The organism is Pseudomonas sp. UME65 (genome assembly GCF_014170225.1).
GTDB lineage: Bacteria > Pseudomonadota > Gammaproteobacteria > Pseudomonadales > Pseudomonadaceae > Aquipseudomonas > Aquipseudomonas protegens.
The window spans coordinates 954,964-1,009,526 of sequence record NZ_LZZQ01000014.1 but is presented as its reverse complement, the minus strand read 5'-3'; the positions used below and the strand labels follow the sequence as shown (position 1 = coordinate 1,009,526).

Here is a 54,563-nt window from a genome sequence, read left to right as displayed (position 1 = left end):
TCGGGCCCTGGCCGTCGAGGCATTCCAGGTGCTGGGCTGCTCCGGGCTGGCTCGGGTCGATGTGTTTCTAACCGATGAGGGGGAAGTGCTGATCAACGAAATCAACTCGCTGCCGGGCTTCACCCGGATCAGCATGTACCCCAAACTTTGGCAGGCCACCGGCATGAGCTACAGCGAGCTGGTGAGCCGCCTGATCGAGCTGGCGCTGGAGCGTCACGCTGAACGGCAAGGGCTGAAAATCAACCGCTGAAGCGGATCATCGTGGTTAAGGACGTGACGAATGAGTTCGGCAACAGATGCATCGGTTTATCTTTTTTCCTACGGCACCCTGCAAGACAAGGCGGTGCAGATCGCCAACTTTGGCCGTGAGTTGAGTGGCAGCGCGGATGCCATGCTTGGCTACGAACAGAGCTGGGTGGAAATCACCGACCCCGAGGTGCTGGCGGCCAGCGGCAAGACCCACCACCCGATCCTGCGCCCGGGGGCGGCGGACAGCGCGCCGATTCCCGGCACCGTGTTCTGCATCACCCCCGGGGAGCTGGCAGCGGCCGACAGCTATGAAGTCTCGGACTACAAGCGGGTCAGCGTGACCCTGGCCTCGGGCATCCAGGCCTGGGTCTACGTCAGCGCCTGAGTCTTCGGCTCACTCCGGCGGCAGCATCACTCCGATGCACGCCAGGGCCAGCAGCACCGCCCCGAGCACGATGAACACATAGTTCAGCGGCGTGAAACGGGCGTTGCTGCGGCCTTCGGGATCTTTCGCGGCGGCATTCAGGCCGCGCTGGCCGAGCCAGGTGATCCACGCCAGTACCGGCAGCAGCGCCAGGCTGGCAATGTCGGTCACCGGGTAGCCGATATTCTTGCGCGACAGCGCGTCCACCACGTTGTTGATGATCACCCCCACCACAAACAGGGTTGCCAGTTCACCGGGCCGCCAGTCATGGCTGCGGCCGTCGCGCTTGAGCGTCGCATCGGCTTCGCGGTACAGCGCATGGGTGAAGAAGATCGCGAAGAAGGCCCGGGCCACCGGCCACAGCTCCTGGCCGCTGGCGTGCCTGAACTGATGCCAGTTCTTGTAGGCCCAATACACCTGGTAGATACCGAAGGTGAGGATGTACAGGGTCAGGAACTTGGCCTTGGACACTACGTAGAACGGCTGTTGCGCCGCTTCGGGCGAGGGGGCGACCAGATCCGCCTGGGGCGGGGCATAGAGGTTGTCAGACACGGGCACTCCTTGGGTTGGGCCTGAGGGGGGAGGCAACGTTAGCTCAGGTTGCTGGCCAAGAACCAGCAGGGGCTCGGTGGCCAACCGGAACCGGGTTCAGGCCTGGGGTGGATCCGCCGGCCGAACGTAGTGAATATCCCATTCACTTTCACCCACCTGAACAAAACCCAGGCGTCGATAAAAACGATTCGAGTCACTGCCGCGCAACGCATCCAGGTGGATGGGTAGCTGCTCGTTGGCGGAGCGTTCCAAAAGCTGCTCCAGGGCCTTGGCGCCGAGGCCCCGCCCTTGGAATTGCGGTAGGACGTACAGGTGCTGCAGGCGCAGATGATCGCCGTGTGATTGGCTCTGGATAAAGCCTGCGGGCTGTCCGTCACTGAGGATGAAGTGGCAGCGTTCGGCCGCGAAGCTTGCGGCAAAACGCTCCCGGGCCCGCTGCGGATCGAAGCGCCCCAGGCGCTCAAGGCTTTCGCGCATCGCCGCGATGCGCATCTGGACCAGGGTTTCCAGGTCGCTCAGGGAGGTTGGGAGTAGTGCACTCTCGAGGTTCATGTCCGGCCGATCCACGAGTACTGGAAGGCCTTGGCTTCACCCCGGTGCCCGCGTCGACGATAACTGGCCAGGGCCGGGGTCGAGCAGTAGGTGCACAGCTCGCTGATTTCGATCTGTTCATCACTGATTCCAGCGGCGTGCAGCAAGTGCACGGCATAGCGGCTCAGGTCGAACCACAGGGAATCGGCCTGGGTCGGTTGCGGTGGCGGAATCTGCGGCGGCAGCAGCGGGGCCGGTTGCTCACGGCTCCAGGGGGCCTGTGCGGCCGGCCACAGCGGGTCCTGAGTGGCGGACAGGGTGTCGATGAAATCGGCGCTGACTTCATAGCAGCAGGGTTTGATCGATGGGCCGATGGCCACCCGCAATTGCTGTGGGGTGATGCCCTTGCTGGCGAAGTGTTGCAGCACATTGGCGATGATCCCGCCATGCAGGCCTTTCCAGCCGCCGTGCACTGCCGCGACCCAGGAACCGTCCTCGCTGCTGATCAGCAACGGCAGGCAGTCGGCGGTGACCACTGCGATGGGCCGGCTGGAATGGGTGAGTACCGCGTCGCCGCGGATGATTCCGCTGGGCAGCGTGGTACTGGCTTGCACCACCTCGCCGCTGTGGATCTGCGAGCAGAAGAACAGGTTGGCCGGCAGGGCGGCGCCGAGGGTCGAAAACGCATGACGGATGCCGGATATCTGGTTCAACACACCTGCCTGGAAACTCATCGGGCCTTCGCTCGGTAACCTGGGAATGGCTGCAGAGCATAGCGGTATCCGAGGTACTTTTGCTGACAGACAACGCTGGATAGGCCGGGGCAGACCAGCGGTAGCCTGCTGGTCGGCTCCTTCACCGGGCGTTTCAGGCGCTCAGCGGGATATACAGTTCCACCACGCTGTCCGGGTGCATGGGCCCCAGAAAGCGCTCGCCGGTGTACTCGAACTCCACCGCGTCGATGGGCATCAGCCCGGCGGCGGGCAACCACTCGCTGTAGGCGGCGCGAAAGGTTTCCGGCAGGGTGGCCACGCTGCCGTGATGCTCGACTCGCGCGTAATGGCGGGCAGGGATTTCCAGCTCCACCATGCCGGGCACCAGGGGCGCGTCGGCGGCGACCGGCAGGCCGGCCACATAACGCCACTGGCCGTCTTCCAGGGGCTGGCAGATGCCATAGGTGCCCACCGGCTCGGCCAGGCGCTGGATCTCCTGTTCCCGAGGTTCGAAACGTTGCCAGAGCTCGGCGATGGTGCCCGGGTCGTCCTGCTGCCAGGCCATGCCGATGATCCGCTGCGGCGCCAGGAATACCTTCTGTGGTGTCTGCGCGGCTGGGAGTTGGCGCTGCGGCTGGGCCAGGTAGCGCTGCAGATGGCCCAGTACTTTCTGGCTGCGGGCGATCTCGCTTTGCAACTGCCGGGCATGCGCCTGCAGTGACTGCTGCATGTGCAGCACGCTGTCCAGGCCGCCCTGGTCCGCCAGAGTGCGGATGTCTTCCAGGGACATGCCCAACTGCCGCAGCCAGGCGATGCGCCCCAGGGTCACGATCTGTTCCGGGCTGTAGTAGCGGTAGCCGTTGTCCCGGCCGGTGAGAGCCGGGGTGAACAGGCCGATGCTGTCGTAATGGCGCAGGGTCTTGGTGGTAAGGCCGTGGCAGCGGGCCATTTGTCCGATGGTGAGCATGGAGCGTCCTTGGTGTGGTTGGGCTGCCAGGCAGGTTGAGCCTTTACCCAGGGGCAAGCTCAAGCCCGGCAGCACGGCTCAGGACGATTTGATCGGCTTGATCAGGCTCTCGGCGGGAATGCCGAACAGCTGGTGCAGTTTCCAGATCATGGGCAGGGTCAGCGCGCGCTTGCCGTTGAGCACCTCGTAGACGCGATTGGTGCGGCCGATGGCGGGCGCCAGGTCGGCGGCGGACAAGCCGGATTGCTCCATGCGGAACTTGATCGCCTCGATCGGGTTGGGCAGGTCCAGGGGAAACTGCCTGGCCTCGTACGCCTCGATCAGGGTGATCATCACATCGAAGTAATCGCCTTCAGGCGTCCCGGGCTGCGGTTCGTTGTCGAACAGGGGCGAGACGCTTTTCAGCGCGGCGCGGTAGTCCTGGTCGGTGTGGATAGGGCGGATGTTCATCTGGGTTACTCCATTTCTACGCTGTCGGCATCAATGGCGTCGTACTGTTGGTGGGTGCCTACGAACTTGATGTACAGCGCGCCGAAACGATAGGCCACGGCAACGACCAGTCGATACTCGTTGCCCTTGATGTTGAAGACCACCCTGCGGCTTTTGAGAATGCTCGCGTTGCGATATTGGTCCTTGATTTGCGCAGGGTTGGACCACTCGGCATTCCTTGCTTCATCGACCCAAGCCAGTAAAGGCTGCTCTGCATCCGGGTACTTCTCCCAGAAGGCCTTCAACTGACTGACTGCAATAATTCTCATGGCGCGATCCTAGTCCCGTACTGGGACTTAAACAAGTCGCTGAGTGCGTCAGGCGACGTACGGGCAGATCGCTGGATCTGCCCGCGCAGGCGACGTCGGCTCAGGGACGATCAGGTCATGCAGAGAGCGTGGCGTGTACGTCGTCCATCAGTGCCTTGCCCATCTCTGCCAGGTAGTGTGCCGCCCAAGCATAGCGGTCACACCGGGGCTCCATGGCCGCCTCCAGGGTGAATTGCTTTGCCAGATGCAACAGGGTCGAGGCGTGTTCCAGGGCGTCGTTGATCGGCACGTCGGCATTCACCCGAAACAGCGGATACGAGTGTTCGCCGCAGTGGGAAAAGCGGATTTCACCGAGGGTAGTCAGGGGCGATTGAGTGGTCATCGGGCACCTCCGGCTTTGTGTGACGGGAGGTGTGGGGAGGACGGATTTCGAGTGTGGTGCATGGTGACGACTCCTTTCGTATTGGGAACCACCACCGTCTGCCGCCAAGCAGATTTGGGTGGCGGATTGCACAAGGTTGGCGGACCGGCACGAAAGGAACCGGCACCCCCGAAGGGGTCCCTGCGCAATCCGCCATGACACAGAAATGCAGGCACAAAAAAAGCGCCTGCATTCGTGTTTTGGCGCTATTGCGCCTTTCGTGGTTCGGGCCGCCAAGCCCGTTCGCTGATGTTGCAGCGACGGGCGAAGGATAGCGGGGTGTGGAGGGCGTCGCAACGGCATTGCCGCGACATTTTATGACTATGAGATTGACCAACCCTGTAGCCGCTGCCGCAGGCTGCGAACGACCGGAACGGTCGCAGCGATCTCCCGGGCGCCGAAGGCCCTTCGGGCCTTGTCGCAGCCTGCGGCAGCGGCTACTGAGGTTGTGCCAGCACCTCTCGAAATACATCGGGCCTGAGCATTGCGATATGCAGCAATGAACGGGCAGCTCCAGAAGGCGAGCGCCGACCTTGCTCCCACTCTTGAAGGGTCCTTACCGACACGCCAAGCAGTTGGGCAAATTTGGGTTGCGACAACCCAGTTTTACCGCGCGCTTCGGCGGCCTTGGTGATCGGAATGCTATGGGTATGGCCATGCCGGCCGGCTTTGACATCGATGATCGCGTCCAGAAGCTCCTGGCCAATATTGCGCTTGGCATCGCGCTCCAATAGTTCTTTTTCAGTAAGGGGCATGATTCATCTCCTTCGCAATTCTGCGTAGAACAGGTGCTGGAATGTTTTCGGTAGCGCCTTTGCCATAGATCACCAGCGCAACCAGGGCTCCGCATGCGAGCTGGGTGGTATAGATGACCCGCACCGAGCCACTTTTTCCACGTCCATCAAGGCTCCATCTGATTTTCCTGCAACCGCCAGAGCCCGGGATGACAACGCCGGACTCCGGGTCGTTGGCAAGAAACGTCATGAACTCTCCACGCTCCTCTTCGGTCCAGTAATCGGGCCAGAGTTTGGAAAACAGCGGAGATTCTATGATCGTCAGCATGCGGGAGGATTCTACGTCCTTGACGTACCTTGCGGCAATGGTGGGTGTTAGGAGATGACTCCTGAAAGATTAAGAACGTGGGGTTGCAACTCCAATGAGCGGAGTCCTGATTTCCAGTCAGCCCATTCGTTTTCTTGTGTGTGATCCATGTCCCCGATGTCACCTTTTGCATGACCTGAAACCCGGGCAACTCTGCTCGGTGCTGCTCTATGATCCAGAGCAGCTAACTCAAGCTTCCAACACCTTCGCCATCTCACTGGTCGCCGCCCAACCCAGCCCTTGATACAGCGGCTTGCCGGCCTCGGTCGCATGCAGCACGGCAAAGCCCATCTCGCGCTGGCTGAACTCGGCCTCTGCCAGTTTCATCAGCGCCGAAGCCAGGCCGCGGCGCCGGTAGGCCGGTTCGACGTAGACGTTGAGCACGTAGCCGCGTTGATCCTGGGTCGGATGGGAAGGGTGGGGCGGCCAGTCGATGCTCATCAGGCCGATGCTGGCCACGCTCTGCTCGGCGTCCATCAGGGCGAAGCCGTAGTAGCGGCCGTCCTCCAGGCGTTCACGCAACCAGGGGCGAAAGTGCTCGGTCATCACCTGCAAGGTGGAGAGATCCTTACCCGCATCGAGAAACATCGCCTGGCGATGGCGGCAGATCAGCTCAAGGTCCTGGGGCGTCAGGCGGCGTGGGCTCAGGCCCGGGATATCAAGGTCGGCTGCAATCGTGTTCATCGTCGGTTCCTCGGTGGACAGGGACGATGCTAGGGCAGATCCAAAGGCCGGATCAGACACAGACCGCCGCAAAATCTTGCATACAGAGCCCTCGTTCACCGCCCACAAAAAAGGGCCAGCCTCACGGCCAGCCCTCGGGTTCATCCGATTACTCTCAATCCCCCAGTGCCTCCCCTTCGCGCCGCGGGTCGGCGCCGCCGGCCCAGGACGCCTTGCCCTGTGCATCACGCACGCGAACGATGGCCTGGGTGCCGCTGGTCATGTCGATCTCGTTTACCTCATGTCCCTGAGCTTGCAGTGCCTGCTTCAGGGCCGGGCTGAACTGGCCTTTCTCCAGTTCGGTCGGCCCGTTGCGGCTGCCGAAGTTGGGCAGGCCGACGGCGGCTTGCGGGTCGAGGTTCCAGTCGAGCATGCCGACCACCGACTTGGCCACGTACTCGATGATCTGCGAGCCGCCGGGGGAGCCGACGCTGGCCAGCAGTTCGCCGCTGGCACGGTCGAAGACCAGGGTTGGCGCCATGGACGAGCGCGGGCGCTTGCCCGGTTGGACGCGGTTGGCCACCGGCTGGCCGTTTTCCTCGGGAATGAACGAGAAGTCGGTCATCTGGTTGTTGAGCATGAAGCCCTGGACCATCAGGTGCGAGCCGAAGGCCGCTTCCACCGTGGTGGTCATCGATACGGCGCCGCCCAGGTCATCCACCGCCACCACTTGCGAGGTGGAGATGCGCATTGGCGAACGGTCTGGTGCATAGGCCACCTGGATGCCCTGGGGCTTGCCCGGTTCGGCCTTGCCCATGCTGCGCTCGCCAATCAGTGCGGCACGCTTGGCCAGGTAGTCCGGGGCGATCAGGCCGGCCACCGGCACAGGCACAAAGTCGCTGTCGGCCACGTACAGGCCACGGTCGGCATAGGTCAGGCGCTCGGCTTCGGCAATCAGGTGCACCGCTTGTGGTGCGGGCTCCAGGCCGGCGGGCAGGCTGGTTTTCTGCGGCTTGAGGTTGGCCAGGGTGTAGCGCGGGTCGCGCTGTTCCAGGGCCTGCAGGGTGCCGAGTATCTGCGCCACCGCCACGCCGCCGGAGGAGGGCGGCGGCATGCCGCACACCTGCCAGCGCTTGTAGTCGCTGCACAGCGGCGCGCGTTCCTTGGCGCGGTAGCCTTGCAGGTCGTTGAGCGACAGGCTGCCGGGGTTGGCGTGGCCCTGGACCTTGGCGACGATTTCTGCCGCCACCGGGCCCTTGTACAGGGCATCCGGGCCTTCCTCGGCGATGCGTTTGAGCACCGCGGCCAGTGGCGGGTTTTTCAGCAAGGTGCCCACGGCTTTCGGCGTGCCGTCGGCATTCAGGAAATACGCGGCCATGTCCGGCGAGCGTGCCAGGAAAGGATCGGCGCTGATCATGGTGTGCAGCCGTGGCGAAATGGCGAAGCCTTGCTCGGCCAGGCGGATCGCCGGTTCGAACAATTGCGCCCAGGGCAGGCGTCCGTGTTTCTGGTGGGCCATTTCCAGGGCCCGCAGCACGCCCGGGGTGCCGACCGAGCGTCCACCGATCTGCGCCTGGGGGAAGGCCATGGGCTTGCCGTCCGCCTGCAGGAAGAGCTTCTCGGTGGCGCCGGCCGGCGCGGTTTCCCGCCCGTCATAGGTGCGCACGGCCTTGCCGTCCCAGAGCACGATCATCGCGCCGCCGCCAATCCCCGAGGACTGCGGTTCCACCAGGGTCAGCACGGCCTGCATGGCAATCGCCGCGTCGATGGCCGAGCCGCCTTTGCGCAGCATTTCGCGCCCGGCCTCGGCGGCCAGCGGGTTGGCAGCGGCGGCCATGTGCTTGTCGGCATGGCGAGTCTGCATGTCGGTGCGGTAGCCCGAGGCGATTTCCGGGGCGGCAGGCAGAGCGTTGGAAGAAGGCGGGTTGTGGCAGGCGCCAAGGCTGAGGGCGGCAGCCAGCAGGCTGAGGCCGAGCAGTTGGCGGTGACGGGGAGGGAAGTTCGAGAACACGCGTTGAGCTCCGTTCACAGGGAAATGAGGGGTCGTCCGTGCGGGGGAATGTACAGCAGTGGCGCCGGCAGTTGGACCCGGATGTAGCCCTGGGCAGTTGGCTGGAGTGGGCCATCTCCCCTGTACACAGGGTCGCAGGCAGTCTTTCACCCGGCCGTCGATTGATCTGAGTCAGGGCGGGAGGGGGGCGTTGGGTACAGGGTGAAACAAACTATAAGCCTGATGAGGGGACGTCATGCACCGTTGTAAGTGGTTACTTGTTTTCGGATTGCTGTTGGGGGGGGAGGTCAGGGGGGAAACGCCAAGCGAACCGATCCAGCCGGTACAGCCGGTGAAGATCACCGATGTGGCCAAGGTGGAGCTGGGCAAGCAGTTGTTCTTCGACCCGCGCCTGTCCAAGTCCGGTTTCATATCCTGCAACTCCTGCCACAACCTGAGCATGGGCGGCAGCGACAACCTGCCCACCTCCATTGGCCACAACTGGCACCAGGGGCCGATCAACTCGCCCACGGTGCTCAACTCCGGCATGAGCGTCGCGCAGTTCTGGGACGGCCGCGCGGCCACGCTTCAGGAACAGGCCGGTGGCCCCATCGCCAACCCGGGGGAGATGGGCTTCACCCATGACCTGGCGGTGGACGTGCTGCGTTCCATTCCCCAGTACCGGGCCTCCTTCAAGCAGGTCTACGGCGACGACGGCATCAAGTTTGACGACGTGACCAACGCCATCGCTGCGTTCGAAGAAACCCTGGTTACCCCCAATGCGCCGTTCGACCGCTGGCTCAAGGGCGACAAGGCGGCCATCAGCCCCACCGCGCTCAAGGGCTACCAACTGTTCAAGTCCATCGGCTGCGTGGCTTGCCACAACGGCGAGGCGGTGGGCGGTGGCTCATTCCAGAAGATGGGCATGATCGAGCCCTATGTCACCCAGAACCCGGCCCAGGGCGTGGCCGGGCTGACCGGCAAGGATGCCGACCGCATGCTGTTCAAGGTGCCGACCCTGCGCAACGTGGCGCTGACCTATCCCTACTTCCACGACGGCGCCTACTGGAAGCTGGAAGAGGCGGTGGACGTGATGGCCCGTCTACAACTGGGACGCAAGCTGGGTACCGAGGAGGTCAGCCAGATCGTGGCCTTCCTTGAAACCCTGACCGGTGACCAGCCGGACTTCAAGCTGCCGATCCTGCCGCCGTCCTCGGCGCAGACACCGCGTCCGCAGCCGTTCAACTGAGCGAAAAAAACCGCAGTCTGCTGCGGTTTTTCAAGCCCTACGTGCTGGGTCAGCCCTGTTTGGCCCCCGTGGCGCAATTGAACCGGTCATCGATGGGGGCTTGGCGAGCGGGTTCGAAGTAGCCAGGTGTACGAGTGCTATCGGTGCGTTGCCAGCGTTGTGGGTAAGACAGCATCGAGTAGGGCGAGTGGTCCTTGAGCGTCTCGTAGTTCAAGGACAGGTCGATCTGCGCGGCGCCGTGCAGGAGGGGGCCTTCGATCGAAAGGACGGAGCCGGTCAGCCAGGTTCGCTCAGGGCTTTCCAGGTACCTGGGCGCGGTGATGCGCAGCCAGGTACGCCCGGCATCCTGGGAAAAGTACAGGCGCGGCAAGCCGGCCCCGCCCTTGCTGAAGCCCGGTCCTTGGGCAATCGGAATCACCAGGTAGTTGGAGTTGGCAGCATCGATCATCAAGTGCGAACCACGGCCATGCACGGTGATGCCGTTGAATGAGCCAAAGGGTGCAACCGGGGTGTGGATGCCGAGCCGGGTGTCGGTGTAGTGCACCATGTCGCCACTGCTGGCGATGACCGGCGAGGAACCGTTGCAGAGCTTGAAGGTGGTCCGGTCGATCTCGAAAAAGCGTGATGAGTCGATGCGGTAGATGACCCGGCCGGGCAGGTACTGGATCGGCTCGGGAGTGCTGCAGGCCCCAAGTACCCCGCACGAGATCAGCAACAGCAGCTTCCTTGCCCACATGAGAAAACGACTCCTTGTTCCTGCCTGAATGCAGGGGCTGGCGTTTATGACATCCCTGGGGCCTTGGCGCAACACTGGCCATGGCGGGCCAGCGTTGCGCTGATGTTGCGGCGCCCTGTCAGGGCTTCATCTGCCAGGCCGTCGAGCTGGCCGCGGCCTTGAACTTGGCCCGATTTTCCGGAGTCGCCGGCGGTTCGGAGTCGCCGAAGATCGCCTTCAGCCAATGGCCATCGGTGGGGTTGGGGAAGAGGATGAACTTGCGGCCGAACTGCTCCTTGTCCTCGGTCATCAGGCTGCTGCGCTGCTTGACGTCGGCCACGTAGTACTTGCGTTTGAAGTCGTTGAGGTTGTCGCCCAGCATCAGCACCACGTTGTGGTCCTTGGCGATCTCCTGCTGCCGCGGCTCCTTGTTGGAGCTGTCGCGGTACACCGTCAGGTGCTGCTCATCGGCATAGGGCAGCTGGTTCTTGCGCAGGTTGGCCAGGGCGTATTCGTAGGTCTTTTCGCCCTGGTCGCGGCTGGTGACGTAAAAGACTTCGACGCCCTTGGACTGGGCGTACTTGAGGAACTCCACGGCGCCCGGGGTGGCCACCGGGCCATTGTCCGCGACCCATTTGTCCCAGGCCTCGTCGTCGAAGAACTCCTTGCCCGAATTGATCATGTAGCCCCAGTAGCTGTTGCTGCTGAGCACGGTGTCGTCAACGTCGCTGATGATCGCCAGGGGGCGGTCGCCGGCCTTGTGTTCCTGCAGGGCGCGGTCCAGTTGCAGACGGGCGATGTTGAAGCCCTGGTAGTACAGCGCCTCGAACTCTGCGGCGGTCTGCTTCCAGGCCACGGCGGCGGTCAGCAGGTTGGAGGGCGGGGTAGGAGCCTGCTCGGCGAAGGTCGAGGTACAGGTGATTGCCAGGAGCGAGAACAGCCAGGGAGCGACCGCGGTTCGGGTGATTTTTGTTTTCATTTTCGAGCCCTTGAAGTGAGGATTGCGCAGCTCTCACAAACACTGCCGGAGAGTTCTATCCCAGCCAGTGGCGGTGCTCAATGCGGGTGTCGCGTTTGTGGATCAATGCGGCGTAATCCCCGGTACTTTTTCGCGGGCATAAAAAAACGGCCTACCTTGCGGTAAGCCGTTTTTAGTACTTGGTGGCTACACAGGGACTTGAACCCCGGACCCCAGCATTATGAATGCTATGCTCTAACCAACTGAGCTATGTAGCCAAGTGGCGCGCATTATTCGCTCGGAACGACAATGCGTCAAGCGTTTTTATAAAAAAATTATCTACGCTATCAACCGTTTATCCCTTTCCCCCGAAAATCAGTGGCGATGGGCAGCGCTGGAACCAGCGGCTGGCCTGTTCGTAGGCGTGGGCCAATTGCAGGACGGCGAAGTCGGCCTGGTGCTTGCCGATGATCTGCAAGCCCATGGGCAGGCCGTTGGCATTGAATCCGGCCTGGACGCTGGCCACCGGGCAGCCGGACAAGGTGCCGGGAATCACCACCTCCATCCAGCGGTGGTAGGTGTCCATGGCCACGCCTTCGATGTTGCGCGGCCAGGGTATGTTCTTGTCGAAGGGGAAGACCTGGGCGCTGGGCAGCAGCAGGTAATCGAAGCGTTCGAACAGCCGGGAGATGGCGCGGTACCAGTCGCTACGAATCACTGAGGCTTCGAATACCTGACTGGCGGAGAGCTTGAGGCCGTTCTCCACTTCCCAGATGGCCTCGTCCTTGAACTGTGTGCGTTTCTGTGGATCGGCATAGGTGCTGCCCAGGGACCCGGCGACCATCCAGTGGCGCAGGGTGCGCCAACTGCTCCACAGGCGTTCGGGGGCGAAGTCGGGGCTGGCCGGTTCTACGCTGCAGCCCAGGCTGCGGAAATCGCCCAAGGCCTTTTCGCAGAGCTCCAGCAGGCCCTTTTCCATTGGCAGGTAACCGTTGAAGTCCCCCAGCCAACCCAGGCGCGTGCCCTTGAAGTCACGTTCCAGCGGGGCGGCGAAGCCCTGGCCGGATTCGGCGATGGACAGTGGCGCCCGTGCATCGCCGCCGGCCTGTACTGACAGCAGCAGGGCCGCGTCGCGCACGCTGCGGGCCATGGGGCCTTCGTAGCCGAGCTGGTCGATGAACAGGTCGCTGCTGTCGTCGAACGGCACCCGGCCCTGGGACGGGCGAAAACCGAAGATGTTGTTGAAGGCCGCCGGGTTGCGCAGCGAACCCATCATGTCGCTGCCGTCGGCCACCGGCACCAGGTGCAGGGCCAGGGCCGCGGCGGCGCCACCACTGCTGCCGCCGGCGGTCTTGCTCGGGTCATAGGCACAGCCGGTGGCGCCGAACAGCGGGTTGTAGGTCTGGGAGCCGAGGCCGAATTCCGGGGTGTTGCTCTTGCCGATCAGGATCGCCCCGGCGGCCTTGATCCGTTCAACCATGATGCCGTCGCGCTCGGGGATGAAATCCCGGTACAGCGGCGAACCCAGGGTGGTGCGGATGCCGTGGGTCAGGGACAGGTCCTTGATCGCGTGGGGCAGGCCGTGCATCCAGCCGCGATATTCGCCACGGGCCAGTTCGGCGTCGCGCCGGTCGGCCTCGGCCAGCAGGGCTTCGGCCGGTTGCAGGCTGACCAGGGCATTGACCAGGGGGTTGTAGTGCTCGATGTGGGCAAGGTAGGTCTGCATCACTTCCCGGCAGGAAACCTGACGCAGGCGGATACGCTCGGCGAGTTCATGGGCCTGGAGCAGGACCAGTTCGCTGGGGGGCTTGGCGATCATGGCAGGAGGGCCTTTCAAACGGCTTTAGAAACGCCCCGGCATCCAGGCCGGGGCGGCAGAAGTCAACGCAGCTCAGCGCATCAGGTTGGTCCACAGGCGGTCGGCAAGGCGGATTGCGCCTTCGCCGCAGGTCTGGCTGAAGACCACCTTGGTGCCCTCGGGAATGTGCAGCTCGGGGGCGTCCTTCAGGCCGGCGTCGAGGAAGGGTTCGACGCCCTTGATCGGGCTCTGGTGCTTGAGGAAGTTCTGGGTCATGGCGGCGTTCTCAGGCTGGCTGAGGAAGGCGATGAAGGCCTTGGCGTTTGCCGGGTTCTTGCTGCCCTTGGGGATGACCATGTTGTCCACCCAGGCCAGCACGCCCTCTTTCGGGTAGAGGTACTTCAGGCCGGGCTTCATTTCCCGGGCGCGCATGGACGATCCGCCCCAGAACATCGACATGTCGATTTCCCCGGCCGCCAGGTTCTCGCGGATCGCCCCGGCCTTGGAGCTGTAGGTCTTGACGAAGGGCTTCTGCGCCTTGAGCAGGCCAAGGATCTGCTGCATCTGCTTGGGGTCTTCGCTGCACAGCGGAATGTTCAGGTACAGGCTGGCCATGTCGATCACTTCGCTCACCGAGTCGAACATGTTGATCCGCCCCTGCAGCTCCGCTGGTGGCTCGTAGAGCACCTTGTAACTGTCGCTCGGGCCTTTGTAGCGTTCGCCGTTGAGCACCACGCTGGTGGTGCCCCAGATGAAGGGCACCGAGTAGGCGCCTTCCGGGTCCCAGGTCGGGTTCTTCAGGTTGTCGACCACGCTGGCGTAATAGGGCTGCTTGGCCGGGTCGAAGCGCTCCAGCAACTGCTCCTTGATCAGGATCGGGATGAACTGGTGGGAGGGGATCGCCACGTCATAACCGGTGCCGCCCTGTTTCAGCTTGGCCAGCAGGGTTTCGTTGGAATCGTAGGAGTCCACCGTGACCTCGATACCGGTCTGCTTCTGGAACTTGGCGAGAATTTCCGGCGAAAAGTAGCCGCTCCAGCTCACGACGTTGAGTTTCTCGGCGGCCTGCACCGCCAGTGGCAGGCTCAGCAACAACGAGGTACCCAGGCTTGCGATCAACTTGCTCATGTCATTTCCCCAAGGTCAGTGGAAGGTTCAAGCGTGTTTCTTGCTCAGCAGATAAGAGAGGCTGACGAACAGCACCGAGACGCCGAGGATCAGCGTCGACACGGCGTTGACGTCGGGTGTCACGCCCATGCGCAACAGGCCGAAGATGAAGATCGGCAGGGTGGTGGTGCCGGCCTGGGACACCATCATCGAGATCACGAAGTTATCCAGGGAGACGATGAAGGCCAGCATCAGCCCGGAGACGATCCCCGGCATCAGCAGCGGCAGGGTCACCTTGCGGAAGGTGCGCCAGGGGCCGGCGTACAGGTCCGCCGCGGCGTGTTCCAGGGACAGGTCCATGTCGTTGAGGCGGGCGCGGATCGGCAAATAGGCGAAGGGGATGCAGAACACCGTGTGGGCGATGATCAGGTTGCCGTAGCCCAGGGACAGCCCCAGGGTGGAGAACAGCGCCAGGGTGGCCACGCCGACGACGATTTCCGGTAGCACCAGGGGCAGCATGATGGCGCCCATGGACAGTTGCAGGCCCTTGAACTTCGCCCCGCGTGAGGTGCCCAGGGCCGCCAGAGTGGCGATGGCGGTGGCCGCCATGCTGGCGCACACGGCGATCAGCAGGCTGTTGCCTGCCGCCTGGCGCAGGGCCTGGTTGGCGAACGCCGCGCGGTACCAGTCGAGACTGAAGCCGCTCCACACCGTGGCCGACTGGTTGGCGTTGAAGGAGAACACCACCAGCACCAGGATCGGCGCGTAGAGGTACAGGTAGAACAGGAAGCTGAAACCGCCGAAGCCGGGAAAGTCCTGGACACCGAGGCCGTTGCGCTTGAACAGGCGGATCATCATGCACCCTCCTGAAGGGTTTTCTGGCGCTGGGCGCGCAGGGCGTAGACGGTCAGTACCAGCATCACCGCGGCCATCAGCACCAGCGACAGGGCTGCGCCGAAGGGCCAGTTACGGGCATCGCTGAACTGCCGGAAGATCAGGTTGCCAAGCATCATCCGGGTGCCGCCCCCCAGCAGTTCCGGGGCGATCATCGCCCCCAGGCAGGGCACGAAAGTCAGGATCGCCCCGGCGAAAATTCCCGGCTTGGCAATGGGCAGCACCACCTTGCGCAGGGTCCGAATGCGTCCGGCGTAGAGGTCCTGGGCCGCTTCCAGCAGGCGGGTGTCCATCTTTTCCAGGGTGGCGTAGATCGGCAGCACCACGAAGGGCGCGTAGGTGTAGACCAGCCCCAGCAGCACCGCACCGTCGGTGTACAGCAACTGCAACGGCTCGTGGATGACCCCCAGGCCCATCAGGCTGTTGTTGATCACCCCGGTGTTGCGCAGCAGCAGGATCCAGGCGTAGGTGCGGATCAGCAGGTTGGCCCAGAACGGCACGGTGATCAGGAAGATCAGCAGGCCGCGGCGCTGCACTGGCTGCATCGCCAGCCACACCGCTACCGGAAAACCGATCAGCAGGGTGATCACCGTGGTCAGCCCGGCGATGCCGATCGAGCGCAGGGCGATCAGCAGGTAGGAGTCGGCGAAGGCCAGGCTGTCGTCCAGTTGCCGTTCGAACAGCAGGGAGGTGTAGGCGTCGCTGCTGAAGACCTTGTTCACCCCGCCGTAGGGGTTGGCTTCCATCAACGAATAGCCGATGACGATAAGGATCGGCACGATCAGGAACAGGCCGATGGCCACCAGGGCCGGGCTGACCCCGAGAAAGCTGCGCAGGGCCTTGCGCCGTTCCAGGTGCTGGGAAATCGAAGAAGCGTGCATGGCGAATCCTCGTGGTCAATCCAGCAGGACGCTGGCGCTGCCGCGTTCGAACAGCAGCCCGGCGCTGCTGCCTACGCTCAGGCGCGGGTGGTGTTCGAGGCTGTTGGGCGTGCGCACGGTGAGGCGCGTGCCGTCGCCGAGGCTGACCTGGTATTGCAGGTCGGTACCCAGGTAGATCAGCGCTTCGATACGGCACGCCAGGGCGCCTTGCGAGGCATCACCGCGCAGGTGCAAGCGCTCGGGGCGCACCGACAGGGTGACCTGCTGGCCGACCTTGGCGGTGGTGCAGGGTTGCGCCGGCAGCGCCTGCCCGGCGGGCCCGCTGAACCAGGCCAGGCCCGCTTCGACACGGCTGACCGTGGCCGGGATGAAGTTGGTTTCACCGATGAAGTCGGCGACGAAGCGATTGCGCGGCTGCTCGTAGATTTCTTCCGGGCGACCCACCTGTTGCACTTCGCCTTCGGAGAGCACGGCGATGCGGTCGGACAGGGTCAGGGCTTCTTCCTGGTCGTGGGTGACGAAGATGAAGGTGATACCGGTCTTGGCCTGGATGGCCTTGAGTTCTTCGCGCATGGCCTGGCGCAGCTTGAGGTCCAGGGCCGACAGCGGCTCGTCCAGCAGCAGTACCTTGGGGTGGGGGGCCAGGGCTCGGGCCAGGGCGATGCGTTGCTGCTGGCCGCCGGACAGCTGGTTGGGCTTGCGCGCCGCAAAGCGCTCCATCTGCACCAGGGCCAGCATCTCGCGCACCCGCTCGGCGATCTGCGCCTTGCTCAATACCTGGCCCATAGGGCGCGATTCCAGGCCGAAGGCCAGGTTCTCGGCCAGGGTCATGTGGGGGAACAGTGCGTAATGCTGGAACACCGTGTTCACCGGGCGCTCGAAGGGCGGCCGGTCGGCGATGTTCTCGCCATAGAGAAGGATCTCGCCCTGGGTCGGGAACTCGAACCCGGCGATCATCCGCAAGAGGGTGGTCTTGCCACAGCCCGAGGGGCCGAGAAGGGTGAAGAATTCGTTGTCGCGGATATCCAGGTCGATGTTCTTCAGGGCCACCGGGCCGCTGTGTGGATCGCCGTAGACCTTGCGCACTGAACGGATGGACACCGCCAGCGTTTGCAGCGCATGCAGGGCATTCATGCCTTACCTCCGATTCCCCCATGAGCTGTCGTGCAGGCCATGGATCTTGTTTTTCTTGGGCAGGATCGAAATGTGTCGGGTGCGTGGAAAGCTTGTCTTTGCAGGCTTTGCGCGGGTTTTACCGGGTTCTGCTGGGGCTGATTATCAGTGAGGGGTTGCGGGGGCGAAACATCAATTTTAACATACCGGCTGTTAAAAAATTTAATAGCAAGAGGCGGGCGAAATCATGGTCGAGCAGCGTTTGCCACCGTTGAATGCAGTGCGTGCTTTTGATGCCGCCGCCCGTCTTGGCAGCTATGTCGAAGCCTCAAGGGCCTTGCATGTGACCCAGCCGGCCATTGGCCGCCACGTGAAGCTGCTGGAGGACTGGCTCGGGGTGCAGCTGTTCGAGCGCACGTCCCGCGGCGTGAACCTGACCCCGGCGGGGGAGAAGTACCACCGCAAGATCGCCGCCGCCCTGCAACTGATCATCGAGGCCGGGCGCGAGGTACAGCCCAGGGCCGCCGAGCGCTGGCTGCGGATCATGGTCGTGCCGGGGTTTGCCAAGCGCTGGCTGACCCCGCGCCTGGAGGCGCTGCGCCACGTGCGCCCGGGCCTGAAGTTCGCCATCGAGCCGAACTCGACCTTTAGCGAAGTGGATGCCAAGAGCAGCGACCTGGGGATCGCCTACGGCCTGGACGGGCAATACGCCGAGTCCCGGGTCAGCCTGATCTGCCCCCGGGTGTTTCCCATCTGCACCCCGGCCTACCTGGCCAGTATCGAGGCGATTCGCGAGCCGGCGGACCTGGCCCGCCATGAGTTGATCCACTTCGATGACGGCGAGTGGTGGAACATGTGGTTCGCCGCCAATGGCCTGGATATCCAGCTCACGTCCGACCTGATCTACGTGAACAACGACCATGCGCTGTCGGTGGCGGAAAGCGGCGGTGGTATTGCCCTGGCCAACGAAGTGCTGGTGCGCGAGGAGCTCAAGGCCGGCACCCTGGTGCGGGTGCTGGAAGACCAGGTGCAGCTGGAAAGCTACCGGGTGCTGACCCCGGCCAGCGAGTGGTCGGAGGATGTGGAATGGTTTATCCAGTGGCTCAAGGCCGAGCTGGAAGCGGATTTCCCCGAGGCGCGAATCGGGGTTCGTTAGCAAGCTAATGGGATGGCGCGACTGCACCGAAAAATGGCACATTGACGCACCTGCCCCTGTGCACCCACCCGTTGTACGGAAAATCCTATGGCTAGCAGCAACTCCCCGAGCGTCGCCGCGACGGCTTCCCCGGCTTCGCAAAGCAGTCCCCTGGTCCTGCGCATCATTGGTGCGGTGGCCCTGGCGCACCTGATCAACGACTTGATCCAGGCAGTGCTGCCGGCGATCTACCCGATGCTCAAGGACAGCTACGGCCTGACCTTCACCCAGGTCGGCCTGATTACCCTGACCTTCCAGCTGACCGCGTCGCTGTTGCAGCCCTGGGTCGGCTACTACACCGACCGCCGGCCTCAACCATTCCTGCTGCCGGCGGGAATGATCTGCACCCTGATCGGCATCCTGATGATGTCCCAGGTCGGCAGCTTTCCCTTGATCCTGCTGGCAGCAGCATTGATCGGCATTGGCTCCTCGACCTTCCATCCGGAGGCTTCGCGGGTCGCGCGGCTGGCCTCGGGCGGGCGCTATGGCCTGGCCCAGTCGAGCTTCCAGGTCGGCGGCAATGCCGGCACCGCCTTCGGCCCCTTGCTGGCTGCGGCCATCATCATTCCCTACGGCCAGGGCAATGTGGCCTGGTTCGGCCTGTTCGCGCTGTTTGCCCTGGTGGTGCTGTACGCCATCAGCCGCTGGTATGCCAACCACCTGCGCCTGTACAAGCTCAAGCAGGGCCAGGCGGCGACTCACGGCCTGTCCAGGAACCGGGTGATCAGCGCCCTGGTGGTCCTCGGGCTGCTGGTGTTTTCCAAGTATTTCTACATGGCCAGCTTCACCAGCTACTTCACCTTCTACCTGATCGAGAAATTCGACCTGTCGGTGGCCAGCTCGCAACTGCATCTGTTCCTGTTCCTGGGGGCCGTGGCGGCGGGAACCTTCTTCGGCGGCCCGATCGGCGACAAGATCGGGCGCAAGGCAGTGATCTGGTTCTCGATCCTCGGGGTGGCGCCGTTCACTCTGTTGCTGCCCCATGTCGACCTGTTCTGGACCAGCGTCCTGAGCGTGGTGATCGGCTTTATCCTGGCCTCGGCATTCTCCGCCATCGTGGTGTACGCCCAGGAACTGGTGCCGGGCAACGTTGGCATGATCGCCGGGGTGTTCTTCGGCCTGATGTTCGGTTTTGGCGGGATCGGTGCGGCGCTGCTGGGGCACCTGGCGGATATTCATGGCATCGAGTATGTGTACTACCTGTGCTCGTTCCTGCCGCTGTTCGGGGTGCTGGCGATCTTCCTGCCGCGTACCCGCAAAGCCTGATGGCTTGAGGCGTGCTGGCGATAGAACGCCCGGGGTACTGGCCCCGGGCTTTTTTTTGCCTGGGCTTCAGCCGCCCTGGCGGGTGTGCCCGGTGCCTTGGCGAAAGGCGTTGGGTGTCTGGCCGCCGAGGCGCTTGAAGAAGCGGGAAAAGTAGGTGGGGTCGCTGAAGCCCAGGTTGTCCGAGAGCTGGCTGATGCTGATGTTGGTGTAGATCAGGTTGCGCTTGGCCTCCAGCATCAGGCGCTGGTGGATGATCTGCAGCGCGGTCTGCCCGGCCAGTTCCCGGCACAGGGTATTGAGGTGCACGCTGGACAGGCCGATGCGATGGGCCAGGGCTTCCACCGTCGGGTGCTCCTGGTAATGCTGCTCCACCAGCTTGATGAAGTGCCCCAACAGTTGCTGGTTGCGCTCGCTGCGGTTGCTGGGCGTCACGTTCTGCTGACGTCGGCGGCTGATCCACACCAGCAGTACGTTGACCAGCGAATGCAGCAGCAGGTCCCGCGCCGAGGCGCTGCCTTCGTATTCCTCCAGCAAGGTCTTGAACAGGCTGTTGAGGCGCTGCCGGTCACGGCCCACCGGGTAGCGCCCGGCCGCGGCCAGGACCGCCAGCGGCGCCCCCAGCTGGCTTTCCAGCTGGGCCACCAGCGGCGCCCCCAGGGTCAGCACGTAGCCCTCGATATTCTCGGAAAACTGAAAGCCGTGGACCATCAGCGGCGGCACCACCTGGATGGTTGCTTCGCGCACGTCCTCGCGGCGCCCTTCGACTTCCACCAGGGCCTGTCCGCTTTGCACATAGAGCAGTTGATACAGGTCGGCGTGGCGGTGCGGCTTGATCTCCCAGTGGTGCAGGCTGCTGCGCTTGGGGATGGATTCACAGTGCAGCAGGTCCGGAGTCGGCCAGGCCTGGTTTTCGCCGTAGAGCTTGAATACGGGGATGCTGGAGCGACTGGCTTTCATCGGGCGCGGCCCTGGGGGTGAGGGATTGGAATGCTCGATAATCGAACGCTGTTTTCAAAAGTGCATTTTTACGGCGGTTAATCACCATTTTTTGCGATTTTTGTCGGCAAAAATGCAGGGGTACAACAATAACCATAAATTCCGGATTTCGCCTGCACGGTGACTGGAATGCCCTTATGAGACGACAACAATGAAAACTCAGGTTGCGATTATCGGCGCCGGACCTTCCGGCCTTCTGCTGGGCCAACTGCTGCACAAGGCCGGCATCGACACCGTGATTGTCGAGCGCCAGACCCCGGACTACGTGCTGGGCCGCATCCGTGCCGGTGTGCTGGAGCAGGGCACCGTGGACATGCTGCGCGAGGCCGGTGTGGCCCGCCGCATGGACGCTGAAGGCCTGGTCCATGAAGGGGTGGAGCTGCTGATGGGCGGCAAGCGCGTGCGTATCGACCTCAAGGCCCTGACCGGCGGCAAGACGGTGATGGTCTATGGCCAGACCGAAGTCACCCGCGACCTGATGGAGGCCCGCGCTGCCTGCGCAGCGCCGATCATCTATTCGGCGGACAAGGTGCAGCCCCATGACATGAAGGGCGCGCAGCCCTATATCACCTATGAAAAAGACGGCCAGCTGCAGCGCATCGACTGCGATTACATCGCCGGCTGCGACGGTTTTCATGGTGTGGCGCGCAAGAGCATTCCCGAAGACGTGCTGACCCACTACGAGCGCGAATACCCCTTCGGCTGGCTGGGGCTGCTGTCCGATACCCCACCGGTCAATCACGAACTGATCTATGGGCAGCATGAACGTGGTTTCGTGCTGTGCAGCCAGCGCTCCCTGACCCGCAGCCGCTACTACCTGCAAGTGCCGCTGAGCGACAAGGTCGAGGACTGGTCCGACGAGCGCTTCTGGAACGAGCTCAAGGCCCGTCTGCCAGAAGAGGTGGCGGCTGACCTGGTGACCGGGCCAGCGCTGGAGAAAAGCATCGCGCCGCTGCGCAGCTATGTGGTGGAGCCCATGCAGTACGGCAAGCTGTTCCTGGTGGGGGACGCGGCCCATATCGTTCCGCCTACCGGTGCCAAGGGCCTGAACCTGGCGGCCTCCGATGTGTGTTACCTGTACCGGATCCTGGTCAAGGTCTACCGCGAAGGGCGTACCGAGCTGCTGGAAAAGTATTCCGAACTGGCCTTGCGCCGGGTGTGGAAGGGCGAACGCTTCAGCTGGTTCATGACCAATCTGCTGCACGATTTCGGCGACCGGCAGGATGCCTGGGACCACAAGATGCAGCAGGCCGATCGCGAATATTTCCTCAACTCCCACGCTGGCCTGGTGAACATTGCCGAGAACTATGTGGGCCTGCCTTACGAAGAAATCTGCTGAGCCCACGACCCTGAAGCGACCCGCATGCAGTGGGCCGTTTCAGGGCGCTGCCTGCAACGGGCGGCAAGCCGTAATGTAACAGTGCGGAAACATTCCTATTTATAAATGATATTCATTAGCATTACACTCCGATCCCTCTCTCCCTTGATGCACCATCCGGGTGCATTGAATCGACAAGGATCGTTTGTAATGAAAGTCAGCTCCTGCCTGTTCAATTCGCTTCTGCTCAGCGCCGGTGTCGGCCTGCTGGCCCCGCTGGCGCAGGCCGGCGATGCGGTTGAAGAGGCCAAGCCTGCATCGTTGGAACTGGATACCGCCTTTGTCACGGCTACTGGCGGCGCCACGGATCTCAAGGATGCCCCGGCCAGTGTCAGCGTCATCACCCGCGAGGAAATCGAGCGCCAGCCGGTCTATGACCTCAATACCCTGCTGCGCCGGGTGCCGGGGGTGACCGGTGGTTTCGGCCCGGTGGGCGAGCAGTCGAAGATCAAGCTGCGGGGGCTGGACGACAAGTACACGCTGATCCTGGTGGATGGCAAGCGGGTCGGCAGTTCCGCGGACCTGAGTTATCGCCGCGACCTGGCGCGCCAGGACCTGAACTGGATCTCGCCGAACATGATCGAGCGCATCGAGATCGTCCGCGGGCCTATGTCGTCGCTGTATGGTTCGGACGCCATGGGCGGGGTGATCAATATCATCACCCGCAAGGTCTCGCGGACCTGGACCGGCTCGGCCAGCACCAATATCACCGTGCCCAAGGATTCCGACCGCGGCCAGACCACTCAGTACAGCATGAATGCGGCAGGTCCGCTGACGGAGTCCCTGGGGCTGCGCCTGGGGGCCAACGTCACGCGTCGGGCTGCGGATGAGGTAGAGGCGCGGCGCGATGCCCAGGGCGATTTCATGTACGACGATGGCGCGGGCGGCTCCAAGGATCAGAGCGTGAATGCACTGCTGGACTGGCAGATCAACCAGGAGCAGAGCCTGTCCTTCGAGGCGGTGCATGGCGTTGAGCATTCCTGGGCGTCCAAGAAGACCTTTGGTGACTGGAACGAGACCGTTGGTGGCGCCTTCGGCCCCAGCCGCCTGACCCGCGACAGCTACATTCTGTCCCATACCGGCGACTGGAGCTTTGGCACCTCGAAGCTCGATGCCTACCTGAACAAGTACCGCAACGACCTTGACCTGGGCAAAGCCAACTCGGAAGAGAAGATCGTCGAGGGCAGCCTGAATATTCCCTTCCAATTGCTGTTGGACCAGCGCCTGACGGTGGGCGGGCAATGGAAGCGTGAAGAGCTGACCAACACCGATACCCTGGGCACGGTACCCGTGGATTATCAGGGCGCGCCGGTCAGTGGCTCGACCTTGAAGGGCGATTACTCGGCGGCCTTTATCGAGGATGAACTGTTCCTGCTGGACAACCTGTCCCTGACCCTGGGCAACCGCTTCGACCACAGCGACAAGTACGGTAACCACAACAGCCCGCGGGCGTATGTGGTCTATCACCCGCACCCGGACTGGACCGTGCGTGGCGGTGTTTCCAAGGGGTTTCGTGCGCCAAGCCTGAAGGAGGGCAGTGCGGGGGCGGCTACCGAATCCGCAGGCCGGGGCTGTGGTTCGTTGCGGCCGTTGGGCTATGTCACTGGTAGTTGCTGGATGGCGGGCAATCCGAACCTGACACCGGAAACCAGCACCAACAAGGAAATCGGCCTTTCGTTCGACCACGATGGCTGGGAAGCGGGCCTGACCTACTTCCACACCGATTTCACCGACAAGATCGAATACGGCCCGTTGGGCCAGTACCAGGGCCGCTGGTGGACCATGCTGGAAAACGTCGACAAGGCCCGTACCCGTGGCTGGGAAGGCACCGCCCGGGTGCCGCTGGGCGACTCCGTGAACTGGCGCACCAACGCCACCTACATGCTGGAAAGCAAGAACCTGTCCACCGGTGAAGACCTGATCAGTTCACCCAAACTGTCGGCATTCAGTGCGTTGGACTGGCAGGTCACCGACCGTCTGAGCACCGAGCTTTCGGCTCAGCACGTCGGCAAGCAGCGGGGCCTGGGCAATGATTTCGTGCAGTCCTACACCACCTACGACCTGACGGCGAACCTGGCACTGACCAAGTGGCTGACCCTGAATGGCGGCGTGCAGAACCTGCTGGATAAAGACCTGCGGGACGGATCGACCAACTTCTATGTGCCCGGACGGGCGTTCTTCGCGGGGGCGACCACTTACTTCTGAGGCCGCTGGATGTAGCGGGGGGAATCAGCCCCATTGCCAGGCAATGGGGCTGAAGGGGCATTACACGTTGAAGCGGAAGTGCATCACGTCGCCGTCCTTGACGATGTATTCCTTGCCTTCCAGACGCCATTTACCGGCTTCCTTGGCTCCGGCTTCACCCTTGAACTGGATGAAGTCGTTGTAGGCGATGACTTCGGCACGGATGAAGCCTTTCTCGAAGTCGGTGTGGATCACCGCGGCCGCTTGGGGCGCGGTAGCACCGACACGCACGGTCCAGGCGCGGACTTCCTTCACACCTGCGGTGAAGTAGGTCTGCAGGTTGAGCATTTCGTAGCCGGCGCGGATCACCCGGTTCAGGCCGGGCTCTTCCAGGCCCAGGGCCTCGAGGAACATGTCCTTTTCTTCGCCGTCATCAAGCTCGGCGATTTCCGCCTCGATCTTGTTGCACACCGGCACCACGATCGCGCCTTCTTCCTCGGCAATGGCCTTGACCACGTCCAGCAGCGGGTTGTTCTCGAAGCCGTCTTCGGCAACGTTGGCGATGTACATCACCGGCTTGGTGGTCAGCAGGTGGAAGCCACGGATGATCAGCTTCTCATCGCTGCTCATGTCCTTCATCAGGCTGCGGGCCGGCTTGCCTTCGGTGAAGTGGGCGATCAACTGCTCCAGCAGGGCTTTCTGGGCCACGGCATCCTTGTCACCGCCCTTGGCGTTGCGGGCGACTTTCTGCAACTGTTTTTCGCAGCTGTCGAGGTCGGCGAAGATCAGTTCCAGGTCGATGATCTCGATATCGCGCTTGGGATCGACGCTGTTGGACACGTGGATCACGTTGTCGTCTTCGAAGCAGCGGACCACATGGGCGATGGCGTCGGTTTCGCGGATGTTGGCCAGGAACTTGTTGCCCAGGCCTTCACCTTTCGAAGCACCGGCCACCAGGCCGGCGATGTCGACGAACTCCATGGTGGTCGGCAGCACGCGCTCGGGCACGACGATGGCGGCCAGGGCGTCCAGGCGCGGGTCGGGCATCGGCACGATACCGCTGTTGGGCTCGATGGTGCAGAAGGGGAAGTTCTCGGCCGCGATCCCGGATTTGGTCAGGGCGTTGAACAGGGTGGACTTGCCGACGTTAGGCAGGCCGACGATGCCGCAATTGAATCCCATGGTGTATTCCCCGAGGAGTAGAGTCAGGCCTTCTGGCTGTGCAGGTTTTTCATCGCGCGGTTCCATTCACCGGCGAAGATATCCGGCAGCACGCCGAGGGCAAAATCGATGCTGGCATCGAGTTTTTCCTGTTCGGCGCGTGGCGCACGACCCAGGACAAAGTTTGAAACCATACTGGCAACGCCCGGATGGCCGATGCCGAGCCGCAGGCGGTGAAAGGTATTCTGATTACCGAGCTGCGCGATGATGTCCCGCAGTCCGTTGTGCCCGCCATGGCCGCCGCCGGTCTTGAGCTTGGCGACGCCTGGCGGCAAGTCGAGTTCGTCGTGGGCCACCAGGATCTCTTCCGGCTTGATGCGGAAGAAGCCGGCAAGCGCCGCCACGGCCTGGCCGCTGCGGTTCATGTAGGTGGTGGGAATCAACAGACGAATGTCCTGACCCTGGTGACTGAAGCGCCCGGTCAGGCCGAAATATTTGCGATCGGCGACAAGGTTGATCCCTTGTTTTTCGGCGATGCGCTCAACAAAAAGGGCCCCTGCGTTATGCCGGGTCTGTTCGTATTCGGTGCCTGGATTACCCAGGCCAACGATCAGTTTGATGGCAGTCACGATAGGGGCCCTTCTTTGGAGTGGTGGATGACATCGCCGCAACCGGTGCTACGGCGAAAGTGGACGACAAGAGCTGGGTTGCCTTGCGGCAAACTTCGCGTTCTCGCCCGCTTTCTCGCTACGTTCCAGTCCGCGATGTACTCCGCTTAACTCCCGCGTCAGAGTGAATTACTCTGCAGCGCCTTCTGCAGCTTCTGGAGCAACACGTGGAGCGTGAACGTTGGCTACTGCCAGGTCGTTGCCGTGTGCCAGGGCCACGAATTCAACGCCTTTAGGGGCCTTGATGTCGGACAGGTGAACAATGGTGCCGATTTCAGCGTCAGCCAGGTCGACTTCGATGAATTCAGGCAGGTCTTTGGGCAGGCAGGAAACTTCGATTTCCGCGATTACGTGCGAGATCTCGCCGCCTTTCTTGACCGGAGCAGCTTCGTTGATGAAGTGCACTGGAACGATGGCGGTCAGTTTCTGACCAGCAACCACGCGAACGAAGTCAGCGTGCATCACGTGGCCTTTGGCCGGGTGACGTTGCAGGGCCTTGATCACGACGTTCTGCTTGGTGCCACCAACGTTCAGTTCGATGATGTGGCTGTAGGCAGCTTCGTTTTCCAGCAGCTTGGCAACTTCTTTGGCCAGCATGCTGATGGATTCAGGGGCTTTGTCGCCACCGTAAACTACAGCTGGAACCAGGCTTGCGAGACGACGCAGGCGGCGGCTCGCACCTTTCCCCAGGTCGGAACGCACTTCAGCATTCAGAGTAAAATCGTTCATGTTGTATCTCCAAAATAACCACACTCGCCCCAGCGTTTGCGACCAGCGCTAAAGGCGATATGGGCAAAAAAGCCCCGTCCCAACACAGGTTGGGACGGGGCGCTTTTCGTCATCGGGATGTTCTGCCAGGGACGGGCCCTAGCGGAACATCGCGCTGATCGATTCTTCGTTGCTGATACGGCGAACCGCCTCGGCAACTACCGGTGCGATATCCAGTTGACGGATACGCGCACAGGCTTGTGCTGCAGCGGACAGCGGGATGGTGTTGGTCACCACCAGCTCGTCCAGCACGGAATTTTCAATGTTCTCGATGGCCCGACCCGACAGCACAGGGTGTGTGCAGTAGGCAAAGACCTTGGCTGCGCCATGCTCTTTCAGGGCCTTGGCCGCGTGGCACAGGGTGCCGGCGGTATCGACCATGTCATCGACCAGAATGCAGGTGCGTCCTTCGACGTCGCCGATGATATGCATCACTTCGGAGTGATTGGCTTTCTCACGACGCTTGTCGATGATCCCGAGATCAACGCCCAGGGACTTGGCCACGGCACGTGCACGCACGACGCCGCCAATGTCCGGGGACACGATCATCAGGTTTTCGAAACGCTGATCTTCGATGTCATCCACCAGAACCGGGGAGCCGTAGATGTTATCTACCGGAATATCGAAGAAGCCCTGAATCTGGTCAGCATGCAGATCAACCGTGAGAACACGGTCGATGCCGACTACGGTGAGCATGTCAGCGACGACTTTCGCGCTGATAGCCACACGTGCGGAACGCGGACGGCGATCCTGACGGGCATAACCAAAATAAGGAATAACAGCAGTGATACGAGTAGCTGAGGAACGGCGGAAGGCGTCGGCCATCACCACGAGTTCCATCAGGTTATCGTTGGTCGGAGCGCAAGTCGGCTGAATAATGAAGACGTCTTTACCGCGGACATTTTCATTGATCTCGGCAGTAATTTCGCCGTCGGAAAATTTTCCAACAGAGATGTCACCGAGAGGGATATGCAGCTGACGTACGACACGCCGAGCCAGATCGGGGTTAGCGTTCCCCGTAAAGACCATCATCTTGGACACGCGCAGTACCTGAAGGCTGAGGGTATACCTGGATGAGTATAGGAAAATGGCAGGGGCGGCTGGATTCGAACCAACGCATGGCAGGATCAAAACCTGCTGCCTTACCGCTTGGCGACGCCCCTGTATCTGTTGCTTCGAATGCCTGGCACTCGGTTCCTTTAGAGCAGACTTTGCAGCTTGCGATGCAACATCGAAACGTTGCTTCCTTTGGCTACAAACCCTGTAAGGGTCTCTGTAAGAAGGGCCGAGACTTTATCAGCTTCAGCTTTGCTTGGGAAGCCCCCAAACACACAACTTCCAGTTCCAGTCAGTTTTGCTTCGGTAAATTTACCTAGCAAATTCAATGCGTTACGTACTTCTGGATAACGCCTTGCGACTACCGGAAGGCAGTCGTTTCTGCTGTTTCCCTTGGGAACGGGGCGCACTTTAATGGGCGCGGTGTTCCGTGTCAACAAAGGATCGGAAAAAATTTCTGCTGTACTAACAGACACTTGCGGGACCAGTACCAGATACCAGGGTTCTTCGGGATATTCAGGGGTCAGTTTTTCCCCCACACCTTCGGCGAAGGCAGCATGCCCGCGGACGAAAACCGGAACATCGGCGCCCAGGGTCAGCCCCAGTGCAGCCAGTCGGTCTTCGTCCCAGCCCAGTTGCCACAAGTGATTGAGGCCCAGCAGGGTGGTGGCGGCATTCGAACTGCCGCCGCCGATGCCACCGCCCATGGGCAGGATCTTGTCGATCCAGATGTCGACGCCCTGGGTGCAGCCCGATTGTTCCTGGAGTTTCTTCGCTGCCTTGACGATCAGGTTGCTGTCGTGGGGCACGCCTTCGAACGCGGTGTGCAGGCGAATCACGCCGTCATCGCGCAGGGCGAAAGTGATTTCATCGCCGTAGTCGAGAAACTGGAACAGGGTCTGCAGCTCGTGATAGCCATCTTCACGGCGACCGAGGATGTGCAGCATCAGATTGAGTTTGGCCGGGGAGGGCAGGGTCAGTTTTTCCACGGACATTTCATTGCCCCAGCTTGCGCGGCAGCCATTCCTTGATCACCAGGGTGACGTCAAGGTCGCTGCCGTGCAGTTTGATCCGCTCGGGCAGCCAATAGCCGTTCTGCTGCGAGTAGCTGCTGTATTCCACCTGCCAGCCATCTTGCTCCAGGCTCGCCAGATGGCTGTCGCCGTCCAGGGTCAGGCGGCTTTTGCTGTCGGGCGCGGGCAGGCCGCGAACCCACCAGGCCAGGTGCGAGACCGGCAGCTTCCAGCCCAGCTGTTCTTCCAGCAGGGTTTCCGGGCTTGCGGATTCATAGCGACCCTGGTTGGCCACTTCCAGGCTGACCTGGCCGGGACGACCGGTGAGTCGTGCGGCGCCACGGCCCAGCGGGCCTGACAGGCGGATGTCGTAGTAGTCCTGGCGTTGCAGCCAGAACAGCGTGCCGCTGCCGGAATCCTTGGGGGCACGAATGCCGATCTTGCCGTTGATCTGCCAGCCGTCGAGGCCGGTCAGTTGATCCTTGTGCAAGCGCCATTGCGCAGGGTTGCCCTGGCCCTGGACGGACTCGCGGGCACCGAAGCCGGCGCAGCCGGCCAGCAGGGCGATAAAGCTGAAAACGATAAAGTGGCGCAAAAACATGGTCTTAAAGAGTCTCTGATCCGGTCAGGCGTTTGATGGTGCCGCGTAGCACGGGGCTGTCGGGCTGATCCTTGAGGAACTTGCTCCAGATCTGCTTGGCCTCGCGCTGCTTGCCGTTGTTCCACAGCACTTCACCCAGGTGCGCCGCCACTTCCTGATCGGGGAAGCGTTCCAGGGCCTGGCGCAGCAGGCGTTCGGCTTCGTCCAGGTTGCCCAGGCGGAAATTCACCCAGCCCAGGCTGTCGAGGACGGCCGGGTCTTCCGGAGTCAGCTGGTGGGCTTGCTCGATCAGGGTCTTGGCTTCGGCATAGCGTGTAGTGCGGTCAGATAAGGTGTAGCCCAGGGCGTTCAATGCCATGGCGTTGTCCGGTTCGCGCTGGATGATCAGGCGCAGATCCTTTTCCATCTGCGCCAGGTCATTGCGTTTTTCCGCCTGCATGGCGCGGGTGTACAGCAGGTTCATGTCGTCGGGGTATTGCTGCAGGGCCTGCTGGATGACTTTCCAGGCGCGCTCGCCCTGGTTGTTCGCCGACAGGGTCTCGACTTCGATCAGGTACAGCTGGATGGCGTAGTCGGGTTGGGCGTCGCGGGCCGCCACCAGGCGTTTTTGCGCCTCGTCGGTGCGGCCGTTGTTCATCAGGATATCGGCCTGGCGCAACTGTGCGGGCAGGTAGTCATTGCCCGGGCCGACCTGGCCGTATTCGATCAAGGCCCCTTGCGGGTCGTTGAGTTCTTCGGCGATCCGGCCCAGGTTCAGGTGCGCGGAGTCTTCGTGGCTTTCACGGGCAATCAGGTCTTCCAGGTAGCCCTTGGCTTCTTCCCAGGCCTTGGCCTCCAGGCAGACGAGTGCCAGGGAATAGCGCAGTTCGTCATCTTCCGGATATTGCTGGACCAGACTGGAGAACTGGGTCTTGGCATCCTCCATGCGGTCCTGCTCCACCAGCATGCGGGCGTAGGTCAGGCGCAGGCGCTTGTCGTCCGGGTACTTGCGGATGCTTTTTTCCAGCAGCGGCAGGGCTTCTTTACCCCGGTTCAGGCTTTGCAGCAGGCGGGCGCGCAGCAGCAATGGCGCAACTTCGCCGTCTTCCGGTGGGTTCTGTTCCAGCAGGGCCAGGGCTTCCTTGGCGTCGCCGTCCTGTTGCATGAGCAAGGCCTTGCCGAAAATCAACTGGCTGTTGTGCGGGTGTTTCTGCAGCAGGCGGTCGAAGCTTTTCATCAGGCCGTTGCGCGTGTCCTGGTCGGTATCGGCTGCGGACAGGGCAAGAAAGTCGAAGTGGGTATCGCCCTTGCCTTGCAGGACCTTCTCCATATAGACCATCGAGTCGTCATAGCGCCCGGCCCGGGCCAGCTGGATCGCGGCGGCTCGCTGCGCTTCCAGGTCGTCGGGGGCGTTTTTCGCCCAGATCAGCGATGTGTCCAGGGCAGCCTGGTCGGCGCCCAGGTATTCGGCGATGCGAAAGGCCCGCTCGGAGATGCCCGGATCCTGGGTGTTGATGGCCTGGGTCACGTAGTTGTCCAGGGCAATGTCGAAACGATTGCGCTGGCCCGCGAGTTCAGCGCTCAGCAGGCTGAAGACGGTGTCTTCGCTGAACGAGGAATAGACCTTGGGCTTTTCAGGGGCGGAGGTGCTGTCTTCCACCGGCGACGTAGCGTCCGATGAAACGGGTGCCAGAGATTGGCAACCGCTGAGGAAGACAAAGGCGAGGAGCAACGCGGAAGATCTATTCATATAGGAAGAGGGCGACTAACCTGCGGTCGGATCATCATGACACAAGCCTTCGGCCAAACATAACCGAGACTCAACGGGATGCCAGAACAGAGGCAGTCTATTAGGACAATAGTCGGCGGTAGTTGTTCTGAGTCGGGCGAAGTAGGACAATTGCCGGCTTCTCGACATCATCAGCGACCTTGAATGGCCTTCCTTGCACTCGGTATTAACCACAAGACTGCTTCTGTAGACGTCCGCGAGCGCGTGGCCTTTACCCCTGAGCAGTTGGTTGAGGCCTTGCAGCAGCTCTGCCGACTCACCGACAGCCGCGAAGCTGCGATCCTCTCCACCTGCAATCGCAGTGAGCTCTATATAGAACAGGATCATCTTTCTGCGGATGTGGTGCTGCGCTGGCTGGCGGAATATCACCATTTGAGCCTAGACGAGCTGCGCGCCAGTGCCTACGTGCATGAGGACGATGCGGCAGTTCGTCACATGATGCGGGTGGCGTCGGGGCTGGATTCGCTGGTACTGGGCGAGCCACAGATTCTCGGGCAGATGAAGTCCGCCTACGCCGTGGCCCGCGAGGCCGGCACCGTCGGGCCGCTGCTGGGCCGGCTGTTCCAGGCCACATTCAGCGCCGCCAAGCAGGTGCGCACCGACACCGCCATCGGTGAGAACCCGGTGTCCGTGGCCTTCGCCGCGGTGAGCCTGGCGAAACAGATTTTCAGCGACCTGCAACGCAGCCAGGCACTGCTGATCGGCGCCGGGGAGACCATCACCCTGGTGGCCCGGCACCTGCACGACCTGGGAGTCAAGCGTATCGTGGTGGCCAACCGTACCCTGGAGCGCGCCAGCCTCCTGGCGGAGCAATTCGGTGCCCATGCCGTGCTGCTTTCGGATATTCCCCAGGAACTGGTGCACAGCGACATCGTCATCAGTTCCACCGCCAGCCAGTTGCCGATCCTCGGCAAGGGCGCAGTGGAAAGTGCCTTGAAGCTGCGCAAGCACAAGCCGATTTTCATGGTGGACATCGCCGTTCCCCGGGATATCGAGCCAGAAGTCGGCGAGTTGGACGACGTTTACCTCTATACCGTCGACGACTTGCACGAAGTGGTGGCAGAAAACCTCAAGAGCCGCCAGGGCGCGGCCCAGGCCGCCGAGGAACTGGTGAACATCGGCGCCGAGGATTTCATGGTGCGCCTGCGGGAACTGGCGGCTGTGGATGTGCTCAAGGCCTATCGTCAGCAGAGCGAACGCCTGCGCGATGAAGAACTGCAGAAAGCCCTGCGCATGCTGGCCAACGGCAGCGGCGCCGAGGACGTGCTGGCCCAGTTGGCCCGCGGCCTGACCAATAAACTGTTGCACGCGCCGAGCGTGCAGTTGAAAAAGCTCTCCGCCGAAGGCCGCCTCGATGCGCTGGCCATGGCCCAAGAACTCTTTGCCCTCGGTGAGGGCTCATCGGATAAAACCCCGTAATGAAAGCGTCACTGCTCAGTAAGCTGGACATTCTCCAGGATCGTTTCGAGGAACTGACCGCCTTGCTCGGCGATGCTGAGGTCATTTCCGATCAGGCCAAGTTCCGCGCCTACTCCAAGGAATACGCGGAAGTCGAGCCGATCGTGGCTACTTATAAACAGGTGCTCAAGGTCCAGGCGGACCTTGAAGGCGCCCAGGCGCTGCTCAAGGACAACGACCCGGACCTGCGGGAAATGGCCGCCGAGGAAGTGCGCGAGGCCAAGGAACAACTGGCCGAACTGGAAAGCAGCCTGCAGCGCATGCTGCTGCCCAAGGACCCCAACGACGGGCGCAACGTATTCCTGGAAATCCGTGCCGGCACCGGCGGCGACGAGGCGGCGATCTTCTCCGGCGACCTGTTCCGCATGTATTCCCGTTACGCCGAGCGGCGTGGCTGGCGGCTGGAGATCCTCTCGGAAAACGAGGGTGAGCACGGCGGCTACAAGGAAGTCATTGCCCGGGTCGAAGGCGAGAGCGTCTACGGCAAGCTCAAGTTCGAATCTGGCGCGCACCGCGTGCAGCGAGTGCCGGCCACCGAATCCCAGGGCCGCATCCACACTTCGGCCTGCACCGTGGCAGTACTGCCCGAGCCGGATGAACAGGAAGCCATCGAGATCAACCCGGCGGACCTGCGCATCGACACCTATCGCTCCTCGGGTGCCGGTGGCCAGCACGTGAACAAGACCGACTCGGCGATCCGCATCACCCACATCCCTTCGGGGATCGTGGTGGAGTGCCAGGAAGAGCGTTCCCAGCACAAGAACCGGGCGCGGGCCATGTCCTGGCTCTCGGCCAAGCTCAACGACCAGCAGACCAGTGCCGCGGCCAATGCCATTGCCAGCGAGCGCAAGTTGCTGGTGGGCTCGGGGGACCGTTCCGAGCGCATTCGCACTTACAACTTCCCCCAGGGCCGGGTCACCGATCACCGCATCAACCTGACCCTGTATTCCCTGGACGAAATCCTCGCCGGGGGCGTGGAAGCCGTCATCGAGCCGTTGCTGGCTGAATATCAGGCCGATCAACTTGCGGCATTGGGTGAGTAAATGACCATCATCGCCAGCCTGCTGCGCGCAGCCCAACTGCCCGACTCGCCGACCCCGCGCCTGGATGCCGAGCTGCTCCTGGCCGCGGCCCTGGGCAAGCCCCGCAGCTTTCTCCACACCTGGCCGGAGCGCATCGTGCCCAGCGAGGCGGCCCTGGTGTTCACCGACTACCTGCAGCGACGCCGCTCCGGCGAGCCGGTGGCCTATATCCTTGGCCAGCAGGGCTTCTGGAAGCTCGACCTGGAGGTGGCGCCCCACACCCTGATCCCGCGCCCCGACACCGAACTACTGGTGGAAGCGGCGCTGGAACTGTTGCCCGCGACCCCAGCCACGGTCCTTGACCTGGGCACCGGCAGTGGTGCCATCGCCCTGGCCCTGGCCAGCGAGCGCCCGGCCTGGCAGGTCACGGCGGTGGACCGGGTACTGGAAGCCGTGGCCCTGGCCGAACGCAACCGCCAGCGCCTGCAACTGGACAACGTCAGCGTGCTCAGCAGCCACTGGTTCAGCTCCGTTGAGTCCCGGCGCTTTGATCTGATCATCAGCAACCCGCCCTACATTGCCGAAGCCGACCCCCATCTGGTGGCCGGCGACGTGCGTTTCGAGCCGGAAAGCGCCTTGGTGGCGGGCAAGGATGGCCTGGACGACCTGCGCCTGATCGTCGCCCAGGCTCCGCAACACCTGGAGACCGGTGGCTGGCTGATGCTGGAGCACGGTTACGATCAGGCCGCGGCGGTCCGCGAGTTGCTGGCTGCCCAGGGTTTCATCGAGGTCCACAGCCGGCTCGACCTCGGTGGGCACGAGCGCATCAGCCTCGGGTGCCGGCCGTGCTGACCGACCAGGAGCTGTTGCGCTATAGCCGACAGATTCTGTTGCAGCATGTCGATATCGACGGCCAGCTGCGCCTCAAGGAAAGCCGCGTGCTGATCGTCGGCCTCGGCGGTCTCGGTGCTCCCGCAGCCTTGTACCTGGCGGCGGCGGGGGTTGGTGAGCTGCACCTGGCCGACTTCGACAGCGTGGACCTGACCAACCTGCAACGGCAGATCATCCACGACAGCCACAGCGTCGGGGTCAGCAAGGTGGACTCGGCCATCAGTCGCCTGTCTGCCCTCAACCCGGAGGTCCGCCTGGTGCCCCATCGCCAGGCGCTGGATGTCGATACCCTGGCCGCTGCCGTGGCGGCGGTGGACCTGGTGCTCGATTGCTCCGACAACTTCAGTACCCGCGAGGCGGTGAACGCCGCTTGCGTGGCGGCCGGCAAGCCCCTGGTCAGCGGTGCGGCGATCCGCCTGGAAGGGCAATTGTCGGTCTTCGACCCGCGGCGCCCGGAAAGCCCTTGCTACCACTGTCTATACGGGCATGGCAGCGAAGCCGAACTGACCTGCAGTGAAGCCGGGGTGCTCGGCCCGCTGGTGGGCACCGTGGGCAGCCTGCAGGCCCTGGAAGCCCTGAAACTGCTGGCCGGGTTTGGCGAGCCGCTGGTGGGCCGGTTGTTGTTGATCGATGCCCTGGGCACGCGCTTTCGCGAGTTGCGGGTCAAGCGCGATCCGGGGTGCAGCGTCTGTGGTACCCATCGTGAGTGAAGCGCCGATCGGGGTGTTCGACTCCGGCGTCGGCGGCCTCTCAGTGCTGGCGGAAATACAACAGTTGCTGCCCTACGAGTCGCTGCTGTATTTCGGCGACTGCGGGCATATTCCCTATGGCGAAAAGACCCCGGAGTTCATTCGCCAGCGTTGCAGCCTGATGGCCCGGTTCTTTCGTGAACAGGGCGCCAAGGCCCTGGTACTGGCCTGCAACACTGCTACCGTGGCCGGGGTGGCCGACCTGCGCCGCGATTATCCGGACTGGCCCATCGTTGGCATGGAGCCTGCGGTCAAGCCGGCGGCGGCCGCGACCCGCAGCGGCGTGGTCGGGGTGCTGGCCACCACCGGCACCTTGCAGAGTGCCAAGTTTGCCGCCTTGCTCGACCGTTTCGCCACTGATGTGAAGGTCGTCACGCAGCCCTGCCCGGGGCTGGTGGAGATGATCGAGAATGGCGACTTGCACAGTGCCGCTCTGCGCCAACTGTTGCACGGCTACCTCGAGCCTCTGCTGGCTGCCGGCTGCGACACCATTATCCTGGGCTGCACCCATTATCCGTTTCTCAAGCCGCTGCTGGCGCAGATGCTGCCCGGGCCCATCAGCCTGATCGATACCGGCGCCGCGGTTGCCCGGCAATTGCAGCGGCTGCTCGACGAAGGCGATCTGCGCGCCCAGGGGCCAGCCCGGGAAACCTGTTTCTGGACCAGTGGCGATGTCCCGCACTTTGCCCGGGTGCTGCCTCTGTTGTGGAAAGAGTCTGCTGAAGTCCTGCCTTTGCAGTTGTGAAAAAATCGTGAAAAATCCCTTCGCTGGCGCTGAACTTCTGAATGCGCGCTGGCTTCTATAGCCTATCCACAGGGTTGTACAACACCATATAAAACCGTTCGAAAAGGATGTTCCTGATGAAGCGACTGTTGTGTTTGGCTGCACTTGCGGCCGGGTTGTTGGGGCACAGTTTTTCCGCGCAGGCGGCCGGAGTCGAGTTCTCCGTGGGGCAAACCGGCGATTCGACCCAGGCCTATCGGCTGGGTATGCAATGGGATTGGGACAAGAGCTGGCTGCAAAGTGACGTCGGCCGTCTCACGGGTTACTGGAGCGGCGCCTACACCTATTGGGATGGCGACAAGACCTCCAGCAACCACAGCCTGTCGTTCTCCCCGGTGCTGGTCTACGAATTCGCCGGGGCCAGCGTCAAGCCCTACATCGAGGCCGGCATCGGGGTAGCGGCCTTTGCCCATACCCAGGTCGAGGACAACAAGCTGGGGTCATCCTTCCAGTTCGAAGACCGCATCGGTTTCGGCCTGCGCTTCGCCGGTGGCCATGAAGTCGGTATCCGCGCCACGCACTACTCCAACGCCGGCATCAAGACCCCCAACGACGGTATCGAAAGCTACGCGCTGCATTACACGATGCCGCTCTAAGGCCGCTATCAGCGATACGCCGTGGCAATTCCCCGGCGTTCGCTCAAGCAATCGGCCTCGCCCAGCTCGAACTCGCGACAGATCAGCGGCCGCAGCTCATAGATGCTGCAACGCATGCTGTCGCGGTCCAGCGCCGCGCACCAGCCGTCATCCAGGCGGCGCATGACTTCCCCTCCCCAATCGTCGGTATCGATAAAGCGCTCGGGCACCCCGGTGTCGGTGATCAGCATGACCTCCAGCTGGCAGCAACAGGCGGCGCAGGTGGAGCAACTGACGGCGGGTTCGGCGGCGATGGAGATAACGGGGATGGTGGTCATAGGCGCGCAGTGTAAGGCAGTGAGCCCCTGCTGTGGGAAAGCCCGGACGGACGCTCAGTCCGGGATGGCTGCCTGCGGTTCTTCCGCAGTGGGGCGTGCGAGCACGTGCAGCAGCGGCAGCAGCATGCTCCACAGCAGTCCCAGCCCCAGCAGGGTTGGCCACAGGCCATAGGCAAAGCTCACTCCGGCCAGGCGGCCCCCGGCGTAATAGGACAGCGGTCCGCACAGTGCGCCAACCAGGCAGGTCAGCCACCAGGGCCGGGCGGTCCACGCCAGGCAGTGGCGCAAAGTGGTTCCCAGCAAGGCCCAGAGCACGATCAGCCACAGGGGAATCAGCAGGCTCACTTGCTGGAACTGGAACACCCCCAGCCAGTGCAGGAAGCTGTCCAGGGTAATGCCGGTCAGGGCGACCCCGAAAATCATCCGGCCTTCCGCGGCCCAGCTGCCGATCCAGCGAAAATGCGCCAGCAGGATCGCCACCCCCAGCAGCAGCCAGGCGCTGTCGCCGGACAGCACACAGATGAACCAGCCCAGCTGGAACAGCAGGGCGTTGGCCAGTTGTTTACGCATCGAAACGTCCCAGCAGGGGTTGCGGCACCGCCGAGGGTTTGGCCAGGAGCATTTGCGCGGTGCCGATGCTGCGCTCCAGGAAACCGCCTTCGCAGTAGCACAGGTAGAACTCCCACAGGCGCAGGAAGTACGTGTCATAGCCCAGCTCGCTCAGGCGGCCGTGGGCGCGGCGGAAGTTCTCGTGCCACAGGCGCAGGGTGCGGGCGTAGTGCAGGCCGAAATCCTCCATGTGCAGCAGGTTCATGTCGGTGTCGCGGCTGACCACTTCGAGCATCTTCTGCACGCTGGGCAGGGCGCCGCCGGGGAAGATGTAGCGCTGGATGAAGTCCACGCCGTTCTTCGCCTGTTCATAGCGCTGGTCACGGATGGTGATGGCTTGCAGCAGCATCAGGCCGTTGCTTTTGAGCAACTTCGCGCACTGCTGGAAGTAGGTGGGCAGGAAGCGGTGGCCCACGGCTTCGATCATTTCGATGGACACCAGCTTGTCGTAATGCCCGTCCAGGTCGCGATAGTCCTCCAGCAACAGGGTCACCCGGTCCTGCAGGCCGGCAGCGTCGATGCGCTGGCGGGTATAAGCGAACTGTTCCTTGGACAAGGTGGTGGTGGTCACGCGGCACCCGTAGTTCTGCGCCGCATACAGCGCCATGCTGCCCCAGCCGGTGCCGATTTCCAGCAGGTGATCCTCGGGCTTGAGGGCGAGTTTCTGGCAGATGCGTTCCAGTTTGTTCAACTGGGCCTGCTCCAGGCTGTCGTCCTCGCTGCGAAATTGCGCGGCCGAATACATCATCGTGGGGTCGAGAAACTGCTCGAACAGTTCATTGCCGAGGTCGTAGTGGGCGGCGATGTTTTTCTGCGAGCCCTTGCGCGTGTTGCGATTGAGCCAGTGCAGGCCGCGTACCAACGGCCGGCCGAGTCGCGCCAGGCCGCCTTCCATGGCATCCAGCACGTCCAGGTTGCTGACGAAGATGCGGATCACCGCCGTCAGGTCCGGGGTGCTCCAGTAGCCGTGGATGAACGCTTCGCCGGCACCGATCGAGCCGCTGCTGGCCACCAGCCCCCAGGCGCTGCTGTCGTGGATATGGATCTCACCCACCAAGGCCGCCGTGCGGTCGCCGAAGACCAGGCGCTCGGCGTTTTCGATGACCAGCAGTTGGCCGTGCTTGAGGTGCGCCAGTTGCCGCAGCACACCGCGACGCAACAGGTTGGCGGTAAGGCTGTGGGTGCTGAACAGGGTATTTCTGGCCGATACGCTAGAGGATTTCATGGCGGCGATCCTTGGGTTGTACAGCGGCTGTGCGATAGGCGCCGTCGGCGGCCTCATGGGGAAAGAAGGTGATGCCCTTGGCGGTCAGGCGCAGGGCCTGCCAGTAGATGGCCAGGCAGGTCTTGGCGGTCATCCATGGAAAACTGCGCAGGTACTGGTGCAGGCTGCGGCGATCCAGGGTCTGGCGCTGCAGGCTGAGGGTGGCGTCGAATACCTTCAGATCACCCTGCCAGTCGGCCATGTGCACGCCCAGGCGATCGGCCGGCGGGCTGAAGCTCATGCGGTATTCCAGGTCACGGGGTAAAAACGGCGAGACGTGGAAGGCCTTGGCCACGGCAAAGTGCTGGTGCTCGGCAGCGCCGGCACTGTCCGGGCGGGCCGGCAGCACGTAGTGATAGCGCTCGCGCCACGGGGTATTGGTGACTTCACAGAGAATCGCCGCCAGTTGCCCGTCGGCCTCGAAGCAGTAGAAGAAACTCACCGGATTGAACGCCAGGCCCCAGCTGCGCACCTGGGTCAACAGGCGCACCGCGCCGCCCGGCACACGGCCGATGGCTGCGGCCACTTGCTGGCGTACCGCGTCGATCAGGCGCATGCCCTGGCCGGTGAAGTCCTTCAGGTAATCGCTTTCGCGGAAGGCGAAGGGGGCGAAACGGCTGCGGCCCGCCAGGGGCGAGAGTCCCAGCACCGATTCCTGCTCGTCCAGGTCCAGGTACAAGAGGCCGATCCGATAGCGGAAGGCATGGTCCTTGGGGGCGAAGCGCCGGTGGCTGATCCAGCCGCTGTACAGGGCACTGTTCACAGTTGTTCACCAAAGGCCTGGGCCACGCGCAACGCACTGACCACGCCGTCTTCGTGAAAGCCGTTGGCCCAGTAGGCGCCGCAGTAGAAGCTGTGCTGGGCGCCTTGCAGCTCGCTCCAGCGGGCCTGGGCCGCCACCGCTTCGAGGCTGTACTGGGGGTGGGCGTAAGTGAAGCGGGCAAGGATTTGCGTCGGGTCGATGACCGCGGTCTGGTTGAGGCTGACGCAGAAGGTGGTGTCGCTCTTCAGGCCTTGCAGGATGTTCATGTCGTAGGTCACGGCGGCGGCTTTGTCGCCGCTGGCGTCCAGGCGGTAGTTCCAGCTGGCCCAGGCCAGGCGCCGGCGGGGCAGCAGCCGGGTATCGGTGTGCAGTACCACGTCGTTGTCGGCGTAGGGCAGGGCCTGGAGAATCTCCCGCTCGGCCCGGCTGGGGCTGGCCAGCAGTTGCAGGGCCTGGTCGCTGTGACAGGCGAACACCACCTTGTCGAAGCGTTCGCTGCCGGCGGCGCTGTGGATCAGCACGCCGGTTTCGTCGCGCTCGACCCGTTGCACCGGGCAGTCGAGGCGGATGTGCTGGCGGAACGAGGCGGTCAGCGGTTCGATATAGCGGCTTGAGCCGCCTTCGATCACGCACCACTGGGGACGATTGTTCACCGACAGCAAGCCGTGGTTCTTGAAGAAACGCACAAAGAACTGCAAGGGGAAACCGAGCATCTGCACCCGTGACATCGACCAGATCGCCGACCCCATGGGCACGATGTAGTGCTGGATGAAACGCTCGCCATAGCCCTGGTTTTTCAGGTAGTCGCCAAGGGTGGTGTCGGCGGCGATCCGCTGCTGCTGCAGATCGAGCAAGGCGGTTTTGTTGAAGCGCAGAATGTCCCGCAGCATGCCCCAGAACCCGGGCGACAGCAGGTTGCGCCGCTGGGCGAACAGGCTGTTGAGGTTGTTGCCGTTGTACTCCAGGCCCGAGGCCGTATCGCACACCGAGAAGCTCATCTCGGTGGGTTTGAACTTGACCCCGATCTGGCCCAGCAGGCGGATGAAGTTGGGGTAGGTCCAGTCGTTGAAGACGATGAACCCGGTGTCCACGGATTGGGTTTCGCCGTTGTGGCTGACTTCCACGGTATGGGTGTGACCGCCGATCCAGCTGCCGGCCTCGAAGACCCGGATGTCATGGCGACGGTTGAGAACGTAGGCGCAGGTCAGGCCGGCGATGCCGCTACCGATAATGGCGATTTTCACGATGCACTCCCCGTGCGGGCCAGGCGTTTGCCGATGGCCAGTTGCAAGCGGCCGGGCAGCCAGGACAGCAGCTTGAGGCCGAAGATGAACGGGGCGGGGAAAGCGATCTCCAGATCCCGGTGTGACAGACGCTTGTGGATATGTCGGGCGGCCTTGGCGGCGGGCCAGCTCATGGGCATGGCAAAGTCGTTGCGCGCGGTCAGCGGGGTATCGACGAAGCCCGGGCTGACCACGGTGACGTCGATGCCCTCGGCGGCCAGGTCGATGCGCAAGGATTGCAGCAGGTAACGCAGGGCGGCCTTGGAGGCGCCGTAGGCGCCGGCCCGGGGCAGCGGCAGATAGGTCACGGAACTGGCCACGCCCACCAGATGGGGCTGATTGCCGGCCCGCAACAAGGGCAGTGCGGCTTCGATGCAATAGCCGGCGGACAGCAGGTTGCTGTTGAGCACACGCTGGATCAGCGCCGCCTCGAATTGCTGCACGTCGATGTATTCACAAGTGCCGGCATTGAGAATCGCCGTGTCCAGGGCGCCCCAGGCCTGGGCGATGCGCTTGCCGATCTCGCGCACTTGCAGGGCGTCGGTGAGATCGCCGGGCACCACCAGCACCCGACCCGGATACCGCTGGGCCAGGGCCTCCAGGGGCTCGCGCGAACGGGCGCTGACGGCCACCTGGGCGCCGGCCTTGAGCAGCTCTTCGGCCAGCGCCGCACCGATGCCGCTGCTGGCACCGGTGAGCCAGATCCGCCGTGGCATTGCCGGGTTCATCCGAGCCTCCTTTTCAACCAGGCGATCACCGTGCCGAGTACCGGCAGGTGTTCATAGAGCAGCGCGCCGGCGTCGAAATAGTCGCGATGCCGGTAGACCTTGTCGTCACGCCAATGCAGGTGCGAGCAGCCGGCGACCCGGACCAGCTGGCCAGCGCGCAGGCGCGGGTGGCGGTAGCTCATGGTCCAGCGCAGGTAGCCCTGGCCTTCGCCGCAGGTATCGATGCCGTGGAAGTCGAAGCGCAGCTCGCTGACATTGGCGTACAGCTCGGCGAAGTAGTGCCGTAGGCGCGGCAAGCCATTGACCTCGTGCAGCGGGTCGGTGAACTGGATGTCCTCGCTGTAGAGCTGATCCAGGCGCTGCAGGTTGTGCTTGTCGAGGCTGGCGAAGTCCCGGGCGAAGCGCTGGAGGAAGTCAGTCATGGGTCCCCCCCGCGTCCGGCCGCGCAGGCAGGGCCTTGAAGGCGGCCAGGGCGCGATCCCGGGACATGGCCAGGTCGACCATGGGCGCCGGGTAGTCGGCGACTGCGAACAGGCCGCCCATGGCCCCCGGGTTGTGGATATCCTTTTTGTTCAACCCCGCCAGTTGCGGCAGCCAGTGCTTGATGAAGCGCCCTTCGGCATCGAAACGTTCCGACTGGCTCACGGGGTTGAAAATGCGGAAGTACGGCGCGGCGTCGGTGCCGGTGGAGGAACTCCATTGCCAGCCGCCATTGTTCGCCGCCAGGTCGCCGTCGATCAGGTGGCGCATGAAGAAGCGCTCGCCTTCACGCCAGTCGATCAGCAGGTTCTTGGTCAGGAACATCGCCACCACCATTCGCAGGCGGTTGTGCATCCAGCCGGTCTCCAGCAGTTGGCGCATGGCGGCGTCGATGATCGGCAGGCCGGTGCGCCCTTCTTGCCAGGCCGCCAGGTCTTCGGGGGCGTCGCGCCAGGCCACCGCCTCGGTTTCCGGGCGGAAGGCGCGGTGCCGGGAAACCCGTGGGTAACCCACCAGGATGTGTTTGTAGAACTCGCGCCACAGCAGTTCGTTGATCCAGGTGACGGCGCCGGGATTGCCGCTTTCGAACTCTCCCTGGTTGCAGCGCAAGGCGGCGTGCAGGCATTGCCGCGGCGAGATCACTCCGGCGGCGAGGTAGGGCGAAAGCTGGCTGGTGCCGGGCTTGGCCGGGAAGTCGCGTTCGCTCTGGTAGTAGTGGATCTGCTCGTCGGTGAACTGTTCCAGGCGGCCCAGGGCCTGATCTTCGCCGGCCGGCCAGAGGTCGCGCAGTGATTGGCTGGGGGATGGGAAGCTGTCGATATGACGGGGCACGGGATCGGCCTGGATCGACAGCGGCAATTGCGCCTTGGGACTGGCGACCAGGGCCGGCAGTGCGCTGTGCAGGCGGCTGTAGCAGACCTTGCGGAACTGGCTGAAGACCTGGAAGTAGCCGCCGCTCTTGGTCAGCACGCTACCGGGCTGGAACAGCAGTTGATCGAGGTGGGCCTGGACACTGATGTCGGCCTCTTCCAGAACCCGGGTCACTGCGGCGTCGCGACGGCTTTCGTGGATCCCGTATTCCTGGTTGAAATGCAGCATGCGTACCTGCAGTTGTCGGCACAGTTCCAGCAGGACCTGGGGGGCCTGGTCCCAGGTGGCGGCGCTGCGGATCAGCAGGGGGATGTTTAGCCGGCCCAGGGACTTGCTCAACGACTGCAGATTGCGCAGCCAGAAGTCAACCTTGCACGGCGCATCGTCGTGGGCCTGCCACTGCTCCGGGCTCAGCAGGTACACCGCTACGGTCGGGCCACGCTGGGTGGCGGCGCAGAGGGCGGTGTTGTCATGTAGGCGCAGGTCGCTGCGCAGCCAGATCAATTGCATGCTGATTCCCGGTTCAGAAGAGTCCTCGCTCAAGCAGCGCCTGGCAGGCCGTTATCGGGTCCTGGGCCAGGTGCAGATCGGCGATTTCAGAGAGACATACGGACCACTCGGCGGGATGGATGCACACCGCGGGTCCGGCGATGAATTTTTTGCAGTCGATGCCGTTGAGCAGCCTGGGCAACTGCGCAGGGTTGAGGGCCTTGCTTGAATACAGCAGCAGGCCTCGGGCCTGCAGGCGTTCGACGGCCAGGGCCAGTTCGGCGCCGGGCAGTGGCCAGTCGAAGACTTCCACCGGGCAATCGGCGCTGCTGGCCAGCCAGGCGGTCAGCCACAGGTGGGGTTCCAGCGGCAGGTCCGACTGGTTGACCAGCAGCAGCGGTGGGGCCTGCAGCTGTCGATTGTTGTGGTAGATCCGTGCCCCCAGCTTGCTGCGCAGCCAGGAGTAGAAGAACACCTGCTCCATCTGGCTGCCGAACTGACCCTGCCAGCGCTGCTCCAGTTCTGCCAGCAACGGCATCAGCAGGTGCTCGCACAGGGTGCGCGGCGGATACAGGGCCATGGCCTGGTTGAAGGTGTCGTCGACCTTGCGCTCGGCCAGTTGGCTGATCGCCAGGCTCAGGGTCTGGCGCAGGCGCTGCCAGTCGTTCTCGGCCGGTGTGCTGGCGCTTGGGGCGCTGTCCAGCAGGTGCTTGACCTGGCTGACCGCCACCCCGCGATTGAGCCAGGTGAGGATGGTGAGGATTTCCTGCACCTGCTCCTGGGAGTACAGGCGGTGGCCCTTTGGGGTGCGCAGGGGCACGATCAGTCCGTAACGGCGCTCCCAGGCGCGCAGGGTGACGGCGTTGACCCCGGTCTGGCGCGCCACTTCGCGAATCGGCAGCCAGCCTTCATCCAGGGCGCGCCGGTAGTGGGCGCTGTTGTCTTCGGCCTGTTGGTCGAGTGCTTTCATGGCTCAGATCGCGTTGCGCAGGCTGAGGTTTTCCGGGTGCGGTTGCAAATACAACTGCTGGGCGATGTAGGGATCGGGGTGCTGGCGGAAGTGGTGCTTGAGTAGGGTCAGGGGCACCACCAGAGGCACGATGCCGTGACGGTACTGACCAATGACATGCTGCACTTCCTGCTTGTCCGCGCTGCTGATGGCTTGCTTGAGGTAGCCGCTCAGGTGCTGCAGCACATTGCTGTGGGTGCCACGGGTGGCGCAGCGGCTCAGCGCTTCCATCAACTGGCTGAAGTAGCGTGGGCCGATCAGCGTCGCATCGCCCTTGCCCATGCTGCCCAACAGATTGCCCAGGGCCTTGTACTGTTCGGGGTGATGGGCCATCAGCAGGTATTTGCAGCGCGAGTGGAAGTCGGTGAGGGCGCGGCGGGTCAGGCCTTGCTTGAGCAACGCCTGCCAGTCGCGATAGACGTAGACCCGGGTCAGGAAGTTTTCCCGCAGTACCGGGTCGTTCAGGCGTCCGGCTTCTTCCACCGGCAGATTGGGATGCTGTGCGCAGAATGCCTGGGCATAGATTCCCCGGCCGCCGTTTCGGTGGGGAATGCCGTTGGCCTGGTACACCTTGACCCGCTCCAGACCACAGGATGGTGAGTTCTGCATGAAGATATAGCCACAGATATCGTCTACCTGGGCCGCCATGCGCTCGCCATATTCCGCCAGGGGCAGGGTGACATCCAGGCTGGCATCCACGGTGCCTACGGCCCGGGGTTGCTCGGGGTCGCCGACCAGTCGAATAGGTTCGCGGGGGGTGCCCATGCCGATTGCAACTTCCGGACACAGAGGCACGAAATCGAAGTAGTCACTGAGTACTCGGCTGCACAGGCGAGACTCCTTGTGGCCACCGTTGTAGCGGACCTCGACGCCCATCAGGCAGGCGCTGATGGCAATTTTCGGCTTGGCGGACATGGTGCAACCTCCGGGGCTTACCTGTACAAAAAAGTAACGCTGTACAACTTTTCTTCATCATAGAATTAAAGTTGTACAAGTCAAATTATTTGTATAGGTATTGCCTGGTAGGTTGTCGGGTTATTTCCAGCCCATTCGCCAGTCGCTGTCGTTGAGCAGGGTTTGCCAGCTCATGCGCTGGCTGCGTCGGGTGAGTACGGCTTGCAGTTCGATGTCCAGCACAGTGCCTTCTTCGTCGCAGAAAAGCTCAGTGACCAGGAAGTGTTTCTCACGGCGTTGCGGGTGGGCTGCTGTCCACTTCGACAGCAGCAGTTTGCGCGGGTTGAGGCGATTCACTGCAGGCTCTCGTGGAGCCGGCGCGCGGCCTCCTGCCCGCTCAGCCAGGCGCCTTCGACGCGGCCGGACAGGCACCAGTCGCCGCAAACGTACAGGCCCAGATCGGCGTCGGCCAGGGCGCCCCATTCATGGCTGGTGGCCGGGCGGGCGTAGAGCCAGCGGTGGGCCAGGCTGAAGGTCGGGGCGGGCATGACGCTGTGCAGCAGCTCGGCGAAGGCACCGTGCAGTTGTTCGGTCACGGCTTCTTTCGAGAGGTCGATGTGCTGCCGGCTCCAGGCGCTGGTGGCATGCAGGACCCAGGTGTCGAGGTGGCTGTCGCGCCCGGGCTTGCTGCGGTTGCGGGCCAGCCAGTCCAGCGGGCTGTCCTGGACGAAGCAGCCTTCCATGGGGGTTTCCAGAGGGGTATCGAAGGCCAGGGCGACGGCCCAGGTCGGGTCCATTTTCACCCCGGCGGCGACACCCGCAAGCTTCGGCGCGGCGGCCAGCAGGGCAGTGGCCTGTGGTGCCGGCGTGGCGATCACGACGTGGCTGAAAGGGCCGTGGGTGAAACCTTCGGCGTCCTGCAGATGCCAATGCTGTTCGCCGCGGAAGACTTCGGTGATGCGGCAGGCGAAGTGGGCCTCTAGGTCGCCGATCAGCGCGCGGGTGATGGCGCTCATGCGGGGAGTGCCGACCCAACGGGTCTGTTCATCCGGCGAGGGGCTGAGCTGGCCGCCGTGGGAGTTGTAGAGTTGTGGCGTCCATTCGGCGACCCAGCCCTTGGCTTGCCAGCGCTGGACTTCGGTGACGAAACGACGGTCGCGGGCGGTAAAGTACTGGGCCCCCAGGTCTAGGCTGCCGGCATCGCTGCGTTTGCTCGACATGCGCCCGCCGCTGCCGCGGCTTTTGTCGAAAAGGTGGACGGTATGCCCGGCATCTCGTAGCGCCTGGGCGGCGGAGAGTCCGGCGATGCCGGTACCAATGATTGCGATGGGTACTGTCATAGGGGCCTCGTTTACCTTTCTGTACAGATTACGCCGCCGCCAAAACCTGTACAATATTGTTTTTTGGTATAGCTTTCGGCGTCATCGGTTGTTCAGGTTGTCTATCGTTAAAACACAGCCTGTCCGATTGAAAAGATCCCTGCTTATAAAAATAGACTAGTGATTCGGGTAAAACGCCACGCGAGGAAGATGTCATGCATATATTGCTGACCGGCGGTACTGGTTTGATCGGGCGTGCCCTGTGTCGTCACTGGCAGGCCCAGGGTCACCAGTTGAGTGTATGGACTCGCCAACCCGATAAGGTTGCCGCCCTGTGCGGTCCCCAGGTGCGGGCTGTCAAGGCGTTGCAAGAGCTGGACTAGATCCCGGTGGACGCGGTGATCAACCTGGCCGGGGCGCCGATCGCCGATCGGCCCTGGAGCCACAAGCGCAAGGCGCTGCTGTGGCACAGCCGCATTGCCCTGACTGAAACCCTGCTGGCCTGGCTCGAAAGCCGCGAACACAAACCCGGTGTGCTGGTGTCGGGCTCGGCGGTGGGCTGGTACGGCGACGGTGGCGAACGGGAGCTGAGCGAGGATTCGCCCCCGGTCAACGAGGACTTTGCCAGCCAGTTGTGCATTGCCTGGGAAGAAACTGCCCAGCGCGCCGAAGCCATGGGCGTGCGTGTGGTGCTGGTGCGCACCGGTTTGGTGCTGTCGCCCGAGGGCGGCTTTTTGTCGCGCCTGCTGCTGCCCTTCAAGCTGGGGCTGGGCGGGCCGATCGGCAACGGCCGACAATGGATGCCGTGGATTCATATCGACGATCAAATCGCCCTGATTGATTTTCTTGTGCATCAGTCTGGGGCGCAGGGTCCTTATAATGCCTGCGCGCCAAAACCGGTGCGCAACCGCGAGTTCGCCAAGACCTTGGGGCGGGTGCTGCACCGACCCGCACTAATACCGCTGCCGGCGTTTTTCCTGCGCCTGGCCTTGGGTGAATTGTCGTTGCTGTTGCTGGGAGGCCAGCGTGCCGTTCCCGCGCGGTTGCTGGAAGCGGGTTTCACTTTCCAGTTCACTGATTTGCCTGCGGCCCTGGACGCCTGTGTCCAGCCGCCTCTGAAATAGGACGTTGCATGACCGATCACGCGTTGCTCCTGGTCAACCTGGGTTCGCCGGCTTCCACTTCGGTGGCGGACGTGCGCAGCTACCTCAACCAATTCCTCATGGACCCTTATGTGATCGACCTGCCCTGGCCGGTTCGACGCTTGCTGGTGTCGCTGATCCTGATCAAGCGGCCAGAGCAATCGGCCCATGCCTACGCGTCGATCTGGTGGGAAGAGGGTTCGCCGCTGGTGGTGCTCAGCCGGCGTCTGCAGAAGGTAATGAGCGAGCAGTGGAAGCAGGGGCCGGTCGAGCTGGCGATGCGTTATGGCGAACCTTCGATCGAGTCGGCGCTGCTCAAGCTGGTGGCACAGGGACAGAAGAAGATTACCCTGGCACCACTTTACCCACAGTTCGCCGACAGCACGGTGACCACCGTGATCGAAGAGGCCAGGCGCGTGGTGCGCGAGCGCAAGCTGGACGTGCAATTCAGCGTGCTACAGCCGTTCTACGATCAGCCTGAGTACATCCAGGCCCTGGCGGCCAGCGCCAAGCCATACCTGGCCCGGGAGCATGATCATCTGTTGCTCAGCTTTCACGGCCTGCCGGAACGCCACCTGACCAAGCTCGACCCGACCGGCCAGCATTGCTTCAAGGACGCCGACTGTTGCCGCAATGCTTCGCCGGCGGTGCTGGCCACCTGTTACCGCGCCCAGTGCATGCGCACCGCATCGGCTTTGGCCGAGCACTTGGGATTGGCGGATGGCACCTGGTCGGTGTCGTTCCAGTCTCGTCTGGGACGGGCCAAGTGGATCGAGCCCTACACCGAGGCGCGGCTTGATGAATTGGCCAAGCAGGGAGTAAAGAAAGTCATGGTGATGTGCCCGGCATTTGTCGCCGACTGCATCGAAACCCTGGAGGAGATCGGTGATCGCGGTCGCGAGCAGTTTCGCGAGGCGGGAGGGGAGGACCTGGTGTTGATCCCTTGCCTGAATGACGACCCACAATGGGCCAAGGCCTTGAACGCCTTGTGCGAGCGAGCGCCGCTGGCGTTGTAAATAGCTTCGCCGGCAAGCCGGCTCCTGCGTGGGAGACAGCTTGCCGGCGAAGGGTTCTCTAGATCAAAGGCTCATCGGCCTTCTTGTTTTTCCAGCCGTCGTTCCCCGGCAGCACCAGGTTCAGCACGATGGCGACAACGGCGCACAGGGCGATGCCCTTGAGGCCGAAATCATCCGGACCGGTACCGGTTCCCACCAGCACGCCGCCAATGCCGAACACCAGGGTCACCGAGACGATCACCAGGTTGCGGGCTTCGCCCAGGTCGATCTTGTGGCGGATCAGGGTATTCATCCCCACCGCGGCGATCGAGCCGAACAGCAGGCAGAGAATCCCGCCCATCACTGGCACCGGGATGCTTTGCAGTAGCGCGCCGAACTTGCCGATAAAGGCCAGGGTGATGGCGAAGACTGCCGCCCAGGTCATGATTTTCGGGTTGTAGTTCTTGGTCAGCATCACCGCGCCAGTGACTTCGGCGTAGGTGGTGTTGGGCGGCCCGCCGAACAGGCCGGCAGCGGTGGTGGCGATGCCGTCACCGAACAGGGTGCGGTGCAGACCGGGCTTCTTCAGGTAGTCGCGGCCGGTGACGCTGCCGACCGCAATCACACCACCGATGTGCTCGATGGCCGGTGCCAGGGCGACCGGGACGATGAACAGGATCGCCTGCCAGTTGAACTCCGGTGCGGTGAAGTGCGGCAGCGCCAACCAGGGGGCGGCGGCGATCTTCGCGGTGTCCACTACGTCGAAGTAGAACGACAGGGCAAACCCCACCAGCACGCCGGAAATGATCGGCACCAGGCGAAAGATGCCTTTGCCGAACACCGCGACGATCAGGGTGGTGAGCAGCGCCGGCATCGAGATCATCATCGCCGTCTGGTAATGAATCAGCTCGCTGCCGTCACCGGCCTTGCCCATGGCCATGTTGGCGGCGATGGGGGCCATGGCCAGGCCGATGGAAATGATCACCGGGCCAATGACCACCGGCGGCAGCAGGCGGTCGATGAAACCGGTGCCCTTGATCTTCACGGCCAGGCCGAGAAAGGTGTAGACAAACCCCGCCGCCATTACCCCGCCCATGGTCGCGGCGAGGCCGAACTGGTCCTTGGCGAGAATGATCGGGGTGATGAAGGCAAAGCTCGACGCCAGGAAGACCGGCACCTGGCGCCCGGTCACCACCTGGAACAACAGAGTCCCGAGACCCGCCGTGAACAGCGCCACGTTCGGGTCGAGACCGGTGATCAGCGGCATCAACACCAGGGCACCGAAGGCCACGAAGAGCATCTGCGCGCCAGACAGTACCTGGCGCCAGAGCGGATCGTTGAACTCATCCTGCATGATCAGGAATCCTTCTGCTTGGTGCCGAAGATCTTGTCACCGGCATCACCCAGGCCAGGAATGATGTAGCCATGCTCGTTGAGCTTCTGATCGATGGAAGCGGTGTAGATGGTCACATCCGGGTGCGCCTGCTCGACGGCGGCGATGCCCTCGGGGGCGGCCACCAGGACCATGGCGCGGATGTCACGGCAGCCGGCCTTTTTCAACAGGTCGATGGTGGCGACCATGGAACTGCCGGTGGCCAGCATCGGGTCGATGATCATCGCCAGGCGCTCGTCGATTTCCGGTACCAGTTTTTCCAGGTAGGTGTGGGCCTGCAGGGTTTCCTCGTTGCGGGCCACGCCTACGGCGCTGACCTTGGCGCCCGGGATCAGGCTCAGCACGCCTTCGAGCATGCCGATGCCGGCACGCAGGATCGGTACCACGGTAATCTTCTTGCCGGCGATCTTCTCGACCTGGACAGGGCCGCACCAGCCTGGAATCTCGTAGCTTTCCAGGGGCAGGTCTTTGGTGGCTTCGTACGTCAGCAGGGCACCGACTTCCTGAGCGAGCTCGCGAAAGTTCTTCGTGCTAATGTCTGCGCGGCGCATAAGGCCAAGTTTGTGTCGGATCAGCGGATGGCGGATCTCACGGATGGGCATAGGGAAAGGCTCCGGCGGCGGGCAAAAAAAACGGCCTAGATTAATCTATCCGGGGTTGTTGTCCTATAGACATAAAGTACGTTAGTCCAGAAACGCTTGATCTGACCGGGCCGGATGCGTACCTTTGCCCGCTTTTCCGAAACTGCCACCCCTTGGAGAGCGCCATGTCCGCTGATCTCGAGCATATCCGTCAAATCATGCGCGAGGCTGACTGCCTGTACACCGAAGCTGAAGTCGAGGCGGCCATCGCCCGGGTCGGTGCACAAATCACTGAAGAACTGGCTGAGCGCAATCCGGTGGTGTTCTGCGTCATGAACGGTGGCCTGATCTTCGCGGGCAAGCTGCTGACCCACCTGCGCTTTCCCCTGGAAGCCTCCTACCTGCACGCTACCCGCTACCGCAACGAAACCAGCGGCGGTGAGCTGTTCTGGAAGTCCAAGCCGGAAGTCTCCTTTATCGACCGCGACGTGCTGATCATCGACGACATCCTCGATGAAGGTCACACCCTGGGCGCGATCATCGACTTCTGCAAACACGCCGGCGCCCGCGCCGTTCACACGGCCGTGCTGATCGACAAGGACCACGACCGCAAGGCCCGTCCGGACCTCAAGGCCGACTACATGGGCCTGCCTTGCGTGGACCGCTACGTGTTCGGCTACGGCATGGACTACAAGGGCTACTGGCGTAACGCTGCCGGCATCTATGCCGTCAAGGGCATGTAAGCGATGACCGGGCCGAGCTTTCTCGATCAAGCGTTGTTCAGCGACCTGGCTGAGAAAGCCGCGGCCAACCCCCGCGGTCGTCAGCACCACAACTTCCATGCCATGGAAGAGCCTTGCCACCGCATGGCGGTGGGGCTGCAACCCTCCACTTATGTTCCGCCGCATCGCCACCTGAGCGCTGACAAGGCCGAGACCCTGCTGGTGCTCCAGGGGCGCCTGGGCGTGCTGATTTTCGATGAAGCGGGCCAGGTCCAGGGCAAGCGGGTGCTGCAGGCCGGCGGCGACTGCGTCGGTGTGGACTTGCCGGCCGGGGTTTTCCACAGCCTGGTGGTGCTGGAGCCCGACAGCCTGATGTTCGAATGCAAGGCCGGCCCTTATCGCCCAGTGGGTGAGGGTGAGCAGGCCAGTTGGGCGCCCCGTGAAGGCGAGCCCGGCGTGGCCGAATACCAGGCCTGGATGCGCGCCCAGTTCGACTGAACAGGCCCGCGCCCGTGACAGCGGCCTACCGTCGGTAACGGTGCAAGATTTGCGGTAAAAACCCGTGCTAGAGTGCTCGGCCCTTGTCTGGAGCCTGTCATGAGCCTGTTGATTCGCAGTAGCGCGGCCCTTCTTCTGTGCTTGAGCCTGCCCCTGGCAGCCGCCCCGGCCCCCTTGCACGGGCAGTTCCTGCCTCCCGATGATCTGACCCTGCGCGACAGCGTCCCGCAACAGCAGCAGTTGTTGCAGGTCACCGAGTATTCGGTGGTGATCGGCAGCCAGCGCCAATCGAACCAGCAACCGATTCCCGTGACTTCGCCAGTGTGGGTGCGGCTCAAGGGCAAGCCGTTGAACAAGGGCGCCACCATCAGCCAGGTGCTGGTGAACTTCGACGGTGAAAGCAAAAGCCTGAAAAAGCCGCAATTCGATGCCAAGAGCCGGACCCTGACCCTGTATTACCCGCTGGCCCAGTACCGAGCGGTGATGGACCTGTTGCGCAATGACACGGTGTATTGCCAGTTCCTCAGCTATGCCAACGGGCACATCTGGGCTGACCTGCATACTGGCAGCGTGCGTTCGCGTTGAGGCCATATGCGGGCTGGAGGTAAACTGCCCGCCCCGTGAAATGTCTGCGAGCTGGAGTCGGCAATGCGTAAAGATAAGAAACAAGTGATTGGTGACGAGATCAGCGACGAGCAGATCAAGTTGTTCCTCGATTTCGAGCCGGTCGATGCAACTTCGCCGTCCCTGCACAAGCTGATCAAGGCCTATCGTGGCCTGCGCATCGATGATTTCGAACGCTTCCTGACCTTCTTCGTCGAAGCTGGTTTCGACCTGGATGGCAAGGATGAGCACGGCCAGACCTTCGTCGACCTGATCCGCGATCAGCGCAACGCCGCCGACTACATCGAGCTGATGGACAACGCCCGCGGCTGATCTTCTCGCCAGGCATAAAAAAACGCCCCGTCCTGCGAAGGACGGGGCGTTTTTCATTCAGCGCGGATCAGGCGCAGCTTTCGGTTTCCTTGCTTGGCTCGACCAGCTCCAGGCTCAGGTTGTTTTCGCTGTTGATCTGGTGGTACAGCGTTGCGTCGGTTTCCAGGACCTTTTCCCGTGCCGGGAAGATTTCCTTGAGCTTGGCAGCCCATTCGCCGCTGGCCTTGGCCGGGAAGCAGCGCTCGATCAGCTCCAGCATGATCGAAACGGTCACCGAGGCACCTGGCGAGGCGCCGAGCAGGGCGGCCAGAGAGCCGTCCTTGGCTGCCACCAGTTCGGTACCGAACTGCAGGATGCCGCCTTTCTTCGGATCCTTCTTGATGATCTGCACCCGCTGGCCGGCCACCTCCAGGCGCCAGTCCTCGGCCTTGGCCTCGGGGTAGAAGCGGCGCAGGGATTCCAGGCGCTGCTCCATGGACTGCATGACTTCGCTGACCAGGTACTTGGTCAGGTCCATGTTGTCCCGGGCCACGGCCAGCATCGGGCCGATGTTGCCGGCGCGTACCGACATCGGCAGGTCGAGGAACGAGCCGTGCTTGAGGAACTTGGTGGTAAAGCCGGCATAAGGCCCGAACAGCAGGGACTTCTTGCCTTCGACCACGCGGGTGTCCAGGTGCGGCACGGACATTGGTGGCGAGCCCACGGCCGCCTGGCTGTAGACCTTGGCCTGGTGCTGCTTGACCACTTCCGGGTTGTCGCAACGCAGCCACTGGCCGCTCACCGGGAAACCGCCGAAGCCCTTGCTTTCCTCGATGCCCGAGGCCTGCAGCAGGGGCAGGGCCGCGCCACCGGCGCCGAGGAACACGAACTTGGCGTCGACTTCGCGGGTACTGCCGCTGTTGACGTCCTTGATGCTCACGGTCCAGCCGTTGGCCTTGTTGCGCTTGAGGCCAGTGACACGCTTGCAGTACTTGACCTGGGCATCAGGAGCGCTGGTCAGGTGCTTGAGCAACTGGTTGGTCAGGGCGCCGAAGTTGACGTCGGTACCGTTGAGCACGCGAGTGGCGGCGATGGTTTCGTCCGCTGGGCGGCCCGGCATCATCAGCGGCATCCACTCGGCCATCTTGGCCTTGTCTTCGGTGTATTCCATGTCCGCGAAGGCATGGTGCTGGCTCAGTACTTCAAAGCGCTTCTTGAGGAAGGAAACGCCTTTTTCGCCCTGTACGAAGCTCAGGTGCGGCACGGGGCTGATGAAGGACTTGGACGAGCCGAAGGTGCCTTTCTTGGTCAGGTAGGACCAGAACTGCTTCGACACCTCGAACTGGGTGTTGATGTGCACGGCTTTCTTGATGTCGATGCTGCCATCGGCGGCCTGTGGCGTGTAGTTCAGCTCACAGAGGCCGGCATGGCCGGTACCGGCGTTGTTCCACGGGTTGGAACTTTCCGCGGCACCCGAATCCATCAGCTCGACGACTTCCAGCTTGATCGCAGGGTCGAGCTCTTTGAGCAGTACAGCAAGGGTGGCACTCATGATGCCGGCCCCGACCAATACGACGTCTACTGCTTCGTTATGCGCCATTAACGCGTCTCCAAAATCTGCAGCACCAAATTGACGGCATGGCTGCCAGGAGTG

At 62.9% G+C, this 54,563-nt stretch carries 59 protein-coding genes, 2 tRNA genes and 1 pseudogene (1 of these 62 running past the window's edge); 19 read left to right on the top strand and 43 right to left on the bottom strand.

Annotation, left to right across the window (positions count from 1 at the left end):
* Positions 1-250, top strand: partial view of a D-alanine--D-alanine ligase gene (gene ddlA / locus A9971_RS24875; protein WP_053153812.1) — the 3' portion only. The gene continues 845 nt to the left of window position 1, outside the view; the window shows 250 of its 1,095 coding nt (coding positions 846-1,095); the start codon falls outside the window, past its left edge; it ends in the stop codon at positions 248-250.
* A 30-nt stretch (positions 251-280) separates the two neighbouring features.
* Positions 281-634, top strand: coding sequence for a gamma-glutamylcyclotransferase family protein (locus A9971_RS24870; protein ID WP_183000075.1), 354 nt, complete (start codon positions 281-283; stop codon positions 632-634).
* Between the two features lie 9 nt (positions 635-643).
* On the opposite strand, the gene A9971_RS24865 is transcribed toward A9971_RS24870, so the two are convergent.
* From A9971_RS24865 to ggt, 11 genes are all read right to left on the bottom strand, one after another.
* Entirely contained in the window at positions 644-1,225 is a 582-nt protein-coding gene (locus A9971_RS24865; RefSeq protein ID WP_019093550.1) for a membrane protein, read from the bottom strand.
* 96 nt (positions 1,226-1,321) lie between these two features.
* Entirely contained in the window at positions 1,322-1,777 is a 456-nt protein-coding gene (locus A9971_RS24860; protein ID WP_015637010.1) for a GNAT family N-acetyltransferase, read from the bottom strand.
* Positions 1,774-2,490 carry a polyphenol oxidase family protein gene (locus tag A9971_RS24855; RefSeq protein ID WP_015637009.1) on the bottom strand — a complete coding sequence of 239 codons (717 nt, stop codon included), beginning with the start codon at positions 2,488-2,490 and terminating at the stop codon, positions 1,774-1,776. The genes A9971_RS24860 and A9971_RS24855 overlap by 4 nt, the downstream gene beginning before the upstream one ends.
* Before the next feature lie 133 nt (positions 2,491-2,623).
* Positions 2,624-3,436 carry a MerR family transcriptional regulator gene (locus A9971_RS24850; protein WP_041119870.1) on the bottom strand — a complete coding sequence of 271 codons (813 nt, stop codon included), beginning with the start codon at positions 3,434-3,436 and terminating at the stop codon, positions 2,624-2,626.
* Between the two features lie 78 nt (positions 3,437-3,514).
* Positions 3,515-3,886 (bottom strand): type II toxin-antitoxin system HigA family antitoxin, encoded by a 372-nt coding sequence (locus A9971_RS24845; RefSeq protein ID WP_015637007.1) that lies wholly within the window; start codon positions 3,884-3,886, stop codon positions 3,515-3,517.
* 5 nt (positions 3,887-3,891) lie between these two features.
* Positions 3,892-4,194, bottom strand: coding sequence for a type II toxin-antitoxin system HigB family toxin (locus tag A9971_RS24840; RefSeq protein ID WP_183000074.1), 303 nt, complete (start codon positions 4,192-4,194; stop codon positions 3,892-3,894).
* A 115-nt stretch (positions 4,195-4,309) separates the two neighbouring features.
* On the bottom strand, positions 4,310-4,576 hold the full coding sequence (locus A9971_RS24835) for a DUF3077 domain-containing protein (RefSeq protein ID WP_041119867.1): 267 nt from the start codon (positions 4,574-4,576) through the stop codon (positions 4,310-4,312).
* 476 nt (positions 4,577-5,052) lie between these two features.
* The gene (locus A9971_RS24830) at positions 5,053-5,370 is read right to left on the bottom strand and encodes a DNA-binding transcriptional regulator (RefSeq protein ID WP_125063670.1); all 318 of its coding nucleotides are present in this window, start codon (positions 5,368-5,370) and stop codon (positions 5,053-5,055) included.
* A complete protein-coding gene (locus A9971_RS24825; protein ID WP_183000073.1) occupies positions 5,357-5,677 on the bottom strand; it encodes a transcriptional regulator in 321 nt (106 codons plus the stop codon). Before A9971_RS24825 ends, A9971_RS24830 begins: the two co-directional genes overlap by 14 nt.
* Before the next feature lie 228 nt (positions 5,678-5,905).
* Positions 5,906-6,400: a GNAT family N-acetyltransferase gene (locus A9971_RS24820; RefSeq protein ID WP_183000072.1), complete on the bottom strand. Its 495-nt coding sequence runs from the start codon at positions 6,398-6,400 to the stop codon at positions 5,906-5,908.
* A gap of 154 nt (positions 6,401-6,554) precedes the next feature.
* Positions 6,555-8,390 (bottom strand): gamma-glutamyltransferase, encoded by a 1,836-nt coding sequence (gene ggt, locus A9971_RS24815; RefSeq protein ID WP_183000071.1) that lies wholly within the window; start codon positions 8,388-8,390, stop codon positions 6,555-6,557.
* Between the two features lie 235 nt (positions 8,391-8,625).
* Here ggt and A9971_RS24810 point away from each other — a divergent pair, with 235 nt between their 5' ends.
* Complete coding sequence (locus tag A9971_RS24810; RefSeq protein ID WP_125063673.1) at positions 8,626-9,618, top strand: cytochrome-c peroxidase; 993 nt, start codon at positions 8,626-8,628, stop codon at positions 9,616-9,618.
* 49 nt (positions 9,619-9,667) lie between these two features.
* Here the strand turns inward: A9971_RS24810 and A9971_RS24805 are convergent, their stop codons facing one another.
* The 8 genes from A9971_RS24805 to A9971_RS24770 form a co-directional block, all read right to left on the bottom strand.
* Entirely contained in the window at positions 9,668-10,354 is a 687-nt protein-coding gene (locus A9971_RS24805) for a hypothetical protein (protein WP_103407751.1), read from the bottom strand.
* A gap of 118 nt (positions 10,355-10,472) precedes the next feature.
* The gene (locus A9971_RS24800) at positions 10,473-11,312 is read right to left on the bottom strand and encodes a 5'-nucleotidase, lipoprotein e(P4) family (RefSeq protein WP_123431424.1); all 840 of its coding nucleotides are present in this window, start codon (positions 11,310-11,312) and stop codon (positions 10,473-10,475) included.
* A 180-nt stretch (positions 11,313-11,492) separates the two neighbouring features.
* Positions 11,493-11,569 (bottom strand) — tRNA-Met (locus tag A9971_RS24795).
* A 77-nt stretch (positions 11,570-11,646) separates the two neighbouring features.
* On the bottom strand, positions 11,647-13,110 hold the full coding sequence (locus tag A9971_RS24790; RefSeq protein WP_123472958.1) for an amidase: 1,464 nt from the start codon (positions 13,108-13,110) through the stop codon (positions 11,647-11,649).
* Between the two features lie 72 nt (positions 13,111-13,182).
* On the bottom strand, positions 13,183-14,217 hold the full coding sequence (locus A9971_RS24785) for an extracellular solute-binding protein (protein ID WP_011063422.1): 1,035 nt from the start codon (positions 14,215-14,217) through the stop codon (positions 13,183-13,185).
* 27 nt (positions 14,218-14,244) lie between these two features.
* Positions 14,245-15,054 (bottom strand): ABC transporter permease, encoded by an 810-nt coding sequence (locus A9971_RS24780; protein WP_015636986.1) that lies wholly within the window; start codon positions 15,052-15,054, stop codon positions 14,245-14,247.
* The gene (locus tag A9971_RS24775) at positions 15,051-15,971 is read right to left on the bottom strand and encodes an ABC transporter permease (RefSeq protein ID WP_041119859.1); all 921 of its coding nucleotides are present in this window, start codon (positions 15,969-15,971) and stop codon (positions 15,051-15,053) included. The genes A9971_RS24780 and A9971_RS24775 overlap by 4 nt, the downstream gene beginning before the upstream one ends.
* Positions 15,972-15,986: 15 nt before the next feature.
* A complete protein-coding gene (locus A9971_RS24770; RefSeq protein WP_041119858.1) occupies positions 15,987-17,105 on the bottom strand; it encodes an ABC transporter ATP-binding protein in 1,119 nt (372 codons plus the stop codon).
* A 226-nt stretch (positions 17,106-17,331) separates the two neighbouring features.
* Here A9971_RS24770 and A9971_RS24765 point away from each other — a divergent pair, with 226 nt between their 5' ends.
* The gene (locus tag A9971_RS24765) at positions 17,332-18,240 is read left to right on the top strand and encodes a LysR substrate-binding domain-containing protein (protein ID WP_011063418.1); all 909 of its coding nucleotides are present in this window, start codon (positions 17,332-17,334) and stop codon (positions 18,238-18,240) included.
* An 87-nt stretch (positions 18,241-18,327) separates the two neighbouring features.
* Positions 18,328-19,545 (top strand): MFS transporter, encoded by a 1,218-nt coding sequence (locus A9971_RS24760; protein ID WP_011063417.1) that lies wholly within the window; start codon positions 18,328-18,330, stop codon positions 19,543-19,545.
* 66 nt (positions 19,546-19,611) lie between these two features.
* Here A9971_RS24760 and A9971_RS24755 read toward each other — a convergent pair whose 3' ends face one another.
* Positions 19,612-20,502 (bottom strand): helix-turn-helix domain-containing protein, encoded by an 891-nt coding sequence (locus A9971_RS24755; protein WP_015636982.1) that lies wholly within the window; start codon positions 20,500-20,502, stop codon positions 19,612-19,614.
* Between the two features lie 190 nt (positions 20,503-20,692).
* Here A9971_RS24755 and pobA point away from each other — a divergent pair, with 190 nt between their 5' ends.
* Positions 20,693-21,880, top strand: coding sequence for a 4-hydroxybenzoate 3-monooxygenase (gene pobA / locus A9971_RS24750; protein WP_011063415.1), 1,188 nt, complete (start codon positions 20,693-20,695; stop codon positions 21,878-21,880).
* 189 nt (positions 21,881-22,069) lie between these two features.
* Positions 22,070-24,124 (top strand): TonB-dependent receptor domain-containing protein, encoded by a 2,055-nt coding sequence (locus tag A9971_RS24745; RefSeq protein ID WP_183000070.1) that lies wholly within the window; start codon positions 22,070-22,072, stop codon positions 24,122-24,124.
* A gap of 60 nt (positions 24,125-24,184) precedes the next feature.
* Here the strand turns inward: A9971_RS24745 and ychF are convergent, their stop codons facing one another.
* The 8 genes from ychF to A9971_RS24705 all read right to left on the bottom strand — a co-directional run bounded on the left by ychF (position 24,185) and on the right by A9971_RS24705 (position 31,099).
* Positions 24,185-25,285 carry a redox-regulated ATPase YchF gene (gene ychF, locus A9971_RS24740; protein ID WP_065365190.1) on the bottom strand — a complete coding sequence of 367 codons (1,101 nt, stop codon included), beginning with the start codon at positions 25,283-25,285 and terminating at the stop codon, positions 24,185-24,187.
* Between the two features lie 23 nt (positions 25,286-25,308).
* A complete protein-coding gene (gene pth, locus A9971_RS24735) occupies positions 25,309-25,893 on the bottom strand; it encodes an aminoacyl-tRNA hydrolase (protein WP_011063412.1) in 585 nt (194 codons plus the stop codon).
* 168 nt (positions 25,894-26,061) lie between these two features.
* Positions 26,062-26,661 carry a 50S ribosomal protein L25/general stress protein Ctc gene (locus tag A9971_RS24730; RefSeq protein ID WP_011063411.1) on the bottom strand — a complete coding sequence of 200 codons (600 nt, stop codon included), beginning with the start codon at positions 26,659-26,661 and terminating at the stop codon, positions 26,062-26,064.
* 138 nt (positions 26,662-26,799) lie between these two features.
* The gene (locus tag A9971_RS24725; protein ID WP_003171603.1) at positions 26,800-27,741 is read right to left on the bottom strand and encodes a ribose-phosphate pyrophosphokinase; all 942 of its coding nucleotides are present in this window, start codon (positions 27,739-27,741) and stop codon (positions 26,800-26,802) included.
* A 47-nt stretch (positions 27,742-27,788) separates the two neighbouring features.
* A tRNA-Gln gene (locus A9971_RS24720) sits at positions 27,789-27,863 on the bottom strand.
* A 36-nt stretch (positions 27,864-27,899) separates the two neighbouring features.
* Entirely contained in the window at positions 27,900-28,751 is an 852-nt protein-coding gene (ispE, locus tag A9971_RS24715) for a 4-(cytidine 5'-diphospho)-2-C-methyl-D-erythritol kinase (RefSeq protein ID WP_065365191.1), read from the bottom strand.
* 1 nt (position 28,752) lies between these two features.
* On the bottom strand, positions 28,753-29,370 hold the full coding sequence (gene lolB, locus A9971_RS24710; RefSeq protein WP_019095037.1) for a lipoprotein insertase outer membrane protein LolB: 618 nt from the start codon (positions 29,368-29,370) through the stop codon (positions 28,753-28,755).
* Between the two features lie 4 nt (positions 29,371-29,374).
* Complete coding sequence (locus A9971_RS24705) at positions 29,375-31,099, bottom strand: tetratricopeptide repeat protein (RefSeq protein ID WP_011063408.1); 1,725 nt, start codon at positions 31,097-31,099, stop codon at positions 29,375-29,377.
* 183 nt (positions 31,100-31,282) lie between these two features.
* Here A9971_RS24705 and hemA point away from each other — a divergent pair, with 183 nt between their 5' ends.
* From hemA to A9971_RS24675, 6 genes are all read left to right on the top strand, one after another.
* Positions 31,283-32,557 (top strand): glutamyl-tRNA reductase, encoded by a 1,275-nt coding sequence (gene hemA, locus A9971_RS24700; RefSeq protein ID WP_011063407.1) that lies wholly within the window; start codon positions 31,283-31,285, stop codon positions 32,555-32,557.
* On the top strand, positions 32,557-33,639 hold the full coding sequence (gene prfA / locus A9971_RS24695) for a peptide chain release factor 1 (RefSeq protein WP_011063406.1): 1,083 nt from the start codon (positions 32,557-32,559) through the stop codon (positions 33,637-33,639). Before hemA ends, prfA begins: the two co-directional genes overlap by 1 nt.
* Positions 33,640-34,470 (top strand): peptide chain release factor N(5)-glutamine methyltransferase, encoded by an 831-nt coding sequence (gene prmC, locus A9971_RS24690; RefSeq protein ID WP_053160015.1) that lies wholly within the window; start codon positions 33,640-33,642, stop codon positions 34,468-34,470. It abuts the gene before it with no gap.
* Positions 34,464-35,219 carry a molybdopterin-synthase adenylyltransferase MoeB gene (locus A9971_RS24685; RefSeq protein ID WP_015636974.1) on the top strand — a complete coding sequence of 252 codons (756 nt, stop codon included), beginning with the start codon at positions 34,464-34,466 and terminating at the stop codon, positions 35,217-35,219. Before prmC ends, A9971_RS24685 begins: the two co-directional genes overlap by 7 nt.
* On the top strand, positions 35,212-36,003 hold the full coding sequence (murI, locus tag A9971_RS24680) for a glutamate racemase (RefSeq protein WP_019095039.1): 792 nt from the start codon (positions 35,212-35,214) through the stop codon (positions 36,001-36,003). The genes A9971_RS24685 and murI overlap by 8 nt, the downstream gene beginning before the upstream one ends.
* A gap of 116 nt (positions 36,004-36,119) precedes the next feature.
* A complete protein-coding gene (locus A9971_RS24675; protein WP_015636972.1) occupies positions 36,120-36,638 on the top strand; it encodes an acyloxyacyl hydrolase in 519 nt (172 codons plus the stop codon).
* Between the two features lie 8 nt (positions 36,639-36,646).
* On the opposite strand, the gene A9971_RS24670 is transcribed toward A9971_RS24675, so the two are convergent.
* The 12 genes from A9971_RS24670 to A9971_RS24615 all read right to left on the bottom strand — a co-directional run bounded on the left by A9971_RS24670 (position 36,647) and on the right by A9971_RS24615 (position 46,684).
* The gene (locus tag A9971_RS24670; protein WP_041119840.1) at positions 36,647-36,955 is read right to left on the bottom strand and encodes a YkgJ family cysteine cluster protein; all 309 of its coding nucleotides are present in this window, start codon (positions 36,953-36,955) and stop codon (positions 36,647-36,649) included.
* 54 nt (positions 36,956-37,009) lie between these two features.
* Positions 37,010-37,525: a DUF2878 domain-containing protein gene (locus A9971_RS24665; protein ID WP_015636971.1), complete on the bottom strand. Its 516-nt coding sequence runs from the start codon at positions 37,523-37,525 to the stop codon at positions 37,010-37,012.
* Positions 37,518-38,789, bottom strand: coding sequence for a cyclopropane-fatty-acyl-phospholipid synthase family protein (locus A9971_RS24660; RefSeq protein ID WP_015636970.1), 1,272 nt, complete (start codon positions 38,787-38,789; stop codon positions 37,518-37,520). The genes A9971_RS24665 and A9971_RS24660 overlap by 8 nt, the downstream gene beginning before the upstream one ends.
* The gene (locus tag A9971_RS24655; RefSeq protein WP_015636969.1) at positions 38,776-39,591 is read right to left on the bottom strand and encodes a DUF1365 domain-containing protein; all 816 of its coding nucleotides are present in this window, start codon (positions 39,589-39,591) and stop codon (positions 38,776-38,778) included. The genes A9971_RS24660 and A9971_RS24655 overlap by 14 nt, the downstream gene beginning before the upstream one ends.
* Positions 39,588-40,835, bottom strand: a complete 1,248-nt coding sequence (locus A9971_RS24650; protein ID WP_183000069.1) for an FAD-dependent oxidoreductase — start codon at positions 40,833-40,835, stop codon at positions 39,588-39,590. The genes A9971_RS24655 and A9971_RS24650 overlap by 4 nt, the downstream gene beginning before the upstream one ends.
* On the bottom strand, positions 40,832-41,602 hold the full coding sequence (locus A9971_RS24645; RefSeq protein WP_015636967.1) for an SDR family oxidoreductase: 771 nt from the start codon (positions 41,600-41,602) through the stop codon (positions 40,832-40,834). The genes A9971_RS24650 and A9971_RS24645 overlap by 4 nt, the downstream gene beginning before the upstream one ends.
* Positions 41,599-42,024 (bottom strand): nuclear transport factor 2 family protein, encoded by a 426-nt coding sequence (locus A9971_RS24640; RefSeq protein ID WP_015636966.1) that lies wholly within the window; start codon positions 42,022-42,024, stop codon positions 41,599-41,601. The genes A9971_RS24645 and A9971_RS24640 overlap by 4 nt, the downstream gene beginning before the upstream one ends.
* Entirely contained in the window at positions 42,017-43,462 is a 1,446-nt protein-coding gene (gene phrB / locus A9971_RS24635) for a deoxyribodipyrimidine photo-lyase (protein ID WP_053160013.1), read from the bottom strand. The genes A9971_RS24640 and phrB overlap by 8 nt, the downstream gene beginning before the upstream one ends.
* Positions 43,463-43,475: 13 nt before the next feature.
* On the bottom strand, positions 43,476-44,411 hold the full coding sequence (locus A9971_RS24630; protein ID WP_015636964.1) for a MerR family transcriptional regulator: 936 nt from the start codon (positions 44,409-44,411) through the stop codon (positions 43,476-43,478).
* Between the two features lie 3 nt (positions 44,412-44,414).
* Positions 44,415-45,365: a DUF523 and DUF1722 domain-containing protein gene (locus tag A9971_RS24625; RefSeq protein WP_183000068.1), complete on the bottom strand. Its 951-nt coding sequence runs from the start codon at positions 45,363-45,365 to the stop codon at positions 44,415-44,417.
* Positions 45,366-45,485: 120 nt separating this feature from the next.
* On the bottom strand, positions 45,486-45,701 hold the full coding sequence (locus tag A9971_RS24620) for a TIGR02450 family Trp-rich protein (RefSeq protein WP_077934751.1): 216 nt from the start codon (positions 45,699-45,701) through the stop codon (positions 45,486-45,488).
* Positions 45,698-46,684, bottom strand: coding sequence for an NAD(P)/FAD-dependent oxidoreductase (locus A9971_RS24615; protein ID WP_011063390.1), 987 nt, complete (start codon positions 46,682-46,684; stop codon positions 45,698-45,700). Before A9971_RS24615 ends, A9971_RS24620 begins: the two co-directional genes overlap by 4 nt.
* Before the next feature lie 194 nt (positions 46,685-46,878).
* Here A9971_RS24615 and A9971_RS24610 point away from each other — a divergent pair.
* Both A9971_RS24610 and hemH read left to right on the top strand, forming a co-directional pair.
* A pseudogene (locus A9971_RS24610) lies at positions 46,879-47,787 on the top strand (TIGR01777 family oxidoreductase).
* A gap of 8 nt (positions 47,788-47,795) precedes the next feature.
* Positions 47,796-48,821, top strand: a complete 1,026-nt coding sequence (hemH, locus tag A9971_RS24605) for a ferrochelatase (protein WP_015636959.1) — start codon at positions 47,796-47,798, stop codon at positions 48,819-48,821.
* A 58-nt stretch (positions 48,822-48,879) separates the two neighbouring features.
* Here hemH and A9971_RS24600 read toward each other — a convergent pair whose 3' ends face one another.
* Together A9971_RS24600 and upp are read right to left on the bottom strand one after the other, a co-directional pair.
* Positions 48,880-50,154, bottom strand: a complete 1,275-nt coding sequence (locus tag A9971_RS24600) for a uracil-xanthine permease family protein (protein WP_041119831.1) — start codon at positions 50,152-50,154, stop codon at positions 48,880-48,882.
* A 2-nt stretch (positions 50,155-50,156) separates the two neighbouring features.
* The gene (gene upp / locus A9971_RS24595; protein ID WP_011063386.1) at positions 50,157-50,795 is read right to left on the bottom strand and encodes a uracil phosphoribosyltransferase; all 639 of its coding nucleotides are present in this window, start codon (positions 50,793-50,795) and stop codon (positions 50,157-50,159) included.
* Between the two features lie 164 nt (positions 50,796-50,959).
* On the opposite strand from upp, the gene A9971_RS24590 reads away from it, so the two are divergent.
* The 4 genes from A9971_RS24590 (at position 50,960) to A9971_RS24575 (ending at position 52,930) form a co-directional block, all read left to right on the top strand.
* Entirely contained in the window at positions 50,960-51,517 is a 558-nt protein-coding gene (locus tag A9971_RS24590; RefSeq protein WP_011063385.1) for a hypoxanthine-guanine phosphoribosyltransferase, read from the top strand.
* A 3-nt stretch (positions 51,518-51,520) separates the two neighbouring features.
* A complete protein-coding gene (locus A9971_RS24585; RefSeq protein WP_077934748.1) occupies positions 51,521-51,994 on the top strand; it encodes a WbuC family cupin fold metalloprotein in 474 nt (157 codons plus the stop codon).
* A 99-nt stretch (positions 51,995-52,093) separates the two neighbouring features.
* Complete coding sequence (locus tag A9971_RS24580; protein WP_053153731.1) at positions 52,094-52,579, top strand: hypothetical protein; 486 nt, start codon at positions 52,094-52,096, stop codon at positions 52,577-52,579.
* Between the two features lie 63 nt (positions 52,580-52,642).
* Entirely contained in the window at positions 52,643-52,930 is a 288-nt protein-coding gene (locus A9971_RS24575) for a PA4642 family protein (RefSeq protein WP_011063382.1), read from the top strand.
* Positions 52,931-52,997: 67 nt separating this feature from the next.
* Here the strand turns inward: A9971_RS24575 and mqo are convergent, their stop codons facing one another.
* Positions 52,998-54,509, bottom strand: a complete 1,512-nt coding sequence (gene mqo, locus A9971_RS24570; RefSeq protein ID WP_019095052.1) for a malate dehydrogenase (quinone) — start codon at positions 54,507-54,509, stop codon at positions 52,998-53,000.
* Positions 54,510-54,563 lie beyond the last annotated feature (54 nt).

What these genes read in the sequence shown, in the direction of transcription:
- A9971_RS24855 (WP_015637009.1), bottom strand. Translation starts at nt 2,490, where the DNA reads ATGAGTTTCCAGGCAGGTGTGTTGAACCAGATATCCGGCATCCGTCAT.
- pobA (WP_011063415.1), top strand. Translation starts at nt 20,693, where the DNA reads ATGAAAACTCAGGTTGCGATTATCGGCGCCGGACCTTCCGGCCTTCTG.
- A9971_RS24860 (WP_015637010.1), bottom strand. Translation starts at nt 1,777, where the DNA reads ATGAACCTCGAGAGTGCACTACTCCCAACCTCCCTGAGCGACCTGGAA.
- A9971_RS24820 (WP_183000072.1), bottom strand. Translation starts at nt 6,400, where the DNA reads ATGAACACGATTGCAGCCGACCTTGATATCCCGGGCCTGAGCCCACGC.
- phrB (WP_053160013.1), bottom strand. Translation starts at nt 43,462, where the DNA reads ATGCAATTGATCTGGCTGCGCAGCGACCTGCGCCTACATGACAACACC.
- A9971_RS24730 (WP_011063411.1), bottom strand. Translation starts at nt 26,661, where the DNA reads ATGAACGATTTTACTCTGAATGCTGAAGTGCGTTCCGACCTGGGGAAA.
- A9971_RS24600 (WP_041119831.1), bottom strand. Translation starts at nt 50,154, where the DNA reads ATGCAGGATGAGTTCAACGATCCGCTCTGGCGCCAGGTACTGTCTGGC.
- prfA (WP_011063406.1), top strand. Translation starts at nt 32,557, where the DNA reads ATGAAAGCGTCACTGCTCAGTAAGCTGGACATTCTCCAGGATCGTTTC.
- A9971_RS24670 (WP_041119840.1), bottom strand. Translation starts at nt 36,955, where the DNA reads ATGACCACCATCCCCGTTATCTCCATCGCCGCCGAACCCGCCGTCAGT.
- A9971_RS24665 (WP_015636971.1), bottom strand. Translation starts at nt 37,525, where the DNA reads ATGCGTAAACAACTGGCCAACGCCCTGCTGTTCCAGCTGGGCTGGTTC.
- A9971_RS24755 (WP_015636982.1), bottom strand. Translation starts at nt 20,502, where the DNA reads ATGAAAGCCAGTCGCTCCAGCATCCCCGTATTCAAGCTCTACGGCGAA.
- A9971_RS24615 (WP_011063390.1), bottom strand. Translation starts at nt 46,684, where the DNA reads ATGACAGTACCCATCGCAATCATTGGTACCGGCATCGCCGGACTCTCC.
- A9971_RS24845 (WP_015637007.1), bottom strand. Translation starts at nt 3,886, where the DNA reads ATGAACATCCGCCCTATCCACACCGACCAGGACTACCGCGCCGCGCTG.
- A9971_RS24575 (WP_011063382.1), top strand. Translation starts at nt 52,643, where the DNA reads ATGCGTAAAGATAAGAAACAAGTGATTGGTGACGAGATCAGCGACGAG.
- A9971_RS24840 (WP_183000074.1), bottom strand. Translation starts at nt 4,194, where the DNA reads ATGAGAATTATTGCAGTCAGTCAGTTGAAGGCCTTCTGGGAGAAGTAC.
- A9971_RS24640 (WP_015636966.1), bottom strand. Translation starts at nt 42,024, where the DNA reads ATGACTGACTTCCTCCAGCGCTTCGCCCGGGACTTCGCCAGCCTCGAC.
- A9971_RS24780 (WP_015636986.1), bottom strand. Translation starts at nt 15,054, where the DNA reads ATGATGATCCGCCTGTTCAAGCGCAACGGCCTCGGTGTCCAGGACTTT.
- hemH (WP_015636959.1), top strand. Translation starts at nt 47,796, where the DNA reads ATGACCGATCACGCGTTGCTCCTGGTCAACCTGGGTTCGCCGGCTTCC.
- A9971_RS24835 (WP_041119867.1), bottom strand. Translation starts at nt 4,576, where the DNA reads ATGACCACTCAATCGCCCCTGACTACCCTCGGTGAAATCCGCTTTTCC.
- ychF (WP_065365190.1), bottom strand. Translation starts at nt 25,285, where the DNA reads ATGGGATTCAATTGCGGCATCGTCGGCCTGCCTAACGTCGGCAAGTCC.
- A9971_RS24760 (WP_011063417.1), top strand. Translation starts at nt 18,328, where the DNA reads ATGGCTAGCAGCAACTCCCCGAGCGTCGCCGCGACGGCTTCCCCGGCT.
- A9971_RS24645 (WP_015636967.1), bottom strand. Translation starts at nt 41,602, where the DNA reads ATGAACCCGGCAATGCCACGGCGGATCTGGCTCACCGGTGCCAGCAGC.
- A9971_RS24675 (WP_015636972.1), top strand. Translation starts at nt 36,120, where the DNA reads ATGAAGCGACTGTTGTGTTTGGCTGCACTTGCGGCCGGGTTGTTGGGG.
- upp (WP_011063386.1), bottom strand. Translation starts at nt 50,795, where the DNA reads ATGCCCATCCGTGAGATCCGCCATCCGCTGATCCGACACAAACTTGGC.
- A9971_RS24770 (WP_041119858.1), bottom strand. Translation starts at nt 17,105, where the DNA reads ATGAATGCCCTGCATGCGCTGCAAACGCTGGCGGTGTCCATCCGTTCA.
- mqo (WP_019095052.1), bottom strand. Translation starts at nt 54,509, where the DNA reads ATGGCGCATAACGAAGCAGTAGACGTCGTATTGGTCGGGGCCGGCATC.
- lolB (WP_019095037.1), bottom strand. Translation starts at nt 29,370, where the DNA reads ATGTTTTTGCGCCACTTTATCGTTTTCAGCTTTATCGCCCTGCTGGCC.
- A9971_RS24745 (WP_183000070.1), top strand. Translation starts at nt 22,070, where the DNA reads ATGAAAGTCAGCTCCTGCCTGTTCAATTCGCTTCTGCTCAGCGCCGGT.
- A9971_RS24870 (WP_183000075.1), top strand. Translation starts at nt 281, where the DNA reads ATGAGTTCGGCAACAGATGCATCGGTTTATCTTTTTTCCTACGGCACC.
- A9971_RS24585 (WP_077934748.1), top strand. Translation starts at nt 51,521, where the DNA reads ATGACCGGGCCGAGCTTTCTCGATCAAGCGTTGTTCAGCGACCTGGCT.
- A9971_RS24805 (WP_103407751.1), bottom strand. Translation starts at nt 10,354, where the DNA reads ATGTGGGCAAGGAAGCTGCTGTTGCTGATCTCGTGCGGGGTACTTGGG.
- A9971_RS24830 (WP_125063670.1), bottom strand. Translation starts at nt 5,370, where the DNA reads ATGCCCCTTACTGAAAAAGAACTATTGGAGCGCGATGCCAAGCGCAAT.
- A9971_RS24825 (WP_183000073.1), bottom strand. Translation starts at nt 5,677, where the DNA reads ATGCTGACGATCATAGAATCTCCGCTGTTTTCCAAACTCTGGCCCGAT.
- ispE (WP_065365191.1), bottom strand. Translation starts at nt 28,751, where the DNA reads ATGTCCGTGGAAAAACTGACCCTGCCCTCCCCGGCCAAACTCAATCTG.
- prmC (WP_053160015.1), top strand. Translation starts at nt 33,640, where the DNA reads ATGACCATCATCGCCAGCCTGCTGCGCGCAGCCCAACTGCCCGACTCG.
- A9971_RS24810 (WP_125063673.1), top strand. Translation starts at nt 8,626, where the DNA reads ATGCACCGTTGTAAGTGGTTACTTGTTTTCGGATTGCTGTTGGGGGGG.
- A9971_RS24785 (WP_011063422.1), bottom strand. Translation starts at nt 14,217, where the DNA reads ATGAGCAAGTTGATCGCAAGCCTGGGTACCTCGTTGTTGCTGAGCCTG.
- A9971_RS24705 (WP_011063408.1), bottom strand. Translation starts at nt 31,099, where the DNA reads ATGAATAGATCTTCCGCGTTGCTCCTCGCCTTTGTCTTCCTCAGCGGT.
- A9971_RS24630 (WP_015636964.1), bottom strand. Translation starts at nt 44,411, where the DNA reads ATGAAAGCACTCGACCAACAGGCCGAAGACAACAGCGCCCACTACCGG.
- A9971_RS24590 (WP_011063385.1), top strand. Translation starts at nt 50,960, where the DNA reads ATGTCCGCTGATCTCGAGCATATCCGTCAAATCATGCGCGAGGCTGAC.
- A9971_RS24790 (WP_123472958.1), bottom strand. Translation starts at nt 13,110, where the DNA reads ATGATCGCCAAGCCCCCCAGCGAACTGGTCCTGCTCCAGGCCCATGAA.
- A9971_RS24800 (WP_123431424.1), bottom strand. Translation starts at nt 11,312, where the DNA reads ATGAAAACAAAAATCACCCGAACCGCGGTCGCTCCCTGGCTGTTCTCG.
- A9971_RS24765 (WP_011063418.1), top strand. Translation starts at nt 17,332, where the DNA reads ATGGTCGAGCAGCGTTTGCCACCGTTGAATGCAGTGCGTGCTTTTGAT.
- A9971_RS24660 (WP_015636970.1), bottom strand. Translation starts at nt 38,789, where the DNA reads ATGAAATCCTCTAGCGTATCGGCCAGAAATACCCTGTTCAGCACCCAC.
- A9971_RS24850 (WP_041119870.1), bottom strand. Translation starts at nt 3,436, where the DNA reads ATGCTCACCATCGGACAAATGGCCCGCTGCCACGGCCTTACCACCAAG.
- A9971_RS24625 (WP_183000068.1), bottom strand. Translation starts at nt 45,365, where the DNA reads ATGTCCGCCAAGCCGAAAATTGCCATCAGCGCCTGCCTGATGGGCGTC.
- hemA (WP_011063407.1), top strand. Translation starts at nt 31,283, where the DNA reads ATGGCCTTCCTTGCACTCGGTATTAACCACAAGACTGCTTCTGTAGAC.
- A9971_RS24580 (WP_053153731.1), top strand. Translation starts at nt 52,094, where the DNA reads ATGAGCCTGTTGATTCGCAGTAGCGCGGCCCTTCTTCTGTGCTTGAGC.
- A9971_RS24775 (WP_041119859.1), bottom strand. Translation starts at nt 15,971, where the DNA reads ATGCACGCTTCTTCGATTTCCCAGCACCTGGAACGGCGCAAGGCCCTG.